Raw genomic sequence first — 53257 nt, 5'->3', positions numbered from 1 at the left:
ATTTATCCCAAACTGTGGGACAGCAGTGGCCTTCGGGCGCCCTTTTTTTATGCTGTCGATTCCATCGCATTCTGGCCGTGGCGGTTCCGGTAGGCTTGCAAAAAAATCTACGAAAAAATCATTAAAAATTATGCGTATTCTGATTCTGGCCTGCCTGTGTTCGATATTGTTGTCCGCCTGTGGTGGCGGTGGTGGAGGGGGTAGTGACGCGGCAACCCCGCCCGCCACGCCAGCCTCGCCCCTGGAGGCCGCGCTAAAAAGCGGTGATAGCCAGGCCCTGCAGGACCCGCAGCCTCTGCTTGAGGCGGCCCTTGAAGAAATTGACCGGCTTGCCCGCCAGCAACAGTCACGGGTGATGTCCCTGGGATCGGGGGCACTGGTCTATCCCCTGCCGCAAAGCAGTCACTATGTGCTGGCGGATTACGGCAGTGGCGTGACGGTGCTGCGCGGCAGCGATAGCGGCCACTCCCTGGCCAGCGTGACCGACATGAATGGCCAGCGGGCCGCCGGCATTGGCTTTCTTTTCTACAAACAGGCGACCGGTACACAGGGCATGGATGACCTGGGGCGTGCGCTGATTACCTGGCTGGCCGGCGGCACGCTGCCTGAGGGCGTGGCCCTGGCCGGCATCAAGGATGCGGACCTGAACCATTGGTTGTCGGCCACGCTGCCCGGGACCGCAGTCAGTGATTGCGGCGACGCTGACAGTGTTGCCTGCCTCAATGACAGCCAGGTGCTCCTGATCAGCGATCAGGTCGGCAGCGATCAGCAGACCGCCCTGTCAACGCTGGTGCGTCAGGCCCGTGAGCGCGGGCTGGGAGTGTTCTATCTGCATACCCGCGGCTGGAATAGCTCGACACTGGGCGTCTCGCTGCTGGCGGAGCTGGGCATGCACCTGGGCGCCTATCCGGGCAATTACTGGATCGAGGATACCCTCAACTGGCCATCGACCACCGCCATGCTGTCGGCCATGCATCAGCAGAACCCCCTGCGCATTGCCCTGCAGCACTTTCGCCACAATGATTTCGCCATCGACTGGGCGGCCTGTGACAGCGAAGCAGGGGGTGACTGTGACCAGCGTGCCGATCTCAAGGCGGCGTTGCTGGACGGGGCGGCTACCCTGCGTGACAACCTCAACGGGCTGGACCAGGCCGGCAAGCCCCTGTTTGATCAGCCCGGCCGGCGTCTGCTGAAGCTGCTGGTGCTGCTCGGCGATTTATGGCGCCGTGACATTCGCTACCCCATGGACAAGGACACGGCGCCGCAGGGCGATTTCATGCGGGCGCTGTATGCGGACTACAGCGTGCAGTACCTGCGCCCGGTGCAGCCGGCACAACCGGATTTGGGCAGTTTCAGTGAGGCCATGGCAGTGGTGCCGGCCACGCACCGCGAGCAGGTCAGCCGTCAGGTACAGGGCAGTCACTTTACCGCCCTGGGGGCCTACGCCCTGCCGGGCCAGGCCGTTACTGTCACCCGCACGGATCACAGCGGGGCGGAGGTGGCCCTGCGCCTCAATACCCAGTACAGCGGGTCCACCCGGCTGTGGAGCGAGTATTCCCGGCCCCGCTTTTTATCCAGCCCGTCCATGTCGCTGGCGCCGGGGCAAAGCCTGACCGTCACCAGCCCCTATGGCGGCACCCTGCAACTGGTTTACAACAGTGGGGCGCAAGCCACGGTTCAGCTGACGCTCAGTGGCGTGGCCCATGAGCCCTTTTTGCAGTATGGCACCGGCATGGATCAGCAGGCCTTTACCACCGCCCTGCAGACCAGCCCGTTGAGCTGGGCGGAAATCCGCACCCCCTTCGCCGAGATTCATTCGCGCCGTGACCGGCTCAACCAGTCCATCAATGGTTCGCGCTATAACGGCAGCAGCCAGGATTTCCTGGATGATCTGTTCGATTATGTACTGCGCGATGCCTACACTCTGGCCGGCTTCCAGGGGCAGGGCATCAGCCTGCCCGCGGCAGTGGCCCAGCGCTGTACGCAGTTGGGCTGGGACTGTACCGACCCGGCTATCCATGGCCTGCCCAAGGTGCTGCACATCAATGTGGATCTGTTTGCCCGTTGCGGTGCCGGCTGTAGCGGCAATCCCTATGATCAGTCCTGGGCGCTGGATCCCTACGGCTGGGGCGAAAGTCATGAACTGGGCCATAACCTGCAACGCGCTCTGCTCAAGATCCATGATGGCCGCAGTGCCGAGGTGTCCAACAACATCTTCCCGCTGCACAAGGACTGGCGACTGTTCCTGGAGCGTGACGAAAACCGCAGTGACGACCGGATTCGTTATCAGCAGGTGTTCAATATTCTCAAGCAGGGTGCGGCCGCCGCGGATCCCTACCAGGTCGCCTATGACGCCATCTGGTCCGACAGCAGCTATGCCGCTGACAATGGTCTGCGCATGGCGTTTTACGCCCAGCTGCCGCAGCTGTGGCGGGAGATCACCGGGGACGCCAGCCAGGGCTGGGATATCTATACCTTGCTGTATCTGGCCGAGCGCCAGTTCAGCCATCTGGACAGCAGCAGCTGGGCCAGCCACCGGGCCCTGTTCGGCATGGGCAGTTTTGCCGAAAAGCCGTCGCTCACCGGTAACGACTTCATGCTCATCGAGGCCAGCTTCCTCACCGGCCGGGACCTGCGACCGCTGTGGGATCAGTGGGGCGTGGATTACGGCGCGGCTACCTCGGCGCAACTGGATGCCTTGTCATTGCCGCCTCAGGAAAAGGTGATCTGGGTAGCACCGGTGACCAACGACTGGACGACAATTCGCAAGGTGGCCGTGACGCCGACCATGAGCTGGCCGTTCTGAGGCGGCTTTGCCAGCAGGGTGCCTTCGCGCGCCCTGTGGGGCCGGGAGGTGTTAGCTGGTCGAGTCGGTGTAGCGCAGTCGATCAATCAGCAGCCGCAGGGCGGAGCTGATATTGCGCCGGCCGGAATAACACAGATAGTAACCCTCGAAGGTCGGGCACCAATCGCTTAATACCCGCCGCAGGGTGCCACGCTCGATATCATCGATCACTTCCGGTTCGGTGACAAAGGCAATGCCGTGCCCGGCTTTTGCCGCCTCAATGCAAATGTCGCTTTCACTGAAAATAAACGGGCCGGCCACTTTCTTGACGATCTCCTGCCCGGCCTTTTCAAATTCCCAGTCATAGGTCGAGGCATGGGCATGAAAGCGCAGCCCGATGCAGGCATGGTGGTCCAGATCCTCCGGGTGCCTGGGCACGCCGCGAGCCTGCAGGTAGTGGGGCGCGGCGACCGCGGCCATGCGCAGGTCCGGACCGATCTTCACGGCGATCATGTCCGGGCTGATGAATTCGCGCATGCGAATGCCCGCATCAAAACGCTCCTCCGCCAGGTCGATCAGGCGGCTTTCCAGATTCAGTTCCACTTGAATTTCCGGGTAATCCTGCACCAGTTGCGACAGCCGGGGCCACAGTACCGCATGCAGGGCTGCCTTGCTGGCGGCCAGCCTCACCCGCCCCCGGGGCGCATCGCCCAGCAATCGCAATTCTTCGATACGGGCGTTGATCATACCCAGCCCGGGGCGCAGGGCAGCCAGCAATTTTTCACCGGCATCGGTGGTGGAAACCCGCCGCGAGGTGCGATTCAGCAGCTTGATGCCCACATGGGCTTCCAGCCGGCGAACGGCATGGCTGACCGCCGACTGTGACAGATCCCGTTGCGCGGCGGCACGGGTGAAACTCTTTTCTTCTGCCACGGCCATGAACAGGGCCAGATCACTCAGTTCGTCGCGCATGGTGTATTGCTCCCCTTGGCGTTTGTCTCAAACCCAGCGTTCGGCGTTTCATGAATGAAACACTGTATTTGGTATGTTTTTTTATCTTATCCCAGTGTATTGATCTATATCCATGCACTGAATTCATGGCTGCCATGAGGGGAGCCCGGTTGTTGTCCGGGCAGCGCAGGCCTACCTTGGGGTAACCGCATTCGGCAGGGGCGGAGCTTGCAGTCGGGCTTGGTGCCTTGCCATCGAATCAGACCCGTGAGGACACCATGATCAAGGATAAAGTGATAGTGATTACCGGCGCGTCCGCCGGCATCGGTGAAGCCACCGCCAAATTGCTGGCCCGCAAGGGGGCCAAAGTGGTGCTTGGTGCGCGCCGGGAAGACAAATTGAAGCGTATTGCCGAGGAGATTCAGCAAGCCGGTGGGCAGGCGGCCTATCAGGTACTGGATGTCACTCGCCAGCAGGATAACGACCGTATCGTACAGTTGGCCAAGGACACTTTTGGTGGCGTGGACGCGATCTTCCTGAATGCCGGCCTGATGCCGAGCTCCCCCCTGTCGGCCATGAAAACGGACGAATGGCACCGCATGGTGGATGTGAATATCAAGGGCGTGCTCAACGGCGTGGCGGCGGTGCTGCCTACCTTTACCGGACAGAAGTCCGGGCAGGTGCTGGCGGTATCATCCGTGGCCGGCCTGAAAGCCTACCCGGGCAGCGCGGTCTACGGCGGTACCAAATGGTTCGTGCGTGACTTCATGGAAGTGCTGCGCATGGAATCGGCGCTGGAGGGCACCAATATCCGCACCGCCACCCTCTACCCGGCAGCCATCAATACCGAGCTGCTGGGCACCATTACCGACACCACCGCCAAGGAGCAGATGGAAGGCCTGTATGCCACCTATGGCATTTCCCCCGAGCGTATTGCCGAGGTAGTGGCATTCGCCATGGATATGCCGGAAGACACCACGGTCAACGAATTCACGGTTGGCCCCGCCAATCAGCCCTGGTAAGCATCACCGGCATGTCGGAATTCTTTGTGGGAGCGTGCCTGCACGCGAACGCAGCCGGCATGCTCCCGCAATACGTAAGTCATACCCTGAACAAGGAGTGCCACCATGATTCTTCACAAGAACGGTTCCCGCCCTTCCCTGGAAGGGCCCGCGGAATGTTTTACCGGCCGTGTCCGTATTGATCCGATCCAGCTGCAGGCGCAGGAGCCTTCACGGGTGACGGCCGCTCTGGTGACCTTTGAACCCGGTGCCCGCACCAACTGGCATACTCATCCGCTGGGGCAGCTGTTGATCGTGACGGCGGGCAAGGGCTGGACCCAGTGCGAACATGGCGAGCGAGTGGAAGTTGGCGCCGGTGATACCATCTGGTGCCCGCCGGGCCACAAGCACTGGCACGGTGCCACCTCTGATACCGCCATGAGCCATATCGCCGTGACTGAAATGCTGGATGGCAGGAATGTGGACTGGCTGGAACCGGTGACCGACGAGCAGTATCTGGGCGGTTGAGCCGGCAATGGGCATCCTGCGCCAGGCACGGTGTTCACCGCCCGGGCGGGCGCCGTGCTACCATTCGCGTTTTTACCGGCGAGTGGCGACAGCATGACCGAGCAGTATGTAATCCGGCTCCGCAAGAACGAGGAACGGCGTATCAAGGCCGGGCACCTGTGGGTGTTCGCCAATGAAATCGATACCCGCCATACCCCCTTGAAGGATCTGCCCGCCGGTGCCGCCTGTGTGGTGGAAGACAGTCGCGGCAAGGCGCTGGGGCGGGCCCTGTTGAGTCCCCATTCGCTGATCGCAGCGCGCCTTTACAGTCGTGATGTGAAGCAGGAATTGTCGCGCAGCTTTTTCAAGAAACGTATCGAGCAGGCGCTGGCCCTGCGTGAGCAATTGTTTGATACGCCCTGCTACCGACTGATCTTTGGTGAAGCCGATGGTTTGCCCGGGCTGGTGGTGGACCGCTTTGCGGATGTGCTGGTGGTGCAGACCGGCTCCGGGGCCATGGAAGCCCATCTCGATACCATCGTCAGTGCCCTGGATGCGGTGCTCAGCCCCAGCCATATCATTGCCAAGAATGAAGCCGCGGCGCGGCAAATCGAGGGCATGGAACGCTATACCCGGGCACTCAAGGGTGAGCTGCTGGATGAGGTGAGTCTCAGTGAGAACGGTGGCAATTTCGTGGCGCCGCTGGCGGAGGGCCAGAAGACCGGCTGGTTCTATGATCACCGCGCAGCCCGCCTGAAGATGCAGCGCCTGGCTGGCGGTGCGCGGGTGCTGGATGTGTTCTCTTACTGTGGCGGCTGGGGCGTGCAGTCGGCCATGGCCGGCGCCGAGTCGGTCACCTGTGTGGATGCCTCGCAGACCGCGCTGGAGTATGTGCATCGCAATGCCGAGCTCAATGGGGTGGCCGACCGCATCAGCAGTCTGCACGGCGATGCCTTTGCGGCAATGAAACAGCTGATTGCCGATGGTGAGAAATACGATCTGGTGGTGCTGGACCCGCCGGCGTTCATCAAGCGCAAGAAGGATTTCAAGAACGGCCTGGCCGGTTACCACGCCATCAATGAGCTGGCCATGCGGCTGGTCAAGCCGGGCGGCTTTCTGGTGTCCGCCTCCTGTTCCATGCACATGCCCGCCGACCGGCTGCTGGAGGTGATTCACAGCAGTGCCCGGCATATCGATCGCAGCGTGCAGGTGATCGGCTATGAAGGGCAGGCCGCGGATCACCCGGTGCATCCGGCCATTGCCGAGACCGCCTACCTGAAAAGCTGGTTCTGCCGGGTGCAGTTCTCGCTGTAACGCCCGGTCAGTTTGTCAGCAGCCGGTTGTTCAGCGACGGGTTAAAGCTTGTCCCCGTCCAGCATCTCGCACAGGGCGACATTCAGGTCGCCCAGGGCGCTGACCAGCGCCTGTTTTTTTGATTCCGGCCAGTCGGCCACCATCAATGCCACCTTCTCTTCCCGCAGCCGGCGCATGCGCGTCGCCTCCTGTTCGCCAGCGGCGCTGGCGCAGACCATGGCGCCCCGGCGATCCTGCGGGTTGGGTTGCTTGCGCACCAGGCCGCGCTGGGCCATCACGCTGACCTGGCGAGTGACCGTGGAACTATCCAGGCGCAGTCGTTCGGCGATCTGGCTGGTGCTCTGCGGCCCGTCGGCCATCAGCAGCAACAGCATCAGGTAATGGGCCCGCTCCAGCGGGTAGCTGTGGTCACGCCGGGTGGCTTCCAGCCAGCGCACCAGAAACGCCAGCTCCTGTTCCAGCGAACGGTCGGTGGGTGGGTGACCGGGTGCAGAGGCGTGCATGGCGATGTCCTTGGCCGGGCCTGCGGGCAGGCGATGAATGTGTGCGCGCATTGTACACAACCGGATTTCAGGGTCTGTGCCGCTGTCAGCAAGGGCTGCGTTTACCCGCGACCATAAACTTGTATAATACACGCAAATTATGAACCGAATTCAATCATGACCCAAGTGGAGCGCCTGTTCGAGCGCTACGGGCCCAAATACCAGTGGCTGGTGACGCTGACCGTGCTGCTGGGGCTGGTGGCGCTGGGCATGTCGATCACCATCGTTAATGTGGCCACCCCCTACATCAAGGGGGCCTTTGGCATGAGCACTGATCAGGTGCAGTGGCTGTCCACCGGGTTTCTGGCGGCCACCACGGTGGCTTTGCTGATTGCCCCCTGGCTGAGCAATGCCTTTGGCCAGCGCGCCACCTACATGGGCGTGTTGCTGGTCTTTATCGGTGCGTCCTTTCTGGGCGGGCTGGCCACCAGCATGGGGGCCATCATTGCCTCGCGCATTATTCAGGGAGCCATGACCGGGCTGGTGCGGCCGGTGGCGCTGGAGGCGCTGTTCTCGGTCTACCCGGAAAACCAGCGTGGCATGGCCACCGCCATGTATGGCATGAGCCTGGGCCTGCCGCTGACCCTGGCCACGGTGATCGGCGGCCTGCTGGTGGATGTCTATAACTGGCGCTATGTGTTTTTTATTGTGCCGCCGATCTGTGTGGCCGCCATCGTGATGGGCTATTTCTTTCTGCCGCCCCGTGAAGAGCAGGGGCCGCGCCCGCCGTTTGACTGGTTCGGTGCCGGCTCGCTGTTCGTGGCCATCTTTGCGTTGCTGACGGCGTTGTCCAATGGCCAGCGCTGGGGCTGGCACAGCGAGGCGGTGGTGGGGCTGCTGGTGTTTTCACTGCTGGTGGGCGGGCTCTTTGTGTTCTGGGAGCGGCGCGTGGATAAACCGTTGCTGGACCTGGCGATCTTTACCAACCGGGGCTTTGTGGTGGCGGCGTTTTCGCTCTTCATGTTCGGTGGTGTCTTTTACGGCATCATGTACCTGCTGCCCCAGTTCGTGCAGGCAATCCTGCACTATGACCCGGTCACCGTGGGCAAGCTGTTCCTGCCTTCCACGCTGGTGCTGGCGATTCTGGTGCCCATGGTGGGCAAGCTCAGTGACCGCTGGAAGCCCCACTACCTGACTGTGCCGGGGCTGATTTTCTCCACCTGGGCGGTGTATCGCATGGCCCAGGTGGACTGGCATACCTCCTTTTCCTATCTGGCCATTTCCATGGCGTTGCTCAGCGTTGGTATGGCGGCCTTTCCACCGCCCACCCTGTCGCGGGGCATTGCCTCGCTGCCGCCCACCCTGATCGGCTTCGGCTCCGGGGCGATCAACTTCGCCCTGCAGCTGGGCGGAGCTTTTGGCACCGCGGCGCTGGTGACACTGATGGATCAGCGCACCCTGTTTCATTCCACCGCGCTCACCGCCGGGCTCAACCATGGTAACAGCGTGGCCCTGGACGCCCAGGTCCGGGCCCAGGCGATGATCCATCAGGCTGGTGCGCCCGAGGCCTATGCCGGTGCCGCCGCCAGCCGGTGGCTGGCGCAGATGGACGCGCTGTGGGCGCAGATCTATGCCTACCAGGATGGTTTTCTGCTGGTGGTGATCGCGCTGCTGACCCTGATGGTGCCGGCCTTCCTGCTCAGCCGCTGGACGGGCTGGCGAACCTGATCACAGCCTTTCTTTCCTTTCATCGACGTGGATACCGATTATGAATGCTCAGACAAGCGACCCTTCCGCCCGGCCGGCATCCAGTGCCCGAGGTGGGCGCTGGCGGTTGTTGCTGGCGGCGCTGTTGGTACTGGCATTGCTGGTGTGGATCGGCCAGTGGTTCTATTACCAGCACACCCATGTGAGTGCCGATGATGCTCGGGTGATGACCCACGAGATCACTGTCAGCAGTCGCCAGGCGGGGCGGGTGGATGGCTTTACGCTCACCGAGGGTGACAGTCTGCAGGCCAGCCAGCTGGTGGCCAGCCTCTACAGCCGCCCGGACCAGCTGAAACTCAAGGAGCTGCAGGCGCGGGTGGCGCAAGCCAGGGCGCGGGTGGCGCTGGAGGAGCAGCAGGTCAGGCTGGCCGGTCAGCAACTGGATGGGGGCATTCGCGAAACCCGCGATCAACTGAAGACCGACCAGGCGGCGCTGGAGGCCGCCCGGGCGGCCATGGACAAGGCCGCCAAGACCTACAAGCGCTCCAACGATCTGTTCCAGTCCGGCACCGTGTCCGCGCAGAAAAAGGAAGAGGATTACTACACCTGGCAGGAGACCCGAGCGCAATTCCAGCGGGCCCGCCAGCAGGTCAATCTGGACCGCAGCTCGCTGGATAACGCCCACACCGGCATGCTCTCCGGCGCAAAGATGACCCTGCAGAACCCGGACCTGCTCAAGGCCCAGCTGGCGGTGACCCGCCAGAACCTGGCCGAAGCGCAGCTGGCCCTGCAGCACCAGCAGGTGGAAGTGGAAGACCGTCAGGTGGCCAGCCCGAAGGCCGGGGTGGTGGACCGGACCTTCGTGGAGCAGGGCGAGTACGTGTCTGCCGGGCAGCCATTGCTGATGATGCATGCGCCGGAGGATGTCTGGGTGGAAGCCAATGTGAAGGAAACCCGGGTGCGCAAGCTCAGGCCCGGCCAACCGGTGGATATCAGGGTGGATGCCTACCCGGATCGCCGCTTTCACGGCCATGTGCAGGTCATCGGCCATGCGGCCACCAGCGAATTTGCGCTGTTGCCCAACCCCAACCCGTCCGGCAACTTTACCAAGATCACTCAGCGTATTCCGGTGCGCATCGCCATCGACAAGGGGGCGCGCCATTTGCTCAGCCCGGGCATGATGGTGGTGGTGGATATCGATACCCGCGAGCAGGGTGACAGCACCGTGGCCCGCCGCTGAGTGCGGCTGACAAGGAGGAGGCAGCCATGTATTCATGCATCATTCTGGCCTTTGATGGTTCCGAGGAGGGCCGCGCGGCGCTCAAGGAAGGCAAGGAACTGGCCCGCCTGTGTGGCGCCCGGGTGCACCTGTTGTCGGTGCTGGACACGGTGGAAGCCAATGGCCTGGGCGATGGTATTTACGCGGTGGAGCGCTTTCGCGACAGCGACATGGACAGCCTGCGCGAGCTGGTGGATGACGGCTTGCAGCGGTTGCGCAATGCCGGGCTGGAGCAGCCGGTGGGGCACATTGCCTTTGGCGAACCGGTGGAGCACATCGCCGCCCTGGCCCGTCAGGTGGAGGCGGATTTGATTGTTGTCGGCCATCGTCACCAGGGCATGCTGGCGCGCTGGTGGCAGGGCTCACTGAGCCGGGCGCTGCTCGATCAGGTGGACTGCAGCATTCTGGTGGCGATGAAGGGGTTTTCAGCAGCCTGTTAATCCCGCAGGTCCAGTTCGTTGTGAATCAGCACCACGCACTGGGAGGCAAACAGCATGGTCGGCCCCAGGCTGATCTTTTCTGCACCCAGTCGCTTGAGGCTGTTGAAGGTTTTCTTGGGCATGGGGATGTGGTCGGTGAGCAGGAAGCAGGCATTGTCGCTGAAGTGCTGCTCGCGCATGGGGGTGCCTTTCCTGTCCATCATGTAAAGCGTGTAATCCTGCGCCAGTTGCTTGACCAGCCGCTCGAAGCTGAGCGTTTCCACCGTCAGCCCCGCTTCCACCTGTTTGCGTTGTTCCTTGCCCATGCCCTGGGAGGCATCCAGTGCCTTGGCGATTTTTTTCAGCAATGCCTGCTCATGAAAGCCGCCGATGTCCTGCATCTCGGCGGCGGTGAAGCAGAGCGTGCGCGAATAGTCCCGGGTGCTTTCCAGCACCAGATAGACCACCACATCCTCACGGTGCGACTGGGCCACGAAGATGGCATTCATCAGCGTGTGGGCAAGGATTTCCGTGTGGGCGTCACCGCCGATGCCGGCCAGCAGGGGCTGGCTTTCCGTGGGGGCGGCGCGGGCGCGCAGAACAAAGGCTCGCATGGCTGGCTCGTGTTGGTGAATGGCAGGGTTGCCGGCAGCGCCGATGATAAAGCCATCGGCGTTGTGCTTCAGCCTTTTCCGCCCTTGCCGCCGTTTTTCTCCAGCCACATGAGCGTTTCCATGTAACTGGCGAAGCGGTTCAGGTAGGCCGGCGAAATCTCGCGCAGGGTTTCCAGTGAGCGGGTCACCAGGCGGTGGGAGTTGAGTGGGCCGGCCTCGCTGGGGGTGCTGTTGATGGCACGCTCAATGCGCGCCTGGCGTTGCTGGCGGGCGCGGGCCTCGCGCAGCTGGCGCAGAGCCTTCAGTTCGCCCCGGGCCGGCCGGGGCCGGATATCGCCCAGCCGTTGTTCCTGGGCGCGCAGCCGGGCGCTGAGTGAATGGTCGTCGCCATCGTCCGCCTGTGGGGGCGGCACCAGTTGTTGCAACAGGGCGGCCAGGGGCGAGCTGGACGGGGTCGGCCGTTGCGCCTGGCGCAGGGCGGCCTTGTAATCATGGCGGTCGAATAACGCCCGGGCGTGGCTGTCGCCACTGTCGGGCAGCGCCTGTTCGGCCCGCGCCCGGGCCTCGGCCAGATCCCGGCAGTAGCGTTGCAGGCCGTCGCCGAGGGCCTGTTGCTGCCGTCGGGCAGGCAGCTGACGCTGGTGCAGCCGCTGCGCCAGCGCCTGCAGGTAATGAAAGCGCACCGGGTCGAAGCGATCTTCACCGCGCTGGCGCAGGGCTTCCAGCTGTTGCAGCGGCGCTGTGTCAGTCATGGTCGGCGGCTTTGGGTGGCGGAGTGCGTGGCACGGTGGTCAGTTCCACCCGGCGGTTTTTTGCCCGCGCCGCGGCATCATGATTGGGAGTCACCGGTTGATGGTCGCCGAAGGCGGCGGCAAACACCTGGTCGGCGGGCATGCCCTGTTCGATCAGCGTGCGGGTGACGGTCAGCGCCCGTTGCGCCGACAGGTCCCAGTTATCCGCGTAGCGGCCATTGCTGCGCGATACCGGCAGGTCATCGGTGAAGCCACTGACCATCAGCATTTCGTTGTGCTGGTTGAGGTAGACCTCCAGCGGTTTGACCAGGCTGTGCAGCAGCTCGCGGCCATCCGGTTGCAGGGTGTCGGAGTTGAGCTGGAACAACACGCTGCCGCTGATACCGATGCGCCCGTCACGCAGGCTGATGCGGCCACTGGCCAGCGGGTCGGCCAGTGCCTGTTCCAGCTCCATGCGGCGTTGTTCCTCGGCCAGGCGCCTGGCCTTTTCCTGTTCCAGGTCCTGGCTCAGTTCCATCTGTACGCCAATTACCCAGACCAGCACCAGCACCAGGATGCCAACCAGGGCGGCCATCAGATCCGAGAAGATGGCCCAGACCGGGATGGCCTGGGCGTCCTGATCATGCAGCTCGTCCATCAGTTAACCCCGGGGCGGGTGTCGTCGCCGGCGGTGGTTTCGACCGGGCGTTTGCTCAACGCCTCGATCACGTCCTTCTGCGAGGCCATGCTCAGCTCGATCACTTCCCGGGCCTGCTCCACGTAGTAGGCCAGTTGTTCATCGCTGCGGGTGGCGGCTTTTTCCAGCGCGCTTTCCACCTTCTGCAGGTTGTCGAGCAGCTTGTCGTTGGAGTCGCTGAACAGTTGCACCGCCACGCCGAAGGCTTCGCCCAGGCTGGCCACGTCGGCGGCACTGCCGGTCACATCGCCGGCCACCTGCGCCAGGTGCTCGGCCTGTTCATTGACCTGACGGCTGAAGGTTTCGCCCACCTCGGTGAGGGTGCGGCCGGCCTGGCTGATCAGGGTTTCGATGGCATCGCGCTGACCGGCGGCCAGTTCCCGCTGGCTGCCGAGCAGGCCGTCCAGTTCCGCCATCAGACGCTGGCGCTCTTCCAGCAATTCGTTGTCGCGCTCGCTGCTGCGGGCCATTTCCTCGTTCAGGCGAGTGATCACCTCGGCGGCGGCCTTCGGCGTTTGCGAGGCGGTTTCGATCAGACGCAACATGGGCGCTTCCAGGGCGGTGCCCAGTCGCGTCAGGTGTTCGCTGACGGTGCTCTCCAAAGCGGCCAGTCGCTCGGCGGCCTGCTGGCCGCGCTCGGCTTCCTGGTCACGCAACTGTGCCAGCTGTTCGGCGCTGCGGCCGACCAGGCTGTCGAGGCCCTGTTGCTGGCCCTCCAGCAGGGCGCGGGCCTGTTCGCCAAAGTGGTTGCTGTGTTGCTGCAGGGTCTGGCCGATTTCGCTGACCAACTGCTGTTGGTGTTGCTGCTGGCTCTGCAGGCCGGCCTGCCAGTGTTGCAGCGCGGCGTCGCTGCTGCGCTGGAACTGTTCGGCGATGGCGCCCAGGCGGCTTTCACCGGCATCGCTGAGCTGTTGCTGGCTGTCGCGCCATTGCTGTAGCAGCTGGTCGCTGTTGTCGCGGTATTGCTGCTGGTGGGTTTGCAGGGCCTGATCCACCTTGTCCAGCAGGTCGCTGCTGTACTGGCGTTGCTGGTCGAGCCCTTGCTGCCAGTCGCTGGCGGCCTGGCGGGTAGTCTGGTCGAAGCGTTCGGTGAGGGTGCCCAGTTGCTGTTCGGTGATGGCGCTGAGGCGCTGGTGGGTTTGTTCCACCTGCTGGTTCAATCGCGCCAGCGACGCTTCCATGATCGGCTCGATACGCTGGGCGGCCAGCTGGCTGCTGTCGGCCAGGGTGGCCTGCAGGGACTGGCCCACGGATTCGGCAAGCTGACGATAATGTTCTCCGGTGCGGTCCTGGAATTGTTGCTGCTCACGGCTGAGCTGGTCGCCCATCTGTTCCAGGCGGCCGGACAGGCTTTGCAGGGTTTCCACCAGGGCCGGGAACAGGCGGTTCTGATCGTGCAGGGCCTGGTAGGCCTGCTGACGTTGCTGGTCCAGGGACAGGCCCGGCGTGGCCTGTAGTTGTTGATCCAGCGCGCGGGAGACCTGCAGGCGCTCACGGCGGCACAGGGCAGCGCTCAACCCCAGCATGGCGGAGGCGGCCACGCCGGCGATGGAGGTGCCGAACGCCAGGCTCAGTCCATTGATGGGGGCGGCCAGGGCGCCGCGGATGGCGTGCAGTTCGGTGCTGCCTTGCAGGGCCGTGGCGGCGCCGCGCAGGGTGACGATCATGCCGATAAAGGTGCCCAGCAGGCCCAGCATTACCAGCAGGCCGGACAGGTAGGGCGTCATGGCCGGGCCGGGCAGGGCCACCGGCTGGCCGTCGATGCGCCGTTGCACGGCACTGCGCAGGGAGGCCGGCAGGCCGCTCAGCCAGCCGGGCAGGGCGTCACGCTGTGAAGGTAGCTGCGGCAGCTGGCGGTGCAGGGCGTCGCTGCTGCGGCGAAAGCGGCGCAGTTCCAGAAAGCCGACACCATAGACCAGGGCAATGATCAGGGTGGCGGTGAAGGCGATCAGGTTGCTGCCCATGAAGAACAGGGCAATCCACAGCACGGCAATGGCGCCCAGCACGAAGGGCAGAGCGAAGAGAAGGCGTTTCATGGGTTATCGGTTACCTCGTTATGCAGGGCCTCATAGAGGCCCAGGACAGGCTCCAGTCGGGCATCCAGCTCGGCCACCAGCACCGCTTGCAGATCGCGGTAAAACTGGTGCAGCCAGCCGCCGGGCGCCAGCCAGGCGGGGATGTCATCATCCGGAGCGTCACTTTTCAGGTGTTGCTGCCAGAGCGTCTCGTAGCGTTTTTCCAGCAGCGCCGGCACGCGCTGGAAACCGCGCCGGCTGTAATCAGACAGGGTGTGGTCAAAAACCGTATCCAGCTCGACGAGCCGCGCCAGCTCGGCACTCTGGGCGGCCAGCAGGCGGCGCGCCCGTACCCGCAGGCCATGCACGCCGGCGGCAAACTGGCGCTGCTGCCCCTGATAGAACTTCTGGTAGGGCGCAAACAGCGGGCGGCTGCCGGGCCTGGCGAGCTTCGGGGCCGGCAGCTGGCCACCGTCACTGTCGCGGGCCATGGCCCGGTGCAGACCGTCCAGCAGGGTATCACGGCTGCGCAGCAGATCCTCCTGCAGGCGTTCGGCGGCATCGCCCTGGGGCGTGCCGGTCTGGCTGCGATGCTGGCGGGCGGCGTCCAGGGTAATGGTGTCGGACAGATCGAACAGCCGCCCCAGCCGCTCGGCAAAACACGGCGGCGCCCCCCGGGACGGGGTGCGTGCCAGCTCACCGAGCAGTTGCGCCAGACGACCGCCGGGCAGGGCGGTCGGGTCGGGTGTCTGCGTCCTATGCATGAAATTGTCCCGTCGGCCGTGGTGGCCGGAAACCAAGAATGGGGCGCCGCCGGGGCGCCGGGAAACCGCACATTTTAATCAGGAAAGGGCCGGGATGATAAGGCGCTGATGGCGGACTGACGAGCGGCATTCAGGGTAGGGGCTGTGGCGCCTCGTCGAGCAGAGTAAACTGCCCGGCACTGTGCAGGTGGCTGGGGCTGTGGAGCTGCCTTTTGCGTGCCGTGATGGCACATTGATAAATGGAGAGTTTCCCATGAAGGCTGCAATTCTGGATGCCCTGGGGCAGTTGCCTCGTCTGGGCGAGTTTGATGAGCCGGATCTGCTTGCCGGCGAGCAGAGGGTGTCGGTGCGTTGTGCGCCGATCAAACCGCTGGACCGGGCCATTGCCGCCGGGCGTCATTACAGCAGCCCGAAAACCCTGCCGGTGGTCTGTGGCATGGATGGTGTCGGCGAGCTGGCCGATGGCAGTCGGGTCTATTTCAACACCCTGCGCCGGCCGTTCGGTGCCATGGCCGAGCGGGCTCCAGCGGCACTGCGGGTGCCGGTTCCTGCGGAACTGGATGATGCGCTGGCCGCGGCGGTGGTCAATCCGGCGCTGGCGGCCTGGTTGCCGCTGGTCTGGCGCGGTGACATGCAGCCGGGGGAGACCGTGCTGATTCTTGGCGCCACCGGTGCTGCCGGCAAGGTGGCGGTGAAGGCGGCCCGGCTACTGGGGGCCGGCAAGGTGATTGCCGCCGGCCGCAACCAGGCGGTGCTGCATGCGCTGGGGGCGGATGCCACCATTGATCTGCGACTGTCACAGGAGGCGCTGGCCGGGCAATTTGCCGAGCACGCCCGCCACGGCATTGATGTGGTGGTCGACTATATCTGGGGGCCGCCGGTGGAAACCCTGATTCAGGTGCTGGTGTCGCCGGATCTGGCGGTGGCCAGCCAGTCCGAACGAGGTGTGCGTCTGGTGGCGGTGGGTGAAATGGCCGGCAGCCATATTGCCCTGCCGTCCGGCGCCCTGCGGGGTTCCCGGTTGAGCCTGATTGGCAGTGGCACCGGTAATTTTCCGCCGCCGTCGCGCATGGCGGCAATTATTTCGGATATTTTTCGCCACACCTGTGACGGGGCGTTGACGGTGGATGTGCGCCGTTGCCCGCTGGAGCAGGTCAGTGAGGCCTGGCAGCAGGCCGCCGAGAGCAGCGAGCGTATCGTGCTGACGGTATAACCGTCAGATCTGTGATTCCACCGGCAGCAGCGACAGGGCCCACACCTTGAAGCGCTGCCAGCCACTGGTTTCCGGGTCGTGGTCTTTGATGACGGCGTTACCCTGGTCGCTGGCCTGCCATTGCAGGTCGTTATCCTTGGTGAGACGAAGCTTCCAGGCCGCGGACGGCGCGGTCCACTGGTGGAACAGGTCCGCCAGATGCCGGTTCAGTTCCGGGCTGTCAATAAGCAGCCCGACCTCGGTGTTCTGCAGTACCGAGCGGCCATCCAGGTTCATGGAGCCGATAAAGACCCGGTCCTCATCCAGCACGAAGGTCTTGGCATGCAGGCTGGCCCGGGATTTCCCCTTGAACCAGTGCATGCGTTGCTGCTGCTCGGCCTGGGAGCGTAACTCCCAGAGTTGGATGCCGCCCTCCAGCAGGGATTGGCGATAGCTGGCATAGCCGCTGTGAACGATAGCCACATCGGTGGTGCTCAGGGAGTTGGTCAGGATGCTGACGGCCACGCCTCGCTCGCTGAGTGACTGGAGATGGGCAGCGCCGGCGTCACCGGGCACAAAATAGGCGGAGCTGATCAGCAGTCGGGAATGGGTATCGTCGAGAATCCGTTTGACGCTGGCGCCCAGGTAATCGTCTCGTTCCAGCTGCTCTCTCTGGTAGGCCTTTTCCGGTGGGTCGGCATACAGGGTGGCCTGGCCCCAGACCAGGGGCACCTGGCCGTCCACCAGTTTTCTGCCCAGGGCGGAGTCCACCAGGGCTCGGACATATTCGCTGTCTTTCTGCCGGCCCACGAAATCCACCAGTGCCTGGCGCAGGGCATCAAGGTCCATGGGGGCATCGTTGGCATCCAGTACCTGATCAATGGGGACCGAGGCGGGACTGTTCCAGTAGCGGTCGAAGCTGGCGCTGCCCTGGGCCACGATATCGCCAATGGCAGCCACATCCACATCCTGGAAATCCACATTGGTGTTGGAGAAGTATTCATCGCCCAGGTTGCGGCCGCCGGCAATCATCACACTGGCGTCAGCCATCATCAGCTTGTTGTGCATGCGGTGGTTGGCGCGCCCGAAATGGCGAGCCATCTGCCAGGCGCGGCTGAATCCGCCACGGGACTTGACCGGGTTGAAAAGGCGTATCTCGATATTGGGGTGTTCCGCCAGCGTGGCGGCCAGCGGCTCGGCGATCCGGGTGCCCAGGTCATCCACCAGCAGGCGCACCCGCACGCCCCGGTCCGCAGCGTCCAGCAACTTGCTGATGATGATTCGCCCGGCGGTGTCATCGGAAAAGATGTAGTACTGCAGATCCAGTGACGAGCGGGCGGCCTCGATCAGCGCGACCCGGGCGACAAAGGCCGACAGGCCATCGTGCAGCAGATAAAAACCGGAACCCTGCTGCTGGCTGTCCCCGGCCAGGGCATGCTCTGCACCCTGCCGCAGCGGGATATTGGGTGGGGCGACCATGGCCTTGCTGTAGGTGCGATCTGCCGGGTTGTAAGGGGTTTTTGCCTGGCAGGCGGGAAGCAGGAAGAGTAATAGCAGCGCCAAAGGCAGTGGCAGGCGTTTTGCCATAATGGTTTTACCCTCGCAAGTCTGGGAATATCAGACCCCAGTAGCCAGATAATTTCAAATCAGCAGGGAAGGACGGGGCCATGGTTAGGCGAGGGTTACTGGCGATCTGCCTGGTGGTGTTTGCCGCACCGCTGCAGGCGGACTTCTTTCACGATTACATGATTGACCCGGAAGACGGCCAGCTGGATGCCAGCCGTTATCTGTCCGAGGTGCCGGCCGGTTTCCTGCCGGTGCCCATGGTCATTACCGAGCCGGCGGTGGGTTATGGTTTCGGCATGGCCGGTATCTTCTTCCATGAATCCGAAGAGCAGAAAAAGCAGCGGGTCAGCGGCAACAGCCCGGCCATTCTGCCCAACAACATCAGTGTGCTGGGGCTGGGCACCACGGAAAACGGCAGCAAGGCCCTGGCCGCCGGGCACATGGGGTTCTGGATGGATGACCGGGTTCGCTATCGCGGTTTTGTGCTCTACCCGGACCTGAATCTGGACTTCTATTCCCTCGGGGGCTTTGATCTGAGAAAGCCGGTGGAGCTGAACCTGCAAGGCCCGCTGGATATTCAGGAGCTCAAGTTCCGCCTGGGTGACAGCCGCTGGATGCTGGGTATCCGCCAGAGTTATCGGCAGGTGAAACTGGATCTGGCGAAGGACATCGCACTGCCCAACCCGGCCCTGAATAATGCGGTGAATACCTTTCTGGACAACAACATCGGCGAGACGGTGCGTACCTCCGGTGCCGGTTTGCTGGCGGAATACGATTCGCGCGACAACCCGCTATCGCCCCAGTCCGGGCTCTATTATGCCGCCAATTACGTGTGGTATGGCGACAGCATTGGCAGTGATGTGAATTTCGGCAGTTACACCCTGGAAGGCCTCAACTACTGGAACGTGAACCAGCACGTCAACATTGCCCTGCGCCTGCAATATGACGGCATCGACGCTGGCGATGCCTCCCGTCTGCCGCCTTATGTGCTGCCCTATATCGACATGCGCGGCATTCCCGCCGTGCGGTACCAGGGCAAGGCGGTGGCCACCGCCGAGGTGGAAGCGACCTGGAAGGCCAGCCTGCGCTGGCGGTTCAATGCTTTCGGTGGTGGCGGCCGGGCGGCACAGAGTCTGAATGCGCTGTCAGAGGCCGAGGTGGCCAACAGCTACGGGGCGGGTTTTCGCTATCTGGTGGCGCGGCGCTATGGCATGACCATGGGGCTGGATGTGGCTCGCGGGCCGGAAGATACCGCCTGGTATATCCAGGCGGGGTCCAGCTGGTAGGGCGTATCAGTCGTCGTTGCGGTCCATGTTGCGCGAGGCCGTGCGGGCGTCTTCCAGGGCGGCAAACTGCTCGGAGATCAGTGAGCCCACTTCCTGGTTGACCTTGCGGATGGTGTCGTACACCAGGCCGATGGTCTTGCGTTGCTTGTCTTTCAGGCTGGCGGCCTGTTCCTCGAACAGGCCCAGTTTTTCCAGCGCATCGAAGGGCAGGCCGGCAATGTGCTGGTGTACGTCCTCGACGCTGGTGGCGCCATCGTCGATGGCTTCCTGAATCATATCCTTGAGCAGTTCAATCCTTTCTGCGGCTTTCATAATCGGCCTGTATTCTGTGGTGGGGAGATGGCTGCCAATGTAGCCAATTATGTTGTGGGCAGCCAGAGCCTGTTAACGTGGGTCGGATAACCGGCATTTCAAGCGAAGGAGCAAAGCAAATCATGGGTAAAGGCCGACTGGAAGCCTTCAGTGATGGCGTGATTGCCATTCTGATCACCATCATGGTGCTGGAAATGAAAGTGCCCCACGGGCATGCGCTGGAGGCGCTGTTGCCGGTGCTGCCGGTCTTCCTCAGCTATGTGCTGAGTTTCATTTATCTGGGGATCTACTGGAACAACCATCACCACATGCTGCACACGGTGGAGCGGGTCTCCGGCCCCATGCTGTGGGCCAACCTGCATCTGCTGTTCTGGCTGTCGCTGATTCCCTTTGCCACCGGCTGGATGGGAGAGAACCATTTCACGCCGGTGCCCACGGCCCTGTACGGGCTGGTGCTGTTCATGGCGGCGCTGGCCTACAACCTGCTGGAATGGATGATCATCCGCGCCCAGGGCCAGGAATCGGTGCTGCGCCGGGCCGTGGCCGGCCAAGCCTGGAAGGAAAAGGTCTCGGTGGTCTGTTATCTGGCGGGGATCATCGGCGCCTTCTGGCTGCCGGCGTTGTCACTGGGGCTGTATGTGCTGGTGGCGCTGCTGTGGTTGATCCCGGATCGCCGTATCGAGCGCACTCTGCAGGAGGGGTAGGGCCCCGGGAGAGAAAGACAGGGGCCGCCCACGAGGGCGTGGGCGGCCTTGCCGGGCGTCAGGTCAGCCGTGAATCAGCATGCCCAGGCCCAGGGTGGCAAAGAAGCCGAAGGTGTAGGCCACCGCCAGGAACGGGAAGTAGCGCAGGTAACTGCTGAAGGTCAGCGGCTCGACCTTGCTCATGGCCACCACGCCAGCGGCGGAGCCGATGATCAGCAGGGAGCCACCGACCCCCACGGTGAAGGTCAGCGTCAGCCATTCCGGCAGGCTCATGTCGATGCCGGAGTTCAGCAGGGCGGCGGTCAGCGGCACGTTATCAAACAGTGAGGAGACCATGCCGACCACATAGTTGGCAGCCACCGGCGGCATGATGTCGTACAGTTTCGGGAAGTAGGCCAGGATGCCCAGCTGCTTGAGCATGCCCACCAGCAGCAGTACGCCCAGGAAGAACAGCAGGGTGTCGAACTCGATCTTGCGGATGTAATCCAGGATCGGCTCGTCCTTGTTCATGAACTGTACCACCATGAACATCAGCGACAGGCCGAACAGGAAGCACAGCACCGGCGGGATGCTGAAGAACACATTGGCCAGGATGGTGCCGATGATGGTGGAGAAGAACAGGATGGCGATGACCTTGTCACCGCGGGTAATCGGCGTGTTGTCCTTCTGGATCACCACCTCGCCCTTGAGGCCGAACGACAGCGCCACCGCCAGCACCGCCACGGCGCAGGCCGCCGGCACGCTGAGCATCAGCAGATCGACGATTTCCACCTTGTCGGCCAGGAAGATCATCAGGGTGGTCACGTCACCGGTAATCAGGGCGGTACCGCCGGAGTTCACCGCGAAGACCACCAGCACCACGTAGCGCAGCAGCTTCTTGGGCGGCAGGCGCAGGTTGGCCAGCACCGCGATGCAGACCAGGGTGGCAGTGATGTTGTCAGCCATGGATGAGAACAGGAAGGCGAACAGGCCGGTCATCAGCATCAGCTTGCGCTCGGTAATGCGCTCGGGCAGCAGGCGATTGACCAGGGCATCAATGATGCCCTTGCTGGACAGGTAGGCCACGAAGGTCATGGCGGCCATCAGGAACAGCCATAGGGTGGCGATATCCAGCAGGTTTTCGTTCAGGCTTTCCATCAGCTGGTCCTGGGACAGGCCGCCGGGAGGCGCCACAAAGAAAAGAACCCAGGCAAAGGACCCGAAAAAGAGGGTGGTTTTGGCCTTGTCGATATGGACAAGGTCTTCGACGACGATGGACACAAAGCCCAGCGCCACCAGTATCAGAAGCACGGTAGTCATTAAAGGCGGCCTATGGAGTGGGTGAACGCGCGGGCATTTTACTCCGAATGACGTTCAGGTCCATGCTAGACAAAGTGTTAATGTCAAATTTCGTGCCTGAATGGTACGAATTCGCCTGGACAGGCCGCCTGGACCGTGGTCTGGCGCTATTCTACGCGCTGATCCTGTTGCTGGCGGCGTGCGACACGGTCCAGCTGGAGGCCAATGACACGAATGACCTGTTCAAATGGCCAGGCCCACTTGCGCTTGAACCAGTAACCCAGGCGGATATCCGGGGAGGTGTAGATCAGGTAGCGATTATGTTTCAGCCCCTTGAGAATCGCGTTGGCCGCCTGTTGCGGGGTAACGGCGTGGCGCTGAAAACGTTGTTTGAGTTTTTCGACTTCCGGGGTGTGCTGGTCGATACCGACGATCTGTATAGTCTGCACCAGCCCGGTATTCACCGCGCCCGGGCAGACCAGGCTGACATGGATGCGGTGGCGGCGCAGGTCATAGCGCATGGCTTCGCTAATGCCGCGTACGGCGAATTTGCTGGCGTTATAGCCGGCATGCCAGGGTAGTCCGAACAGGCCGGCGGCGGAGGATACGGTAAGCACATGCCCGCCCCGCCCTGCGGCGACCATGGTGGGTAGAAAGCTTTCCAGTACGTGGATGGGGCCCATCAGGTTGACCTCCACCAGTGATCGCCAATGCTGATGCTCGAGTTTGTCCACCGGGCCCCAGATGGCAATGCCGGCAATATTCATCAGCACGTCCATGCTGCCATGGTGGGCGTGAATTTGTTCGGCAAAGGCCCGTACCGCGTGATAATCGGTAATATCCAACGCCTGGCTGACTTCCACGGTTGCGCCCTGGTCGGCCAGCTGAGAGGCCGTTTCGTCAAGGGCCTGTTGGTTGATGTCGGTCAGAAACAGGCGCGCGCCATGAGCACCGGCGGCCAGGGCTACTGCCCGACCGATGCCGCTGGCGGCGCCGGTGATGACGCATTTCTTGTTGTGCAAGTCGGTCATGGTCGGGCCCTGTTTTTTGTGACACTGGTTGGTGAGGATGCTGTTATCCTGCGGTTCCCGCAGGCTGGTGTCTGTGTCCCGTCGGGCCAAAAGTGTGGTACCCGTGGAGGGCGGCCGTGCTTTACGTCAGGATGAGAGCTTCTTCAGCGAGGGCACGATCATGGATGCATCACAGGATTATTTGCAGCCGCCGGGGGGCTGGCTGATGACGCAGACCGAGCGGTTGCCGGCGCCCCCACCGGCTCGGCGAGGCGTACTGTTTCGTTCCGTATCCGGAGTGGCACGATGGTTTGGGCGGCAGGAATTGCCGAGGGTCTTTCCGGTCTTCAATATCAACCGTCGTCTGTTCTGGCCCTGGTTGCTGTTTGCCTCTCAGATGATGCCCTTTGGTCGTTTGCCGGCGCCACTTAGGGAAATGCTGATACTGCGTACCGGCTGGTTGTGTCGCAGCCGCTATGAATGGGGGCAGCATGTGGAGATCGCGTTGCGAGTAGGGGTCACCCATGAACAGATTGTGGCGCTGGCCACTGCGCCGCATTCCTTGCCGGAGCCGGCCACGGCGGTGGCGCTGCAAGCCTGTGAGGAACTGTGTCAGCAGCAATTGATCAGTGAAACGACCTGGCAGACGCTCAGTGAGTACTTCAAGCCTCGGGAACTGGTGGAAATCATCTTGCTGGTGGGGCATTACCAGATGGTGGCGGGTTTGCTGATCAACAGTGGAGTACAGTTGGAGCCTTCAATAGAAAACGCACTGGATGCGTTTAACCAGCGGGCGGAGGCGTTGGCCGGGAACCCGAGAGAGTCATTATCATGAGTGAAACCGCGTATCCGGTTTACGGTGCCTGCCAGTGCGGCCAGGTCCGTTACCGGCTGCTGGCGGCGCCCAGGATGGTGGTGGCCTGCCACTGCCGTGAGTGCCAGAAGCTGTCCACCAGCGCGTTCAGTATTACCGCCGTGGTGGCGGCGGACGATCTCATCTTCGAGGGCACGCTCCGTCACTGGGAGCGAACCGCGGACAGCGGCAACATCAACGCGGCGGCATTCTGCCCCGATTGCGGCAACCGCATTTACCATTACGACCCGGCGCAGCCGGACATTATCAAGCTCAAGCCCAGTAACCTGGATGACACCCGCCTGATCCAGCCCCAGGCCCATGTCTGGGTGAGCGAGAAGCAGGCCTGGTTCGAGATCCCGGAGGGGGTACCGCAGTTCGACCGGCAGCCCTGAACGGTATAAAGACTAGCCGTGTTCGCCCTGGCACTGGCTGTGGTCGCTGAGCACCTCGATAATGCGGCAGTGGGCCACATCGCCGCCGGCGCAACCTTCGATCATGCGGTCCAGCTCCTCGCGCAGGGTCAGTAACGACTCAATGCGTGCCTGCACCGCCTCCCGGTGACGACGGGCCAGGGCGTCCACGGCGGCACAGTCGCGCTGCTGCTGGTCGGACAGTGCCAGCAGCTCGCGGATGGCCTCGATGGAAAAGCCCAGATCCCGGGAATGGCGAATAAAATGCAGCCGTTCCCGGTGACGGGGCGCGTAGCGCCGCTGATTGCCGCCGGTGCGCTCCGGCTCCGGCATCAGGCCGATTTTCTCGTAATAGCGAATGGTCTCCACCTTGCACCCGGTGGTCTGCGCCAGTTCTCCGATCGACAGCATGGCATGCCCCACTTGAACCTGTAGTGACTACAGATGTTGCACTGGTCACTGTCGGGCCTCAAGGCCGGCTTGACCCTGTAGTGGCTACAGGGCGGTTAATGCACCTGAATGCTGATGACGGAATCGCACCATGCACATGCACGCTCACTCCCATGATCACGGTCACGATCATGGCCATCACCACGCCCCGCAGGATTTCGGCCGGGCCTTTCTGATCGCCATCGTCCTGAATGTGGGCTTTACCGCCATTGAATTCATTTACGGCTTCATGGCCAATTCCTCGGCGTTGATGGCCGATGCCGGTCACAACCTGTCCGATGTGCTGGGCCTGGTGCTGGCCTGGGGCGGGGCCCTGCTGGCCAAACGCCAGCCGGACAGCCGCTTTACCTACGGCCTGCGCAGCAGTTCCATTCTGGCGGCGCTGGCCAATGCCATGTTCCTGATGTTTGCCTGTGGCGTGATCGGCTGGGACGCGGTCAACAGCCTGCTGCACCCGCCGCAGGTAGCCACCGACACGGTGATGGTGGTGGCGGCCATCGGTATCGTCATCAACGGGCTGTCCGCCTGGCTGTTCGTCAAGGGCAGCAAGGACGACCTGAATATCCGCGGTGCCTTTTTGCATCTGGCCGCCGATGCGGCGGTGTCCCTGGGCGTGGTGATCGCCGGGGCGGTGATCATGGTGACCGGCTGGAACTGGCTGGACCCGGTAGTCAGCCTGCTGATCGTGCTGGTGATCGTCTACGGTACCTGGGGGCTGCTGCGCGACTCCATGAAACTGGCCCTCAATGCGGTGCCCAGCCATATCGACCTGCCGGCGGTGGCTCGCTACCTGCGTGAACAGGATGGCGTGCAGGACATCCACGACCTGCACATCTGGGCCATGAGCACCACCGAAAGCGCCCTGACCGTGCGGCTGATCATGCCGGCGGGCTACCCCGGTGACGCCTACATGGACCAGCTGGCGGCGGGGCTGAAAGAGACCTTCCGTATTGATCACAGCACCCTGCAGATAGCCCAGGGCGACAGCGAGCATGTCTGCACCCTGCACGCCCGGCACGAGCATTGATGAGTCGTCGATCAAGGAGAGCCCATGGCCTGTTGTGAACCGGAACTGAAAGAGTCCGCCCCGCCGTCCTATCGCCGGGCGTTGGTGGGGGTCTTGCTGATCAACCTGCTGATGTTCGTGGTGGAAATCAGTGTCGGCTGGCTGTCCGGCTCCCGGGCCCTGCGCGCCGATGCGCTGGATTTTTTGGGCGACACCGCCACCTATGGTCTAACCCTCTGGGCGCTGGGCCAGTCCCAGGCCTGGCGGTTGCGGGCGGCGCGAATCAAGGGCGGGTCATTGCTGGTGATGGGGCTGCTGGTACTGGCCGACAGTGTGAGGGCGGTACTGGGCGATGCGGTGCCGCCGGGGCCGCTGATCAGTGGCATCGGCGCCCTGGCGCTGGTTGCCAATCTCACCAGTCTCGGCTTGCTGGTGCGCTATCGCCACGGCGATGCCAATATCCGTTCGGTCTGGCTGTGTTCGCGCAATGATGCCGTCGCCAACCTGGCGGTGATCGCCGCCGGGGCTCTGGTGCTGGTCAGCGGCAGCCGCTGGCCGGACGTGCTGGTGGCCTTCGCCATTGCCGGCCTGTTCACCCACAGTGCCGTGGCCATTCTGCGCCAGGCCCGCCGTGAGCAACCGGCCACGTCTTCCTGCTGCGGGGGGCAATGATCTGCTAGTCTCGCGCTTTACCGTGTTGGATATCGTTGTTTATGCCTTTCAGTCAGGATGATCTGCGCGCCCTGGTGGAGCGCACCATGCCATTCGGCAAGTATCAGGGCCGGGTGCTGGCGGACCTGCCCGAGCCCTACCTGCTGTGGTTTGCCGACAAGGGCTTCCCGAAAGGGGAGCTGGGCCGGTTAATGGCCCTGATGTTGATGCTGAAAATGGACGGCACCGACGGTCTGCTCAAACCGTTACGTCAATAATCTCGCTGGCGGGTTATGCTGGTGGCTCAGTCTTGATTCAGGGGAACAACATGCTGGAACCGGTTGCCGACAATATCTGGGCCGTGGCTACGCCCCATGCCTTCATGGGGTTGCATGTGGGCACACGCATGACGGTGGTGAAACTGAGCGGCGGGGGGCTGCTGCTGCACTCGCCGGTGCCGGTGGATGATGCCCTGGCGGCTCAGCTGGCCGAGCTTGGCGAGGTCACCCATATTGTCTGCCCCAATCTGTTTCACCACGTGTTTGCCGGCCAGGTGGCCGAGCGCTATCCCCGGGCCCTGCTGCATGGGCCGGCCAAACTGGCGCGTAAGCGATCGGACCTGAGTTTTGGGGCCATTCTCACCGATGCGCCTCATCCGGATTGGGAGCAGGACTTCGAACTGCTGACCATTGATGGCTCTCTGCTCAACGAGACGGTGTTCTACCATCGCCCCAGCCACACCCTGATCGCCGCCGACCTGATCGAGAACTTTCACCAGTGCGACCACGGCTTCACCCGCTGGTACCTGAAGTTGGGCGGCTTGCTGGGCAAGCCCGGCTGGCACCCGATCCTGCGCCTTGTCTACGTCAATCGCCGCAAGGCCCGCGCCAGCCTGGAGCAACTGCTGCAGTGGCCGTTCGAGCGGCTGGTGCTGGCCCATGGTGAGGTGATCGGCGCGGATGCCCGTCAGCATGTCATCGAGGGCATGGCCTGGCTACGCAAGCGCTGATTGCCCCGGCAAAGCCATATTTCTTGCAACTTTTCCCGTTACGCTGGGTGCTGCCGATAACATAACGGGATCACCTGGGATGAAGAACTGGATGCGCCGCCGCCCGAAAACGGCGGTGACGGTAACGCTTTGTGTGCTGTTGTTGCTGCTGGCCGGCTGGCGCTGGCTGGGCGGCAGTGAGCCCGCCCAGCAATGGAAAACCGCCACCGTCACGCGTACCGACATTGAAAGCGTGGTGACCGCGCTGGGCACCCTGGAGCCCAGCGACTACGTGGACGTGGGTGCCCAGGTGTCCGGCCAGCTCACGCACCTGTATGTGGATGTGGGGGACACGGTCAAGCAGGGCCAGTTGCTGGCACAGATCGATGCCTCGGTCCAGCAGGCGCGGGTGGATGCCGGCCTGGCGGAGCTGGAGGCCCTGCGTGCCCAGCTGCAACAGCAGCAGGCCGAGTTGCAGCTGGCGCAATTGCAGTTCCAGCGTCAGCAGCGTCTGCGCCAGGCCGATGCCACCAGTGAGGATGCCTTCCAGAGCGCCCGTTCTTCGCTGGCGGTGACCCGGGCACAGATCCTGGTGCTCAAGGCACAGATCAAGCAGAAACAGTCCACCGTGGATGGTGACCAGGCGACCCTGGGCTACGCCAAGATCTATGCCCCCCGCGACGGCACCGTGGTGACCCTGGATGCCCGCGAAGGCCAGACCCTCAATGCCAACCAGACCGCGCCGGTGCTGATGCGCATTGCCGACCTGTCCAGCATGCTGGTGTCCGCCCAGGTGTCCGAGGCGGACGTGGATAGCCTCAGCGAAGGCATGCCGGTGTATTTCTCCACCCTGGGCAACAGCAAGGTGCGCTACGACAGCACCCTGGAACAGATTCTGCCGACCCCGGAAGAAGTGAATAACGTGGTGCTCTATACCGCTCGCTTCCGGGTGGCCAACCCCGAGGGGCGGCTCATGTCCGGCATGACCGCCCAGGTTTTTTTCGTCGAAGAGGCGGCCCGGGATGCGCTGGCGGTGCCGGTGACGGCGGTCAAAGACGGCCCGGATGGGCCGCGGGTGCAGGTGCTTGGCAACAAGGGCCAGCCACACTGGCAAGCGGTGACCAAGGGCGTGACCAACCGCGTGCTGGTGGCTGTCACCGGCCTTGAGGAAGGCCAGACAGTGGTAACCGGCAAGGTCAGCCAGGCCCCGGCGCAGACCGAAGATCGTCGCCGCCGGGGATTGTTCTGATGGCGGAACCACTGATCCGGCTGGAGGGCATTCGCAAGAGCTACCCGGCCGGCGATACCCCGGTGGAAGTGCTACACGGCCTGACCCTGACCATCGAGGCCGGCGAGTTCGTGGCCATCATGGGCAGCTCCGGGTCCGGCAAGTCCACCCTGATGCATATCCTCGGCTGCCTGGACCGGCCCTCCGAGGGCCGCTATTGGCTGGCGGGGCGGGACGTGGGGGCGCTGGACCATCAGGCGCTGGCCTGGCTGCGCCGGGAAATGTTCGGCTTCGTATTCCAGAGCTATCACCTGATCGGCACCGCCAATGCCTGGGAAAACGTGGCCCTGCCGGCCATCTACGCGGGCCTGTCCCGGGACCAGCGTCAGCAGCGTGCCGAGCAGTTGCTAACTGATCTGGGGTTGGCGGACCGGCTCGGTCATCGGCCCAATCAATTATCCGGCGGGCAGCAACAGCGGGTCTCCATTGCCCGGGCGCTGATGAACGGCGGCCGGGTGATCCTGGCGGACGAACCCACCGGTGCCCTGGACAGTGTCAGTGGCAAGGCGGTGATGGCCCAGCTGGCCGACCTGGCGGCCCGGGGCCATACCGTGATCCTGATTACCCACGATGCGGAGGTGGCTGGCCACGCCGATCGCATCATCGAATTGCGCGATGGCGAGATCATCGGTGACCGTCGCCAGCGCCCGGCGCGTGACCACCGGCCGATGCCGACCCTGACGCCGCCGCGCGAGTCCGCCCTGCCGGACGCGGCGGAAGTGCGCGAGTCGGTAGTCATGGCCCTGCGCTCATTGCGGGCCAACTGGCTGCGCACCCTGCTGACCCTGCTGGGTATCGTCATCGGCGTCAGCGCCGTGGTGGCCATGCTGGCCATTGGCCAGGGCGCCAAGCACGACGTGGTGACCCGCATCGGCGACATGGGCACCAACCTGCTCACCGTGCGCCCGGACCGGGGGCGTCGCCACAGCGCCGATGGCGTCACCGCCACCCTGGTGCCCGACGATGCCATTGCCCTGGCCAAGCTGGAGCACGTCAAGGCCGCGGTGCCGGAAATCGCCAACAGTGTCACCGCCCGCGCCAACGGCAAGGATGCCAGCACCACGGTCCGTGGCGTCAGCGCGGACTTTCCGTTACTGAAAGACTGGCAGCCGGTCAGCGGCCAGTTCTTCAACCGGCACGATGCGCTCAGTTATGCGCCGGTGGCGGTGATCGGCCAGACCGTGCAGCAGAGCCTGTTTGCCGACAGCGACCCGCTGGGCCAGTTCATCCTGCTCAACAATGTGCCTTTTCAGGTGATCGGCGTGATGGATGCCCAGGGCGCCACCGGCTGGGGCGATGACCAGGACGACGCGGTCTTCGTGCCGCTGACTACCGGCCAGTTACGCCTGTTCGGGCAGAGTTTCCTGCGCTCTATCACCATCGCCGTGGATGACACCGCCAACATGGACCAGGTGGAAAACGACGCCACCGACCTGTTGCAACAGCGCCATGGCGAGCAGGATTACCGGGTGTTCAACATGGCCTCCCTGCTGGATGCAGTATCCGCCACCCAGAACACCCTGACCATGCTGCTTGGCTCCATTGCCGCCATCTCGCTGCTGGTGGGCGGGATTGGCGTGATGAACATCATGCTGGTGAGCGTCACCGAACGGATTCACGAGATCGGTATTCGCATGGCCACCGGCGCCCGCCAGCGCAATATTCTCCAGCAGTTTCTCACCGAAGCGGTGGTGGTGTCGGCGCTGGGTGGCATCATCGGCGTCTTGCTGGGCGTGGCGGTGGGGCTGCTGCTGCAACTGTTCGGCATGCCCATTCTGTTTTCCGTGCCGGTCATGATCGCGGCCTTCCTGTGTGCGGCGGTGATCGGGCTGGTGTTCGGTTTCGCCCCGGCCCTCAAGGCCGCCCGACTCAACCCGGTGGAGGCGCTGAGCAATGAATAGAGTGATCCTCGCGGTCTGCATGCTGGTGCTGGGCGGTTGTGCCGTGCGCTCCGGGCTGGAGACCCCGCAGCCGTCACTGCCAGCGCAATGGCTCAATCAGGAAAGCGCCAGCGCTGCTATGGTGGCGCAGCCGCAATGGTGGCGGCAGTTTCACAGTGACACCCTCGATGGGCTGGTGCGCAAAGCCCTCAACGCCAACACCGACCTGCTGGCCGCCACCGCCCGGGTGGACCAGGCCCAGGCGCAACTGCAACAGGCCGGCGCCTCCCTGTTTCCGTCCCTGGGGCTGAGCGGTTCCGGCTCGCGCAGTGGCGTGGTCGGTGAGGGCGGCAGCAATAGCTATGCCATCAATGCCAACGCCAGCTACGAAGTGGACCTGTGGGGCAAGTTGCGCGGCAGCCGTGATGCCGCTGAAGCGACCCTGCAGGCCAGCGCCTTCAGCCGCGACACGGTGCAGCTGACGGTGGTGGCCAGCGTGGTCAACACCTACCTGCAGGTCTGCTACCTGACCGATAACCTGGCGCTGGCCAGGGACAATCTGGCCCTGGCCGAAAAGGTGCTCGCGGTGGTACAGGCCAAGGCGCAATACGGCGCCGTGTCCCGCCAGGACCTGGCCCAGCAGAAAACCGTGGTGGCCAATCAGCGGGCCCGACTTCCGGCGCTGCGCCAGCAACTGCTGGAAAGCCGCTATGCGCTGGCGGTGCTGGTCGGCGAGATGCCCCAGCAGTTCAACCTGACCGCCGAATCGCTGGCCGACCTGGCCCTGCCCACGGTGCAGGCCGGTCTGCCGGACCAGGTACTGGCCCGGCGCCCGGATGTGGCCGCTGCCCTGGCCACGCTGATGGCCGCCGATGCCCGGGTGGCGGTGGCGCGGGCGGATTACTGGCCGTCCATTACCCTTACCGGCAGTGCCGGTTATGGCAGCAGTGCCCTGTCTGAACTGCTCAGTGGCGATGCCCTTTACAGCCTGGGCCTGTCGCTGGGCGAAACGCTGTTTGATGGCGGCGCCCGGCGAGCGCGCACCGATCAGGCCCGCGCCGCCTGGCGCGAACAGGTGGCCAGCTACACGGGCACCCTGCTCACCGCCCTGCAGGAGGTGGACCAGTCGCTGGCGGCGATCCAGTCCCTGTCAGCCCAGACCGGCTACCGGCAGGAAGCCCTCAGTGAGGCGGAGAAGGCGTTCACCGTGGCCCAGGTGCGCTACCGGGAAGGGGAAACCGAAATCACCGATATGCTGAGTGTACAGAGCCAGCTCAACAGCGCCCGCCAGAACAGCCTGGATCTGGTGCTCAGCCAGTATCAGGCCCGCGTCACCCTCTATCGGGTACTAGGGCAGGGCAGTGAGCCGGGCTCGCTGGCCGCCGATTCCTGACGCGGCGGCGGTACGGGGCTATCATGGCGCCATGCTGCCGCTGGTTTATCACCCCGAATACAGTTTTCCCTTCCCCGGCGCCCACCGCTTTCCGATGGAAAAGTTCGGGCGCCTGCACGGCTACCTGCGTGGCCAGGGCATTGCCACCGCCGACAATACTTTCCGTCCCGGCCGGGCTCGCCCGGCGTTGCTGGGCCGCGTGCATTGCCCGGACTATGTCAGTGCGGTGCTGGAAAACCGGCTTGATGACCGGGCCCGTCGGCGCATGGGCCTGCCGTGGAGTGAGGCCCTGGTCAAGCGTACCTGTATTGCCCCGATGGGCACGCTGCTGACCGCGCAGCTGGCGCTCAAGCAGGGGCTGGCCTGCCACCTGGCCGGCGGCACCCACCATGCCTATCGGGATTTCGGTTCCGGTTTTTGTCTGTTCAACGACCTGGCTTTTGCCGCTCGCCTGTTGCTTGATAGCGCGGCGGTGGACCGGTTGCTGATCTTTGACTGCGATGTCCATCAGGGCGATGGCACCGCCGCCATGCTGGCCGATGAGCCGCGGGCCTTTACCTGCTCGATCCATTGCGAAAAGAATTTTCCAGTGCGTAAACAGAACAGTGATCTGGATGTGGGCTTGCCGCCGGGGATGACCGATGGCGACTACCTGGCCACGGTGTTTGAAACCCTCGACGGTTTGCTGGATCGCGTTGAGCCACAATTGGTGCTTTATGATGCCGGCGTGGATATCTACGCCGGTGACCCGCTGGGGCGTTTGCAGATCAGTGAGGCGGGCATCGCCGAGCGGGATGGCGGCGTGCTGCAGCGCTGCCGCCAGCGAGGCGTTCCGGTAGCCACGGTGATCGGCGGTGGCTACGATGATGACCGGGAGGCCCTGGCCCGGCGCCACGCTCTGGTGGTGGAACAGGCTGCTCGCCTGCAGCAAACACAACCTGACACGGAGTTTCCATGTCCAAAGCCCTGTTGATCATGGCCCACGGCAGCCGCAGTGACACCGCCAATGATGAATTCCGTGCGCTGGTGGAAACCGTGGCGCAAAACAGCCATGACTATGTGGCGGTGTTGCCCTGTTTTCTGGAGCTGGCCTTTCCATCCCTGCTGGAAGCACTGCAACAGCTGGAGCACCAGCCGGTGGACACGGTGCAGCTCTACCCGCTGTTCTTCAACAAGGGCAAGCATGTGGGCCGTGATATCCCTGCCCAGATGGACCAAGCCCGGCAACGCTACCCGCACCTGAGCCTGCAAACGCTGACCTATTTCGGCAATGCCGAGGGGTTGGCGCCACTGGTGTTGCAGCATATCCGCTCACAGGAGCGAGGTGACTGACCATGCCCGTCACGGACGACGGCGATACCCCGACAGTCAGTGAGCGTGATATTGATGCGCTGTTCCGGCGCGAATCGCGGCGGGTGCTGGCGACCCTGATTCGTCTGCTGGGCGATTTTGACCTGGCCGAAGATGCCCTGCAGGACGCCTTCATGGCCGCCCTGCGCCAGTGGCCGACGGAGGGCGTGCCGGCCAGTCCTCGTGCCTGGCTGGTGTCCGCCGGCCGTTTCAAGGCCATTGACCAGCTGCGCCGCCGGGCCCGTTTCGATCGGGCCCAGGACGAGATTGCCGCGCAGCTGGAAGGCAGCGCGGATGACCCGGCATTGCTGGCCGATGATGCCATCGGTGACGATCGCCTGCGGTTGATCTTTACCTGCTGTCACCCGGCCCTGGCCCGTGAGGCCCAGGTGGCGCTGACCCTGCGCGAGGTCTGTGGCCTGACCACCGAGGAAATCGCCCGTGCCTTTCTGAGCAAACCGGCCACCCTGGCCCAGCGTATCGTGCGCGCCAAACAGAAAATCCGTAGCGCCGGCATTCCCTACGACGTGCCCGGCGAGCGGGAACTGGGCGAGCGGCTGGCGGCGGTGTTGCAGGTGATTTATCTGGTTTTCAACGAAGGCTACCTGTCCGCCGGGGATCAGCAGGTGCTGCGCCATGACCTGGCGGAAGAAGCCATCCGCCTGGCCGAGTTGCTGGTGCGGTTGCTGCCCGAACCTGAAGCCTGTGGTCTGCTGGCGTTGATGTTGCTGCATCATTCGCGTCGGCACACGCGCCTCAGTGACAGTGGCGAGCTGATTTTGCTGGAACAGCAAGACCGTCGCCGCTGGGACCGCCAGGAAATCGCCCGGGGCGATGCGCTGGTGCGCCGGGCCCTGCTGAGCCAGCGCTTTGGCCCCTATACCCTGCAGGCCGCCATCGCCGCCGTGCATGCGCTGGCGCCGGACAGCGAGTCCACCGACTGGGCGGAAATCGTCGGCCTTTATGATCTGCTCTACCGGCAGATGCCGTCGGCGGTGGTGGCCCTTAACCGGGCGGTGGCGGTGGCCATGCGTGACGGGCCCGGGGCCGGACTCGAGCTGGTGGAAGCCCTGCTGACCGAGGGCGAGCTGGGCGACTATCACCTGGCCCATGCCGCTCGGGCGGATCTTTGCCGGAGACTGGGGCTGGTCGATCAGGCCCGTGATGCTTACCAGCGGGCGCTGACCGGGACGCAGCAACCGGCGGAGCGGCGCTTTCTGGAAAAACGGCTGGCGGAACTGGCGGAAAAATAAAGGGTGGCGCCTGTCGAAAACCCGCACCGCCCGACGACAAGAAGTGAATGTCCCCCTTTCACAAGGAGCTTGTCATGACTCTCAAACAGGATGAAGCCACCCTTGGTGCGCTCATCGCCGACTGGCTGGATGGCCGGCCCGACCCCACTGCGATCAAGGAAGCCTGATCATGAAATACCTGTGTCTTGTCTATTACAGCGAAGCGGCCATGCAGGAGCGTGGTGATGACCACTGGCAGAGCCTCAATGGCGAGTGTTCGGCCTTTGGCGAGGGCCTGCGTGAATCCGGGCAGATGCTGGACGGCTCCGCCCTGCAGCCGGTATCCACGGCTACCACCGTCAGGGTGCGCGACAGTCAGGTGCATGTCACCGATGGCCCCTTTGCGGAAACCAAGGAGCAGTTGGCCGGCTTTTACCTGATCGAGGCGGGCGATCTCAACGATGCCATCCGCATCGCCGGGCGGATTCCGCCCGCCCGTTACGGCAGCATCGAGATTCGTCCGGTGCGTGACATTCATGGCGAGTCTTCCCGGGCGGTGCCGTATGCCGAATCGCTCAACAAGGATTGAGCGGTCAAATGTCGGAGGTGTGAGATGGCAGCAGTAGCAAAAAATACCGTGTGTTTGTGGTTCAACGGCGAGGCGCAGCAGGCCGCGCAATTCTATGCCGAGACCTTTCCGGATTCGTCCGTGGACGCGGTCCATCGTGCCCCCGGGGATTTCCCGTCGGGCAAGCAGGGGGATGTGCTGACGGTGGAATTCACCGTGCTGGGCATCCCCTGCCTGGGGCTCAACGGCGGGCCCGCTTTCACCCATAGCGAAGCGTTTTCCTTCCAGGTAGCCACGGACGATCAGGCGGAAACCGACCGTTACTGGCGCGCCATCGTGGATAACGGCGGCGAGGAAAGTGCCTGTGGCTGGTGTCGCGACCGCTGGGGATTGTCCTGGCAGATCACGCCGGTGGCACTGACCCGGGCCATCACCAGTGAGGATCCGGCGGTGGCCAGGCGGGCCTTCGAGGCCATGATGACCATGGGCAAGATTGATATCGCCGCCATCGAGGCCGCCTGCCGTGGTTAACGGACCGGCGATAACCGCCTACGGCAGCGTCTTGGCAAACACCACGCCGCCCCACAGTACGTTGCGGTCGCCGGGGCCGTCCTTCAGTTCCGAGGTGTGGCCACGCAGCACGTAGCTGATGCGGTAACCATGATCAAAGGCGTAGGTGTAGCCAAGCCAGCCTTCCACCACGCCGTGGTTGACCTGGTCGCTGTCATATTCCACATCACTGCCGCGGAACTGGCCTTCCAGAAAGGCGTTGTAGGCCCGGCCAACCAGCGCCACGCCGCCCCACACATAATGCTCGTTGTCCCGGGCGGTGGTGGTGGCGTTGTTGCGCTCACCGTAGCGGGCCAGTTCCGGGTTGGCCTGCCACCAGGGGCTCTGCAGGCGCCCGGCACGGAAGCTCAGGCTCCAGCGTGCTTCGGTGAGGTAGCCCACGGAGCCCTCCACGGTGCTTTTCAGTTCAAAGTGCTCGCTGGAAACCGGCAGGATGCGCTGGCGGGCCAGGTCGTAGCGGGCGGTGGGTTCGCCGCCCTGGCTGATCTGGTGGTCCCAGCCTTCCGCACGCTCGTTGCTGAGCACCTTGTGCACGCCATTCTGCAAATCGCCGACCACATCCAGCCCCAGTACACCCAGCGTCAGGGTGCTGTTCCAGGCCACCTGCCGGTCCGGGCTGACCTGAATGCGACTGCTGGACAGGTACACCATGCTGGCATAGGGGCGGTCACCGTAAAGCGGCTCGCCGGCGCTCTTGTCCTCCGGGGTAAAGCCGAACAGGCCGGCCTCGAAACTGTGGCCCTGAATCTGACTGCCGCCAATGCCCTCCACCCCCAGTGCCCGGTCCAGCCAGCCCAGCGGTGTGTCCAGTGACAGCCAGTAATCCCGGGCCCGGCTGCCGGAGGTGGCCACGCTGATGCCGTAGGTATAGTCCTGGTCGCGGCTGCCCGGTACCAGCAGGTCGTTGTCGAAGGTCAGTGACCAGCTGGCGGTCTTGCGCTCCCGGTCAGGGGTAGCACGTGGCTGGCGTGGGTGTTGTTCGTCGAAGGCCGGGTCGCTGTCGGCCATGGCCAGGGTCAACGGGGAGCGGACAGCCGTGCCTTCCATGGCCTGGCCGGGGATCGGCAGGGCCAGCATGATGGCGGCGGCGATCACGCCGCCGGCCAGGGCGAGAGAGGAAGGTCGTGGTGCAGTTGCTGTCGTTACGTTGTCCATGGCTCCGTATCCGCTGTGTGCCGGTGAGGGCACGGTGAGGGTGACTGCGACGTACGGTACGCCCCGCACGCGCAATAACGGTATTGCGTTGCTGGACGGTTATTGCCTGTTTCTGCAGGAAGGGATTGTTGTTCTGCCAGCCGATAACAGCCGGGTAGAAAGGGCTGTATAGGAAGTCAGACTAGGATCACTTATGCCTGTTCGATAAAACAGAGCGAACAGGTTGGCCTTTTAATCGAATTTTTCGATTCAAACTGAACCCGGTGACGGCCTTGTCCTGACACAAAGCCCGCACTCCCGGCGCACTTTGGTCATTGAGGCGCCGGGCTGGCCGGGCGTAGCCTCTATCCCCTAACACGTGTCTGTTAACGCGCAGTGAGGAGAAGCCAGGTGGCACAAGCATATATCGTGGCAGCGGTGCGTACCGCTGGTGGACGCAAGAATGGCCGGTTGAGCAAGACCCATCCGGCGGACATGGGTGGCAAGGTCATTGATGCGGTGGTCGAGCGCACCGGCGTGCCGGCCGACAAGGTGGATGATGTGATCTTCGGTTGTGTGAGCCAGATTGGCCCACAGACGTTCAACGTAGCCCGCACTTCCATCCTCAGTTCCTGCCTGCCGGAATCCGTGCCAGGGGTGAGCATCGATCGTCAGTGCGGCTCGTCCCAGCAGGCTATCCACTTTGCCGCCCAGGCGGTCATGAGTGGCACCCAGGATGTGATTATCGCCGGCGGGGTGGAATCCATGAGCCAGGTGCCGATCGGCTCGCCGGTCACCGCCGTCAAGGAAATGGGCAACCCCTTTACCGGTCTCATCAGCGAGCGATACCCCGGCGAGAGCTTCAGCCAGTTCAATGGGGCCGAGCGCATGGCCAGCAAGTACGGTGTCAGCAAGGACGAGCTCGACCAGTTCGCCTATGACTCCCACAAACGGGCTGCCGCCGCCACCGAGGCCGGTCGCTTCCAGGACGAGATCATTCCCATCACCGTCACCCTGGAAGACGGTAGCCAGGAGGAGCACCTTGTGGACGAGGGCATCCGCTGGGAGGCGGACCTGGAAGCCATCAAGGCGCTCAACCCGCTGGCCGAAGGCGGCCATATCAGTGCTGCCAACGCCAGCCAGATTACCGATGGCGCCTCCGCCCTGATGGTGGTCAGCGAGAAGGCGCTGAAGGAATACGGTTTGACCCCGCTGGCGCGGATTCATGCCATGTCCGTGGTCGGCTCCGACCCGACCATGGTGCTGGAAGGCCCGATCCCGGCCACGGAAAAGGTGCTCAAGCAGGCCGGCATGACCATCGCGGATATCGATCTGTACGAAGTCAACGAAGCCTTCGGGTCCGTGCCGCTGGCCTGGATGAAGGCGGTGGGCGCGGATTACGACAAACTCAACGTGAACGGCGGCGCCCAGGCGCTGGGTCACCCGCTGGGCGCCACCGGCACCAAGCTGATGGGCACCCTGATCTACGAGCTCAAGCGTCGCGGCGGCAAGTATGGCCTGCTGGCCATCTGTGAAGGGCTTGGCACCGCCAACGCCACCATCATCGAAGTGCTGTAAGCGTTACCGGCGGGAGCTTCTCCCGCCGGTCTGTTTCCCGTCAGGCCGACAGGCGTTCCGCCATCCAGATCGCGGCCATGATCATGATCGCCACCGAGCCGCCGGGCAAAAACCATTGCCGGTAGAACACCGTATTGCGGATCAGGAAGGCCGCCGGCACGAACAGCAGCACGATAAAGGCCTGGCCGATTTCCACCCCGATATTGAAGCCGAATAGCGGTACCACAAGGTTGCCGCCGCTGAGCCCCAGATCGCCCAGTACCGACGCAAACCCCAGCCCGTGGATCAGCCCGAAGACCAGAGCCATCAGCCAGCGTTTGGGGAATAGCCGCGGCATCAGGTTGGCGGCGGCGCCCAGTGCCACGGTCAGGGCAATCCCCGACTCCACCAGTTTGCTGGGCAGTGACACCAGCCCCAGCGTTGCCAGTGCCAGGCTGATGGAATGGGTCACCGTGAAGGCGGTGACCACGGCCAGGGTTTCGCGCAGTGCGTCACCCATGGAGCGTGCCGGCAGCCACCCTCCCCGTTGCCACACCAACACTGCCGGAAACAGCAGGGTGAGCAGGAAGAGAATATGATCATAGCCGATCAGGATGTGGTGAATGCCCTGGCGCACGAAGCCCTGGAAGGCCTGCCAACGCGAACCGCTGTCGACTTGCAGTTGCTGGCGGCGGTGCTGGTTACTGAAGATGGCGCTCAGGGTCTGCGCACCCAGTTGCAGGCGCAGCAGGCCCTGGTGGCTGGGGTCCTGTTCAAACAGAAAATCGTAGCCCACCTCCATGGCGTCGGGCACGGCGCCGCAGTCGCCGCGTAAGTGCAGCACCGCATAATTGCCATCCACATGCCCATCCACCTGTAACTGCGGGCTGCTGAGCGTGCAGGGGTAGCGCTGGCCGTCATGCAGAGCGGTTAGCGACAGGGTTGGCAGTAGCCGGGCATTGAGGGCCGCCTGTTGCCGGCGCAGCTCGCCCCAGGTGATATCGCCATCATTATTGGCATCAAGCGGCACTGCCAGTTGCAGGTCCCGCAGGGCCACATCCCACTGGCCGGTCAGGGTAGTGTCGTCACCGTTATTGATCAGCGTCAGGTAGCTGTCACTGGACTTGTGGGCCCAGGCTGGCAGGGCCATGGCCAGCAATAAAAACAGTAGCAAAGGCCTCATGGTGTCTCCCCCAGCAGGCTGGCCACGCGCTGGTCCTGCAGGCCGTGTTGGTCAATGAACTGGCGAGCCAGTGCCAGGGTGTCACGGTCATGGCAGGCCCGGGCGGTGGCGGTGAGGATGCGCAGATCCGCCGGTTCCTTCTGTATCTGCCAGTTGCGTTTGGCGGTTGCCAGCGCGGCTTGCGGTTGTTTCAGGACTTCCAGCTGGAAGCGGGCCTGTTCGCGCAGGTGCAACTGCTGTCGGGCCTGTTCCGCTGCCTTGAGGCGTTGCTGGTAAAGATCGGCCCAGTGCTCCGCTCGGGGATGGCCGGCCCGTTGGGCGGCGATGGCCAGACGTAACAGGCCGCCGTCAATGGCCAGCTGATGCTGCCAGGCATCAATGACTGCTTGATTGTTTCCCAGGGCCAGTTGGGCATCGGCCTTGAGAAAGCGCAGGTAGCGGTCACCGGGTTCGCTGGCAAGCCCCTGGCGGGTATAGGCCAGCGTCTGCTCTGCATCACCCTGCTGCCAGGCCATCTCCGCCAGTTCGGTGAACATCCAGCGTCGCTGGGCATCGCTCATGGGCAGGGGGCTGTCCGCCAGCCGTTGCAGCCGTTGATACACCGGGCCCGGCGGGCCGGTGAGGGCTTCGATGCTGGCCTGACAAATCACCGTGGCACTGGGCGGCAGGTGGCCGGCACTTTCCCGGCAGGCTTGCCGGGCGGCATGATAATTGGCCTGTACCCGTTCAATCACCGCCAGGGTCAGCCAGCCCTGCCCCTGCTCCGGGTGCGCCTTGAGGATTTTCTTCAGGCGGCTGCGGGCCTGCAGGTATTGATGGCGGCTCTGTTCAATGGTGGCCATCATGATGCCCACGGCGGGGTCGTTAGGTTCTGAAGACAGCAACGGTTCCAGGGTCGCTTCGGCATAGCCGAGAAAACGCGGGTCTCCCTCGCGGCGAGCCTGATGGATCTGTTGCTGTGCCAGTGTCAGCGCCTGGTCATGCTCCAGGGGCCGGGAAGGGGGCGCCAGAGCCCGCAGTGAATCAGGCAGATGCGCGAGCACCACCTGATCGGATGCCGGTGTGTAAGGGGCGGCACTGCAGACCTGGCAAAGAAGAAGGGCCGCTGCCGCCAGGCGGCAGCGGCTTGCGGGCTTACTGACCATTACCGAGCACACTGTTGTAGGCGTCGGGGTCATCGTTGTTGGTACTGTTTAGCGTCACCGAGTTGATATCCACGGGATCGGTGGTGTCGCTGGTGTTGTTCAGCAGACTTTTCACGTAGGCCGTGAAGTCGGATGACGACGACATGTTGTTGCCCGCGTTGTCGTTGTCATCATCGTTGCAGGCGCAGATCAGCACGGCGCCCAGCACGATGAGTCCCAGCTTGAGAGATTTCATGGTCACCTCCTCAGGGGTTGTTGGCGCCGGGCAGCGGCGTGTTCAGGTACGGGAAGGTGGTCAGGTAATCAGCCGGGTCCGGCTTGGCCCCGTCATTGACGATGGCGCCGCCATTGACCTGGCTGTCCTGGTCCCCGCAGCTGCCGATTTCGCCACCGGCATCGCTACCGTTCAGGTCGGCACCACACAGGTAGCCTTCCGCCGCGGTCAGAGCGATATCCACCACGTCATCAATGGGGCGGCGGCCATTGGGGAAGCCGGCGAAGTCACCACCGGCCACACCCAGATCACTTTGTGAACCGGCTGCGGTGGCGGGGATAGCCGTGTTCAGGCGCAACATTTCGCTGGCCGTCACCGTCGGCAGTTGAGTGACCCCGGGCACACCGGTCAGGAATACCGTCACCAAGTCGTTACGCGGGGTGTGCGGTGCTGGCACGTTGAAGAGGACCTGCACCAGTGCCGGCAAACTGGGGTTGGTCACGTAACTGGCGAACTGGGTATCGTCCTTGGGTTCGCTGGCGTTGAAGCGGTCCTTGTCAGGCAGGCCGATCACGACTTCGTTGACCAGCGGGTTACCAAGACGGGAGACCTGGGTATAAGCGCCGCCTTCCACGGATGCGCCCTTGGCCTTGGTGCTGCCGGTCAGCGCGGAACCCTGGGGTGCCGGGTTGAGGATGCGCGCCTGGCGGACGCTGGCAGTGGTCCAGCCACCGATCACACTGTTGCCGCCGGTCAGGCAGCTGCTGGGGACTTCCAGTGCCAGGCTGGTGACGTTCTTGTCACCAATGGCATTGCTGCGTGAATCCCGGGCGCCCAGCGGGTTCAGGTTGACCAGGTCAAAGACCTCGCCCAGATTCACCACAAAGCCATCCTTGCGCTGACCGACAAACAGGCGGCCGGGTTTGGGGCAATCCGGAATGGTCACATCATAGATAAAGTTGTCGGCATAGGTGGCGTAATCACTGATGGACTTGTTGCCGATATTGTCCAGCGGTTTGACGAATACCTGGCTGCCACTGCCAGCCTGGGTCAGGTTCATGGCGTGCCCTTTGCGGCGATCCCCTTCGATCAACTTCACGGTGAACGTCTGTTGTACATTCTGGTTACTGCTGTCATTGCCGGTGACCGGGCCAATGTTGATCAGCGGAACCGGCACATCCTTGCCGTCCACGTCGACGGTGGCGTCTTTGCTGTTGCGATTGAAATGGAACTGGTAGGTCAGGTCTTCCCTGGCATCGCCATCGTTGTCGATGTGGATTTCATAGACGGCCTTGTCGTCCAGGGCAAAGTAGTTGGGGCCGCCGTAGGCATCCTGCAGGGGCAGATAGTTGGCGATAAGAGTCACGTAATCTTCACGTCCGCTTTCATAACTGCGAAACATGTAGAAGTCCGTACCGTCCACCTTGGGCATGCCGGTGATGAAAGGCGCTTCGCGGTGGCTTGATGCCATGGCAAGCGGCGCCGCCAGACTGGCGCACAAGGTCATGGTGACAGGTAGAGCGAGTGAGCGACGTAGCATGGGAACCCTCCGATTTAGTCGCGGTATTTACAAGCTCTACGCTGCGAAATGGTTTTTGGATTCAAAAAAAATTTATTTGCATCCAATCGTTGTGAATTCACGTACTAATGACGACAGCGGGTGTGAAATGGCGATAAAGACAACAAATTTATTCTCTTTATCAAGGCTACTGTCCAATGCCATTCTCAAGGGAAACACTCGCAGATTACCTGGCAAAATCGGCGCAGGGTGATCGTAATGCGTTCGCCTTGCTATACCAGAAAAGCAGTGGAGCCCTGTTTGGTATGTGCGTACATCTTCTCGGCAATCGCGACGAAGCCCAGGATGCATTGCAGGAAGTCTATGTGCAGGTCTGGCACCATGCCGGGGAATACCATGCCGATCGCGGCACCCCGCTGACCTGGATGATGTCCATCTGTCGTTACCGCTGCCTGGATGTGCTGCGCAAACGTCAGCGCGAAGCCGGCGGTGACAACATGATCAACAGCCTGCAATGTGAGCGGCCCGGCCCCATGCAGAATGCCATGGCCAGTATCGACCGCCACCGCCTCAATGATTGCCTGCGTGATCTGGACGAGGGCTATCGCACCAGTATCGAGATGGCCTACTTTCGCGGCTTGAGTCATCAGCAACTGGCCCAGGCCATGGGGCAACCGCTGGGTACCGCCAAGAGCTGGCTGCGCCGCGGGCTCGATACCCTGCGTCGGTGTCTGTCGCAATGAAGCCGGATCATTATGAAAGAGGCCATGCCCTGGCCGCCGAATACGTTATCGGCACGCTGCAGGGCAAGGCCCGACGCCGTTTCGAGCGCTGGATGATGGAATCCCCCCGGCTGCGTCGTCAGGTGTGGTATTGGGAAAGGAACTTTCAGCCGCTCAACCACGCCGTGGAGCCGGTCGTGCCACCGCCGCAGGCCTGGAACAACATCGACAGGCGGCTTTTCGGCACGCCACGGCAGGCCGCAGAGCGCGTTGCGCCCTGGCGCTGGGCTGCCGGCCTGGCCATGGTTGCCCTGCTGGCGGTACTGGTCTGGACGCCATACCCGACAGCGCCGGCGCCGGTGGTTGGCTACCTCGGCGTGGTGCAGGATCAGCAGTCACAGCCGCTGTGGTTGCTGGATGCCAGTCAGAAGAGCCATGAGCTGACCCTGAAGGCGTTGCCCACGGTGCCCGCGCCCGGACCGAATCAGTCCTACGAACTGTGGTTGTTGCCCACCTCCGGCGCCCCGGTCTCGTTGGCGCTGCTGCCTACCGGCGGCGCTGAGCTACGCGTCACGCTGAGCCCGGACCAGCTGCAGGACCTGCTGCGCTCCCGTCACCTGGCCATCAGCATCGAACCCGCCGGCGGCTCTCCCACCGGCCAGCCCACCGGCCCGGTGGTCTACCAGACCCGGCTGGTTTCTTTGTAGAGAAGCGCGACAGGCTCCCGTCCTCCTGTTTTTGATACGAAGACTTCGCTGTCTTTAATGCGATCAACTGCTCGTTTCGTAGTGGGGGATGCAGCATGATCGTTACCTCTTTGCTATGTTGAGATAAACCGTTTCATTCCTAAATGGCGTTGCTCGATGTGCTTGGATATCTCATCTCTGGAGAGGGTGTACTTAACATGGAAGTGAAAGTTGCAGTTTTCGGGTACCTGCGTTTCCCTCCTGAATCCATGGAGGCCGTCAGGCCGTATCTCATGAAGTTTGTCGAAGCGACAAGAAAATATGACAAATGTATCGCCTACGACGTAGCCGAGGATTTAACTGATCCCGGCTTGATACGATTTTCGGAACTGTGGCCAAGTGATGAAAGCCTCAATGCACATTTGGTCGCTCCGCATATTGTCCCCTGGAGGGAGGCCGCGAAAATGTTGGGCCTTATTGAAAGATCGTTTACTGCCTACAACACGGTAAAATCCAGAGTTGTCTGACCAAGGGAAAAGGTAGAGAGGAAGGTTTCAGATGTTTGCGGGCTGAGTCAGTGTCAGAGAGGCGGCAATGTCAGAGTTAACGGATTGGCGTAGACGGGGGCAGGAGAAGTACCTGAAAGGGGTTCGCTTAGTGCTGATGCGATACAAGGCTTATCGAGAGAGCTGGGATCATGACCATTGCGAATTTTGTTATGAAAAATTCTCATTGTCCTCGCAAGATGGCGCCTTGGAAGAAGGGTATGCAACTGACGATCTTTACTATTGGATTTGCAAGTCCTGTTATGAGGATTTTAAAGAGACGTTTTTATGGTAGTTGATAAACATGAGTATATTTATATTCATGTGAGCGGTTCAATATCTTGACGTGCCACGATCTGGAGGCAGTTATTTGTTCTGCATCACCTTCAGAAAGAGAAGTATACGGGTAATCATTTACAGTTCCCCTTCCGCCTCCTCCAGCGTTTCCATCGCCTCCAGCAATTCCCCTTCCAGCACGTCATGCTGTTTTTTCAGTCGCGCCTGGTCGCCCAGCAGGCCGTTCATTTCTGCTTTACGGCTGTCGTCGGTGTAAAGGGTGTCATCGCCGAGTGCGCTTTCCACGTTCTCCAGTTCCGTCTCGCACTGGCTGAGGGCTTTTTCCAGTTTTTCCACCTGCTTCTTGAGCGGGCGAAGCTGTTCGCGTTTTTGTGCGGCCAGCTGGCGTTTGGCCTTGGCGTCCAGGGCGTCGGCGGGTTTGTCTTCCTTGGCCGGTTTGCCGTCCTTGCGGTTCTGTTGCAGCCAGCGGGCATAGTCGTCCAGGTCGCCGTCGAAGCGGCTGACGCCGCCGTTGGCCACCAGATAGAACTCGTCCACGGTGGTTTCCAGCAGGTGGCGGTCGTGGGAGACCAGCACCACGGCGCCTTCGAAAGCCTGTAGCGCCAGCGTCAGCGCTTCGCGCATGTCCAGGTCCAGGTGGTTGGCCGGTTCGTCGAGCAGCAGCAGAGCGGGCTTTTCCTGCACGATCATGGCCAGTGCCAGGCGCGACTTTTCGCCGCCGGAGAAGCGGCCGACGGGGGCGAACACATCGTCGCCCTGAAAGCCGAAGCGGCCCAGCTCACCGCGTAGCTGTGACTCGCTCCATTGCGGGTAGAAGCGCGCCAGCATCTGGTAGGGGGTGTCCTTGGCGTCCAGCCGGTCCACCTGTTGCTGGTGGAAGTAGCCGATCTTCAGGTCGCCGTCTTTTTCAAAGTGGCCGCCCAGGGCCGGCAGTTCGCCCACCAGGGTGCGCACCAGGGTAGATTTGCCAGCGCCGTTGGGGCCCAGCAGACCGATGCGTGATTCCGGCCGCAGACTCAGGATGACCCGTTCAAGAATCACCGCGTCGCCATCCGCGTTGCGATAGCCGCACTGCACCTTGTCCAGGTTTTCCATGGGGTTGGGCAGTTTTTCCGGGGTGTGGAACTCGAAGCTGAAGCCGGAATCCACATGGGCGGGGGCGATCAGTTCCAGTTTTTCCAGTGCCTTGACCCGGCTCTGGGCCTGTTTGGCCTTGCTGGCCTTGGCCTTGAAGCGGGTAATGAATTTCTGCAGGTGGGCCACCTGGGCCTGCTGTTTGTCGTGCATCTTCTGTTGCAGGGCCAGCTTTTCGGCACGCTGACGTTCGAAATCCGAGTAGCCGCCGGTGTAATGCTTCAGGCTTTGATGTTCGATATGCAGGATCTGGTTGACGGTGGCATCCAGGAAGGCACGATCGTGGGAGATCACCAGCAGGGCACCGGGCTGCTGTACCAGATAGCCTTGCAGCCAGAGGATGGCATCCAGGTCCAGGTGGTTAGTGGGCTCGTCGAGCAGCAGCAGGTCCGCGTCGCTCATCAGTACCTGGGCCAGGTTGAGACGCATGCGCCAGCCGCCGGAGAAGCTGGCCACCGGTTGTTGCTGCTGGGCCTCGCTGAAACCCAGACCGGCCAGCAGGGTGGCGGCGCGGGCCGGTTGTTGCCAGGCATGCAGGGCTTCCAGCTCGGCGTGGGCATGGGCGATGGCGTGGTTGTCGCCGGCGGCTTCTGCCTGGGCCAGTGTTTTTTCGGCCCGGCGCAGGGCCTGGTGGCCATCGAGCACATAGTCGATGGCGGCGCAGTCCAGTGCCGGCACTTCCTGGGCCATCATCGCCAGGCGCCAGTCCGCCGGCCGGTTCAGCTGGCCGCCGTCGCTCTCCAGCTCGCCCATGATAAGCTTGAACAGCGAGCTCTTGCCGCTGCCGTTGCGGCCCACCAGGCCCACGCGCCAGCCCTTGTGCAAGACAAAGCTGGCGTCTTCGAGCAGCAGGTCGGGGCCGCGGCGCAGATTGATATGTTCCAGAGACAGCATGGTAGACGGGGCCTGGGGCCGGCTTGAGAATGACCGGCGCAGTGTAGTGCAACCGCCAGACAGACAGAAGGGGATGCCGTGAGTGAGGACGATCTGTGGCGCTATGCGCTGGGGCGCTGGCAACAGCGCGCCTTCGAGCGCTGTTGTCTGAAATTGCAGGACGACTTCAATGTGCCGGTGTCGTTGTTGCTCACCGGCCTGTGGCTGGCCGATAGCGGCAAGCAGCCGGATGCGGCGGTGGGTCGCCGACTGGCGGCGCTGGCCGAGCAGTTCGAGCAGGATTACCTGCGCCCGCTGCGTGGCGTGCGTCGTCAGGCGGCCACGGATACGCGCTTTCCGGAGTTCCAGCGCCAGGTGCAGCAGGTGGAGCTGGAGGGCGAGCGCTGGCTGCTCCAGGCCCTGGAGGCACAGTGTGGCAACCTGTTGCCGGCGGCCGGTGAGGTCAATCCGCTCGGCTGGCTGCTGGTACTGATCCCGGAAATGGCCCAGTGCCAGGGGTTGCAGGCGGACCTGAGTGAGCTGCTATCGTTATAGCCCCTTGTTACTGTAGTGCGATTACTTTAAGTCGTGATTTTGGTTTTTTGTGGGAGCGTGCTTGCACGCGAAGCCTTTATTTCAAAGTGCTCCCTTCGCGTGCAAGCACGCTCCCACAGAGTCCCGAGCTTGAGTGAACAGCATTACCTTTTTACCGGTGTTTAAGGCCCTTTCATGACCACGGATCTGGATTTCGACCGCGACCACCTCTGGCATCCCTACACGTCGACCTCGGCGCCGTTGCCCACCTACCCGGTGGCCCGGGCGGAGGGTGTGTATCTGGAGCTGGAGGATGGTCGCCGGCTGGTGGACGGCATGTCGTCCTGGTGGGCGGCGGTGCACGGCTACCATCACCCGGTACTGAACCAGGCGGCCAGCGAGCAGCTGGAAAAGATGGCTCACGTGATGTTCGGCGGCCTGACCCATGAGCCGGCGGTGGCGCTGGGCAAGAAACTGGTAGCGCTGACACCGGCGCCATTGCAGAAGGTGTTTCTGGCCGATAGCGGCTCGGTGTCGGTGGAGGTGGCCATCAAGATGGCGCTGCAGTTCTGGCTCAGCCAGGGCCACCGGGGCAAGGACAAGCTGCTGGCCCTGCGTAACGGTTATCACGGCGATACCTTTGGGGCCATGGCCGCCTGTGATCCGGTCAACGGCATGCACTCGCTGTTTCAGGGCGTGCTGGCAAAGCATTTTTTCGCCCCGGCGCCGCAAAGCCCCTTTGACGGGCCGCTGGACCCGTCGGACGTGGCCGCCGTGCGCGAGCAGCTGGAGCAACACCACGAGCAGATTGCCGCGGTGATTCTGGAGCCGGTGGTACAGGGGGCTGGCGGCATGCGCATTTACAGCCCGGCCTATCTCAAGGCGGTGCGCGAACTCTGTGACGAGTTCCAGGTGCTGCTGATCTTCGATGAAATCGCCACCGGCTTCGGCCGCACCGGCAAGCTGTTTGCCCTGGAGCATGCGCAGGTATGCCCGGATATTCTCTGCCTGGGCAAGGCCATCACCGGCGGTTACATGACCCTGGCGGCGACCCTCTGTAGCGACCGGGTGGCCGCCGGCATCTGTGACGGCGAGGCTGGCGTGTTGATGCACGGGCCCACCTTCATGGGCAACCCGCTGGCCTGCGCGGTGGCCAACGCCAGCATCCAGTTGCTGCTCGACAGTGACTGGCAGCGCAAGGTGGCGGCCATCGAGGCCCAGCTACGGGCGGATTTACTGCCGCTGAAGGCGTTGCCCGCGGTGGCCGATACCCGTGTGCTGGGCGCCATCGGCGTGATGGAAATGCATGAACCGGTGGCCATGGCCCAGGTGCAACAGCGGTTCGTGGAGCAGGGCGTGTGGATTCGTCCGTTCGGCAAGCTGGTTTACATCATGCCGCCCTTCGTGATCGCACCGGATCAATTGCGACAGCTGACGGACGCCATGAAGGACCTGGCCACGCGCAGCGGACTAGCGAAAGCCGGGCAGGGCGCGGATTAGGTGGCGCTGCACTTCCAGCCATTCGCCGATGATGCGCCAGTGCCTCTGGTCTTCCACATTGCGCGAAACCGCCACATCCATGATGCCCTCGCCGCTGGCCATGGCCTGCACATACAGCTGGGTGTCACGCAGGGTTACCAGGTAGGGAATCTTCAGGCTGGACAGAAACTGGCGCAGGGACTCGTACATCTTGGTACGGGTGCGGGCCCGGTTGGCGATCACCGCCAGCCGTCGGGGCCGGCGCCGATAGCTGGGCGTCAGCATTACCGATTGCAGAAAGCGGGTGGTGGCGCGGATGTCGATGGGGCTGGGCAATACCGGCACCAGCACGATCTGCGACAGGCGCAACAGATGATCCAGCTGGTGCGTATCCAGGCCGGCGGGGGAGTCGATGATGACCAGCTCACCGGCATGGTCCAGACGCTGTTGCAGCCGTCCCAGTGATAGCGGTTCGCCGTTGGGCCAGGAGAGTCCGTGAATATCGTCGTTGGGGCGCAGTTTCAGCCATTGCAGGGCGGATTGCTGCGGGTCCAGATCCAGCAGGGTGACCGGCCGGCCCAGGGCGGCGTAATAACAGGCCAGATTGGTGGCAATGGTGGTTTTGCCGCAGCCGCCCTTGCTGTTGGCGACCAGAATAACCATGCGCTGCCCGGAGCCGGCGGGCCGTGAGAAAGAAGACTGCGGGTTTTGTGCACTGGTCATAGGGGCCCGTGGTGATTATTTCTTATCCTTGTCTTGAGACTATAGACCGTCAACGATGATGGCAAAGTGATCAAATGGCTTTTTTTGTCCTTTTCACCGGCGTTGGCCGCCCGCACAATGGGGCGCCGCGTGGCCGGGTTGGGGAACTATAAGGAGAATCCCGGGTCATGCGTTACCTGATTATTGTAATTGTGTTGGTTGCTGCGGTAATGGCCGCGCTGTTTACCTTACCGGTCAAAAACGGCAACCCGGTACTCAATTGGCAGTATGTCAGGGACAACTGGCAGCAACCGCAGCGCTGGCTGGACCATCCGCAGGCCCTGGTTAACGGGCGCACGGATGGCAGCGCCGAGCTGTACCGCTGGCGTGACAGGGCCGGAAACTGGCAGTATGGCCAGATTCCGCCGGCCGGAGTCCGGGCGGAAACGGTTACCGTGAAGGCGCCCACCACCATGACCAGTGAAGACATGCGTGGTGGCAAGCGTGCTGCAGATGAACAACAACACTAGGCCAATGGAGGCGTAATGAAGAAGTTTGGAGTGGTGCTTGCGAGCACCGTTTTGCTGGCTGCCTGTGGCGGTCAGGACAAAGTGACACTGAAGACTGACGATCAGAAAGCATCCTATGCCCTGGGTTTCCGTAGCGCCGAGCAGATGCGCAGCCTGGAAAACCTGAATGTGGACGCCATGGTTGCCGGTCTGCGTGACGGCTTCGACAAGGACGGCAAGTCCCAGCTGGGCGACGAAGATCTGGACAAGCTGATCCGTGACTTCCAGGGCCGTGTGATCAAGCAGCAACAGGCCAAGATGAAGGAAGAAGCCAAGGCCAATGAAACCGCCAGCGAAAAATTCCTGGCCGAGAACGCCAAGAAAGATGGCGTGAAGACCACTGACAGCGGCCTGCAATATCAGGTGCTGGAAGAAGGTAAAGAAGGCGGTGTGCATCCGACCCTGGATGACACCGTGGTGGTGGACTACGAAGGCACCCTGCCGGATGGCAAGGTCTTCGACAGCTCCATCGAGCGTGGTACCCCGGCGTCTTTCTCCCTGCAGCACATCATTCCCGGCTGGCAGGAAGCCCTGCCGATGATGACCGAAGGGGCCAAGTGGCGTGTGGTACTGCCGCCCAAGCTGGCCTATGGCGAGCAGGGTGCCGGCGGTGACATCGGCCCGAACCAGGCGCTGGTCTTCCAGATCCAGCTGCTGGACGTGAAAGGCAAAGGTCTGGAAATGCCGGAACCGAAAGGTGATGACGCGGCAGCCGACGCTGATGCCGATAGCGACGCGGGTGATGACGCCGCCGAATAAGCGCGCCGTTTTTTCCGTGTAGAAAAAAGCGAACCTTCGGGTTCGCTTTTTTTATGTCCATCACATTCGCGGTGCCAGCCTGCGGGCGGTAGACCTGTGCCCACGAAGCACAGGAGGTACCTGCTATGCATCACCTCGACGGCGGTGCGATGAACGTGTTTCTGTCTGTGCGTTGATGATTGAGGGAATGCGCCGGGGCAACCCCGGCGCGTTGGTTTACTTGCCCTTGCCGAGGCCGGCCGTCGGTGCCGTCGCGGCCTGGTCACCCTTACCGCTATCCTCAACCGGTTTGTCCTGGCTGAGACCATCGGTGCTGGCATCGCGCAGGGGAGTGACATCCTGTACCGCCACGGTAAACACGTAGGGGCTGTCGGAGCGACTCAGTCGCCAGCGGGGTTTGCCGCTGTTGAGCGTGTCCTGATAGAAGCGCCAGGCCACCGCCTTGCCGTCCTTCGGCGTCAGCGTCACCGTGAAGGTGGCCTGTGCCGGCAGGCTGACCGTGTCGGTGCGTCCTTCCAGGGTCTGCCATTGCAGTGACGACAAATGATCCAGCAGCCCCTGCACCTTGCCGGGGTTCGACTGTTTACCGGCCGCCAGGTCTGCCACCTGCCACTGCTGGTTGTCACGGGTCAGGGTGACGCCGGGCAGGGTGATACGGCGCTGGTTGGCCAGGGCCGGTTTCAGGTAGTTGCGGTCGAGCCAGTCTTCGGCCTGGAGCCCCGCCTGCCATAGCGGCAGCGTCAACGCCTGAATGGCGCCCTGACCGGCAAGTCTTGCATAGACGCGGTTGGCGCCGGCGTTGCTGCCCAGGTAAAGATCCAGCGCCGTACCCTTGGCGGTCTTGAACACCAGGTGGCGTTCAAACTTGTCGCTGGCCACGTGGAAGCGCTGGCGGGCATCGTTGGAGACCGCCACCGGCAGGTCCGGACGGGCGCTGTTGAGGCCGTTGATCAGACGCTGGATCTTGTCGGCATCCACCGGGAAGTCCCACTTGTCCGGTACCTGCCAGTGGCCGTCCTGGTGTGCCAGGGTCAGGCTTTTCCCCTTGCTGCCGGTGAGGGTCAGCGAGGTCAGGGAGGCCGGGTCGAGTGTGATATAGGGGCCGTCGGCGCCGGCCTTCCGGCTGCCCAGGCCGCCGAAGGCGAGCCCGACCAGAATCACCTGCACGATCAGCAGGCCCCACAGTGTGGCATTGAACTTGCGCATTATACCTCCTCCCCGTTCAGTGCATTGAAGTAACGGCGCTCACGGCGGCGGCGACTGCCGCGGGCAATCAGGAACACCACCAGCAGCCCGAGCAGGGCCAGGCCGTAGTTGAGGTATTCCCAGAACTGGCGTTCGCCATCACTGAGCGGTTGCAGGATCCGCGAGGTGCGAGTCTGGTCGCGCAGGGCCAGCAGGGCCGGGTCTTCCAGCGCCCAGTCCAGGGTGTTGCGCATCAGCTGCACCGGCTGCTCGTAGGGCTGGCCGGCGGCCAGTTCCTGCAGTTGCATCATGGTGTCGGTGAGGAAGCTGCCGGAAGACAGCAAGACCAGCCGGGTGTTGGCCGGTGAGTGCGCGATGACCGAGCCCACTTTCAGCGCGGCCTTCTTCGCCTTGCCGTGGGCGCCCTGTGGTTTGCCTTTGCCGTCATCAGCGGCCAGCAGCGGATTGGGCTTGCCCTTGAAGTAGGAATCAAAGCGGCCGCTGATCACCGTGCCCAATACCTTGCTGCCACGCTGGCCGGAAGGTTTCCAGCTGACCTCGCCGTTGTCGCCCACCGGCATGATTTGCGTGGACGAGGATTGCCAGGCGCCCTCGGAACTGCGGATCAGGGTCTTGGCGGTAAGGCCTTCGGGCAGTGTCTTGTCCAGCATGATGGGCGAGGCCCAGGTCATGGTCAGTTGCCCCAGCCCATGGGTGATCACCGAATCACCGGCCAGTTGATGGTCGCGGATATCGGCGAAGTAGGGATAGTCGGTCTGCCGGTATTCGCGTATCGGGATGCCGCCCAGATTTCGGGTCACCGGAATCGGGAAGCGGGCGTTGACCGGGTCGAGCACCATGGAGTGATCCAGGTGAACGCCCTTCTGCGCCAGCCATTTTTTCAGGCCGGTTTTCTGCGCACTGGCGGACAGGCCCTGCTGACCGACGCTGATCTTGAAGGGGCTGGCGGCCATCACCGTGGTCCCCCCGCGCATCATGAACTGGTCAATGGTGAACAGTTGCCTGTCGGTGAGGTTGTGTGGATCGAGCACCAGCAGCAGGTCGGTGCCGGCGGGCAGGTGACCGCTCTTCAGGTCGGTCTTGCGAATCACCGCGTTATTGCCGAGCGCCTTTTTCAGGGTGTCGAAATGACTGCCCTGGGGCGGCATGCCCGGGTAGGACGGCGGTGAGGACGGGCTGTAGACCGCCACGGTATTGAGCAGGCCGCGGGCAAAGCGGGTCAGGCCGGCTTCCAGGTTCTTGCGCAGGCCGGCGGTTTTCAGATCATCCGGCAGGCTGATGGCGACGCGCTGATCGCCGCGCTCAAGCACCAGGTTGAAGAAGAACGGATCATTGCCCAGCAGACTGGTACTGAGCGGCTGGAACCCGTACTGCTCGGCCAGCGACCGGGCCGCCGGACTGTCCGGATTGCCCGGGTCCTGAATGTCGACCTTGAGCTTGCCGTGGGCCTGTTTTTTCAGGTCGCCGATAATGCCGTCCAGGCCATCACGGAGGGTGCTCAGGGCGTCGGGCAGTCGCTGCTTGCCGGAAATGAACGCCTTGAGTGTCACCGGCTTGTCGATGGCGGAGAACACATTGCCGGCCCGGCGATAGTCGGAGACCACTTTCTTGACCGCGCCGGTGAGCCGGTATTCCGGATCATTGAGCACCACCTTGACGCTGGCGCCCCCGCGATTCTCGATCTTGATCAGGTCGCGGAAGTTGAGCACCTTGTGTTCGTCACCGTACTGGATCAGCACATTG

Annotated in this window: 53 protein-coding genes (1 of these 53 running past the window's edge); 32 read left to right on the top strand and 21 right to left on the bottom strand. The window is 62.9% G+C overall.

Going from position 1 to position 53257, the window contains the following annotated elements; genetic code table 11:
- Window positions 1-130 precede the first annotated feature (130 nt).
- On the top strand, window positions 131-2806 hold the full coding sequence (locus tag A11A3_RS07305; RefSeq protein WP_008928638.1) for an ImpA family metalloprotease: 2676 nt from the start codon (window positions 131-133) through the stop codon (window positions 2804-2806).
- Between the two features lie 51 nt (window positions 2807-2857).
- Here the strand turns inward: A11A3_RS07305 and A11A3_RS07300 are convergent, their stop codons facing one another.
- A complete protein-coding gene (locus A11A3_RS07300) occupies window positions 2858-3757 on the bottom strand; it encodes a LysR family transcriptional regulator (protein ID WP_008928637.1) in 900 nt (299 codons plus the stop codon).
- A gap of 257 nt (window positions 3758-4014) precedes the next feature.
- Here A11A3_RS07300 and A11A3_RS07295 point away from each other — a divergent pair, with 257 nt between their 5' ends.
- The 3 genes from A11A3_RS07295 to A11A3_RS07285 all read left to right on the top strand — a co-directional run bounded on the left by A11A3_RS07295 (window position 4015) and on the right by A11A3_RS07285 (window position 6558).
- A complete protein-coding gene (locus tag A11A3_RS07295; RefSeq protein ID WP_008928636.1) occupies window positions 4015-4758 on the top strand; it encodes an SDR family oxidoreductase in 744 nt (247 codons plus the stop codon).
- Window positions 4759-4863: 105 nt separating this feature from the next.
- Window positions 4864-5265 (top strand): (R)-mandelonitrile lyase, encoded by a 402-nt coding sequence (locus A11A3_RS07290; RefSeq protein WP_008928635.1) that lies wholly within the window; start codon window positions 4864-4866, stop codon window positions 5263-5265.
- Between the two features lie 93 nt (window positions 5266-5358).
- On the top strand, window positions 5359-6558 hold the full coding sequence (locus A11A3_RS07285; RefSeq protein WP_008928634.1) for a class I SAM-dependent rRNA methyltransferase: 1200 nt from the start codon (window positions 5359-5361) through the stop codon (window positions 6556-6558).
- 41 nt (window positions 6559-6599) lie between these two features.
- Here the strand turns inward: A11A3_RS07285 and A11A3_RS07280 are convergent, their stop codons facing one another.
- The gene (locus A11A3_RS07280; protein ID WP_008928633.1) at window positions 6600-7112 is read right to left on the bottom strand and encodes a MarR family winged helix-turn-helix transcriptional regulator; all 513 of its coding nucleotides are present in this window, start codon (window positions 7110-7112) and stop codon (window positions 6600-6602) included.
- A gap of 105 nt (window positions 7113-7217) precedes the next feature.
- Here A11A3_RS07280 and A11A3_RS07275 point away from each other — a divergent pair, with 105 nt between their 5' ends.
- The 3 genes from A11A3_RS07275 to A11A3_RS07265 are packed head-to-tail and all read left to right on the top strand — an operon-like array spanning window position 7218 to window position 10466.
- The gene (locus tag A11A3_RS07275; protein WP_008928632.1) at window positions 7218-8768 is read left to right on the top strand and encodes a DHA2 family efflux MFS transporter permease subunit; all 1551 of its coding nucleotides are present in this window, start codon (window positions 7218-7220) and stop codon (window positions 8766-8768) included.
- A gap of 40 nt (window positions 8769-8808) precedes the next feature.
- Window positions 8809-9987 carry an HlyD family secretion protein gene (locus tag A11A3_RS07270; RefSeq protein WP_157375439.1) on the top strand — a complete coding sequence of 393 codons (1179 nt, stop codon included), beginning with the start codon at window positions 8809-8811 and terminating at the stop codon, window positions 9985-9987.
- A gap of 26 nt (window positions 9988-10013) precedes the next feature.
- A complete protein-coding gene (locus tag A11A3_RS07265; RefSeq protein ID WP_008928630.1) occupies window positions 10014-10466 on the top strand; it encodes a universal stress protein in 453 nt (150 codons plus the stop codon).
- Here the strand turns inward: A11A3_RS07265 and trmY are convergent.
- The 5 genes from trmY to A11A3_RS07240 form a co-directional block, all read right to left on the bottom strand.
- On the bottom strand, window positions 10463-11059 hold the full coding sequence (gene trmY, locus A11A3_RS07260) for a tRNA (pseudouridine(54)-N(1))-methyltransferase TrmY (protein WP_008928629.1): 597 nt from the start codon (window positions 11057-11059) through the stop codon (window positions 10463-10465). The two genes, A11A3_RS07265 and trmY, sit on opposite strands and share 4 nt — an antisense overlap.
- 68 nt (window positions 11060-11127) lie before the next feature.
- A complete protein-coding gene (locus tag A11A3_RS07255) occupies window positions 11128-11811 on the bottom strand; it encodes a DUF2894 domain-containing protein (RefSeq protein ID WP_008928628.1) in 684 nt (227 codons plus the stop codon).
- The gene (locus A11A3_RS07250) at window positions 11804-12448 is read right to left on the bottom strand and encodes an OmpA family protein (RefSeq protein WP_008928627.1); all 645 of its coding nucleotides are present in this window, start codon (window positions 12446-12448) and stop codon (window positions 11804-11806) included. The genes A11A3_RS07255 and A11A3_RS07250 overlap by 8 nt, the downstream gene beginning before the upstream one ends.
- Window positions 12448-14523, bottom strand: a complete 2076-nt coding sequence (locus A11A3_RS07245; protein ID WP_008928626.1) for a DUF802 domain-containing protein — start codon at window positions 14521-14523, stop codon at window positions 12448-12450. Before A11A3_RS07245 ends, A11A3_RS07250 begins: the two co-directional genes overlap by 1 nt.
- On the bottom strand, window positions 14520-15266 hold the full coding sequence (locus A11A3_RS07240) for a DUF3348 family protein (RefSeq protein ID WP_008928625.1): 747 nt from the start codon (window positions 15264-15266) through the stop codon (window positions 14520-14522). The genes A11A3_RS07245 and A11A3_RS07240 overlap by 4 nt, the downstream gene beginning before the upstream one ends.
- 253 nt (window positions 15267-15519) lie before the next feature.
- On the opposite strand from A11A3_RS07240, the gene A11A3_RS07235 reads away from it, so the two are divergent.
- Window positions 15520-16479: a quinone oxidoreductase family protein gene (locus A11A3_RS07235; protein ID WP_008928624.1), complete on the top strand. Its 960-nt coding sequence runs from the start codon at window positions 15520-15522 to the stop codon at window positions 16477-16479.
- A 3-nt stretch (window positions 16480-16482) separates the two neighbouring features.
- Here the strand turns inward: A11A3_RS07235 and A11A3_RS07230 are convergent, their stop codons facing one another.
- A complete protein-coding gene (locus A11A3_RS07230; protein WP_008928623.1) occupies window positions 16483-18045 on the bottom strand; it encodes a phospholipase D family protein in 1563 nt (520 codons plus the stop codon).
- 80 nt (window positions 18046-18125) lie between these two features.
- Here A11A3_RS07230 and A11A3_RS07225 point away from each other — a divergent pair, with 80 nt between their 5' ends.
- On the top strand, window positions 18126-19310 hold the full coding sequence (locus A11A3_RS07225) for a BamA/TamA family outer membrane protein (protein WP_040296877.1): 1185 nt from the start codon (window positions 18126-18128) through the stop codon (window positions 19308-19310).
- A gap of 6 nt (window positions 19311-19316) precedes the next feature.
- Here A11A3_RS07225 and A11A3_RS07220 read toward each other — a convergent pair whose 3' ends face one another.
- Window positions 19317-19622 carry a hypothetical protein gene (locus A11A3_RS07220; RefSeq protein ID WP_008928621.1) on the bottom strand — a complete coding sequence of 102 codons (306 nt, stop codon included), beginning with the start codon at window positions 19620-19622 and terminating at the stop codon, window positions 19317-19319.
- 122 nt (window positions 19623-19744) lie between these two features.
- On the opposite strand from A11A3_RS07220, the gene A11A3_RS07215 reads away from it, so the two are divergent.
- Window positions 19745-20326, top strand: coding sequence for a TMEM175 family protein (locus tag A11A3_RS07215; protein ID WP_008928620.1), 582 nt, complete (start codon window positions 19745-19747; stop codon window positions 20324-20326).
- A 63-nt stretch (window positions 20327-20389) separates the two neighbouring features.
- Here the strand turns inward: A11A3_RS07215 and nhaD are convergent, their stop codons facing one another.
- Both nhaD and A11A3_RS07205 read right to left on the bottom strand, forming a co-directional pair.
- Window positions 20390-21625 (bottom strand): sodium:proton antiporter NhaD, encoded by a 1236-nt coding sequence (gene nhaD, locus A11A3_RS07210; RefSeq protein WP_008928619.1) that lies wholly within the window; start codon window positions 21623-21625, stop codon window positions 20390-20392.
- Between the two features lie 146 nt (window positions 21626-21771).
- Window positions 21772-22635, bottom strand: coding sequence for an SDR family oxidoreductase (locus A11A3_RS07205; RefSeq protein ID WP_040296887.1), 864 nt, complete (start codon window positions 22633-22635; stop codon window positions 21772-21774).
- 160 nt (window positions 22636-22795) lie between these two features.
- Here A11A3_RS07205 and A11A3_RS07200 point away from each other — a divergent pair, with 160 nt between their 5' ends.
- Both A11A3_RS07200 and A11A3_RS07195 read left to right on the top strand, forming a co-directional pair.
- Complete coding sequence (locus tag A11A3_RS07200) at window positions 22796-23449, top strand: carboxymuconolactone decarboxylase family protein (protein WP_237738837.1); 654 nt, start codon at window positions 22796-22798, stop codon at window positions 23447-23449.
- Window positions 23446-23862 (top strand): GFA family protein, encoded by a 417-nt coding sequence (locus A11A3_RS07195; RefSeq protein WP_008928616.1) that lies wholly within the window; start codon window positions 23446-23448, stop codon window positions 23860-23862. The genes A11A3_RS07200 and A11A3_RS07195 overlap by 4 nt, the downstream gene beginning before the upstream one ends.
- Window positions 23863-23874: 12 nt before the next feature.
- Here A11A3_RS07195 and A11A3_RS07190 read toward each other — a convergent pair whose 3' ends face one another.
- Window positions 23875-24291, bottom strand: coding sequence for a MerR family transcriptional regulator (locus tag A11A3_RS07190; RefSeq protein ID WP_008928615.1), 417 nt, complete (start codon window positions 24289-24291; stop codon window positions 23875-23877).
- 130 nt (window positions 24292-24421) lie between these two features.
- Between A11A3_RS07190 and A11A3_RS07185 the strand changes: the two genes are divergently transcribed.
- The 12 genes from A11A3_RS07185 (at window position 24422) to A11A3_RS07130 (ending at window position 35217) form a co-directional block, all read left to right on the top strand.
- On the top strand, window positions 24422-25357 hold the full coding sequence (locus tag A11A3_RS07185) for a cation diffusion facilitator family transporter (protein ID WP_008928614.1): 936 nt from the start codon (window positions 24422-24424) through the stop codon (window positions 25355-25357).
- 24 nt (window positions 25358-25381) lie between these two features.
- Window positions 25382-26008: a cation efflux transmembrane domain-containing protein gene (locus A11A3_RS07180; protein WP_008928613.1), complete on the top strand. Its 627-nt coding sequence runs from the start codon at window positions 25382-25384 to the stop codon at window positions 26006-26008.
- A 41-nt stretch (window positions 26009-26049) separates the two neighbouring features.
- Window positions 26050-26265: a DUF3820 family protein gene (locus A11A3_RS07175; protein ID WP_008928612.1), complete on the top strand. Its 216-nt coding sequence runs from the start codon at window positions 26050-26052 to the stop codon at window positions 26263-26265.
- Between the two features lie 50 nt (window positions 26266-26315).
- Complete coding sequence (locus A11A3_RS07170) at window positions 26316-26996, top strand: DUF4336 domain-containing protein (RefSeq protein ID WP_008928611.1); 681 nt, start codon at window positions 26316-26318, stop codon at window positions 26994-26996.
- A 79-nt stretch (window positions 26997-27075) separates the two neighbouring features.
- Window positions 27076-28224: an efflux RND transporter periplasmic adaptor subunit gene (locus tag A11A3_RS07165; protein WP_008928610.1), complete on the top strand. Its 1149-nt coding sequence runs from the start codon at window positions 27076-27078 to the stop codon at window positions 28222-28224.
- A complete protein-coding gene (locus tag A11A3_RS07160) occupies window positions 28224-30164 on the top strand; it encodes a MacB family efflux pump subunit (RefSeq protein WP_008928609.1) in 1941 nt (646 codons plus the stop codon). Before A11A3_RS07165 ends, A11A3_RS07160 begins: the two co-directional genes overlap by 1 nt.
- Window positions 30157-31536 carry an efflux transporter outer membrane subunit gene (locus tag A11A3_RS07155; RefSeq protein WP_040296876.1) on the top strand — a complete coding sequence of 460 codons (1380 nt, stop codon included), beginning with the start codon at window positions 30157-30159 and terminating at the stop codon, window positions 31534-31536. The genes A11A3_RS07160 and A11A3_RS07155 overlap by 8 nt, the downstream gene beginning before the upstream one ends.
- Window positions 31505-32509, top strand: coding sequence for a histone deacetylase family protein (locus A11A3_RS07150; RefSeq protein ID WP_306377326.1), 1005 nt, complete (start codon window positions 31505-31507; stop codon window positions 32507-32509). The genes A11A3_RS07155 and A11A3_RS07150 overlap by 32 nt, the downstream gene beginning before the upstream one ends.
- Window positions 32491-32868, top strand: coding sequence for a sirohydrochlorin chelatase (locus tag A11A3_RS07145; protein WP_008928606.1), 378 nt, complete (start codon window positions 32491-32493; stop codon window positions 32866-32868). Before A11A3_RS07150 ends, A11A3_RS07145 begins: the two co-directional genes overlap by 19 nt.
- A 2-nt stretch (window positions 32869-32870) precedes the next feature.
- Window positions 32871-34139: an RNA polymerase sigma factor gene (locus A11A3_RS07140; protein WP_008928605.1), complete on the top strand. Its 1269-nt coding sequence runs from the start codon at window positions 32871-32873 to the stop codon at window positions 34137-34139.
- Window positions 34140-34308: 169 nt separating this feature from the next.
- The gene (locus A11A3_RS07135; RefSeq protein ID WP_008928604.1) at window positions 34309-34707 is read left to right on the top strand and encodes a YciI family protein; all 399 of its coding nucleotides are present in this window, start codon (window positions 34309-34311) and stop codon (window positions 34705-34707) included.
- Between the two features lie 24 nt (window positions 34708-34731).
- Window positions 34732-35217 carry a VOC family protein gene (locus A11A3_RS07130; RefSeq protein ID WP_040296875.1) on the top strand — a complete coding sequence of 162 codons (486 nt, stop codon included), beginning with the start codon at window positions 34732-34734 and terminating at the stop codon, window positions 35215-35217.
- 18 nt (window positions 35218-35235) lie between these two features.
- On the opposite strand, the gene A11A3_RS07125 is transcribed toward A11A3_RS07130, so the two are convergent.
- Window positions 35236-36411: a lipid A deacylase LpxR family protein gene (locus A11A3_RS07125; RefSeq protein ID WP_237738836.1), complete on the bottom strand. Its 1176-nt coding sequence runs from the start codon at window positions 36409-36411 to the stop codon at window positions 35236-35238.
- Between the two features lie 390 nt (window positions 36412-36801).
- On the opposite strand from A11A3_RS07125, the gene A11A3_RS07120 reads away from it, so the two are divergent.
- Window positions 36802-37968, top strand: a complete 1167-nt coding sequence (locus A11A3_RS07120; protein ID WP_008928600.1) for an acetyl-CoA C-acetyltransferase — start codon at window positions 36802-36804, stop codon at window positions 37966-37968.
- Between the two features lie 40 nt (window positions 37969-38008).
- Here the strand turns inward: A11A3_RS07120 and A11A3_RS07115 are convergent, their stop codons facing one another.
- Genes A11A3_RS07115 through A11A3_RS07100 form a run of 4 tightly spaced genes read right to left on the bottom strand, consistent with a single transcriptional unit; the run spans window position 38009 to window position 42029 of the window.
- Window positions 38009-39130, bottom strand: a complete 1122-nt coding sequence (locus A11A3_RS07115; protein ID WP_008928599.1) for a HupE/UreJ family protein — start codon at window positions 39128-39130, stop codon at window positions 38009-38011.
- Entirely contained in the window at window positions 39127-40275 is a 1149-nt protein-coding gene (locus A11A3_RS07110) for a tetratricopeptide repeat protein (RefSeq protein ID WP_008928598.1), read from the bottom strand. Before A11A3_RS07110 ends, A11A3_RS07115 begins: the two co-directional genes overlap by 4 nt.
- On the bottom strand, window positions 40265-40510 hold the full coding sequence (locus A11A3_RS07105; RefSeq protein ID WP_008928597.1) for a hypothetical protein: 246 nt from the start codon (window positions 40508-40510) through the stop codon (window positions 40265-40267). The genes A11A3_RS07110 and A11A3_RS07105 overlap by 11 nt, the downstream gene beginning before the upstream one ends.
- A 10-nt stretch (window positions 40511-40520) precedes the next feature.
- Window positions 40521-42029 (bottom strand): DUF4331 domain-containing protein, encoded by a 1509-nt coding sequence (locus A11A3_RS07100; protein WP_040296873.1) that lies wholly within the window; start codon window positions 42027-42029, stop codon window positions 40521-40523.
- Window positions 42030-42205: 176 nt separating this feature from the next.
- Here A11A3_RS07100 and A11A3_RS07095 point away from each other — a divergent pair, with 176 nt between their 5' ends.
- The 3 genes from A11A3_RS07095 to A11A3_RS07085 all read left to right on the top strand — a co-directional run bounded on the left by A11A3_RS07095 (window position 42206) and on the right by A11A3_RS07085 (window position 43943).
- The gene (locus A11A3_RS07095) at window positions 42206-42751 is read left to right on the top strand and encodes a sigma-70 family RNA polymerase sigma factor (protein WP_040296872.1); all 546 of its coding nucleotides are present in this window, start codon (window positions 42206-42208) and stop codon (window positions 42749-42751) included.
- The gene (locus tag A11A3_RS07090; protein WP_008928594.1) at window positions 42748-43437 is read left to right on the top strand and encodes an anti-sigma factor; all 690 of its coding nucleotides are present in this window, start codon (window positions 42748-42750) and stop codon (window positions 43435-43437) included. The genes A11A3_RS07095 and A11A3_RS07090 overlap by 4 nt, the downstream gene beginning before the upstream one ends.
- Before the next feature lie 143 nt (window positions 43438-43580).
- On the top strand, window positions 43581-43943 hold the full coding sequence (locus A11A3_RS07085; RefSeq protein WP_008928593.1) for a putative quinol monooxygenase: 363 nt from the start codon (window positions 43581-43583) through the stop codon (window positions 43941-43943).
- 432 nt (window positions 43944-44375) lie between these two features.
- Here A11A3_RS07085 and A11A3_RS07080 read toward each other — a convergent pair whose 3' ends face one another.
- Window positions 44376-46286 carry an ATP-binding cassette domain-containing protein gene (locus A11A3_RS07080; protein ID WP_008928592.1) on the bottom strand — a complete coding sequence of 637 codons (1911 nt, stop codon included), beginning with the start codon at window positions 46284-46286 and terminating at the stop codon, window positions 44376-44378.
- Window positions 46287-46364: 78 nt separating this feature from the next.
- Here A11A3_RS07080 and A11A3_RS07075 point away from each other — a divergent pair, with 78 nt between their 5' ends.
- The gene (locus tag A11A3_RS07075) at window positions 46365-46820 is read left to right on the top strand and encodes a TIGR02444 family protein (RefSeq protein WP_008928591.1); all 456 of its coding nucleotides are present in this window, start codon (window positions 46365-46367) and stop codon (window positions 46818-46820) included.
- A 174-nt stretch (window positions 46821-46994) separates the two neighbouring features.
- Entirely contained in the window at window positions 46995-48299 is a 1305-nt protein-coding gene (gene bioA, locus A11A3_RS07070) for an adenosylmethionine--8-amino-7-oxononanoate transaminase (protein WP_008928590.1), read from the top strand.
- On the opposite strand, the gene A11A3_RS07065 is transcribed toward bioA, so the two are convergent.
- Window positions 48270-49001 (bottom strand): nucleotide-binding protein, encoded by a 732-nt coding sequence (locus tag A11A3_RS07065; protein WP_008928589.1) that lies wholly within the window; start codon window positions 48999-49001, stop codon window positions 48270-48272. The two genes, bioA and A11A3_RS07065, sit on opposite strands and share 30 nt — an antisense overlap.
- Before the next feature lie 167 nt (window positions 49002-49168).
- Here A11A3_RS07065 and A11A3_RS07060 point away from each other — a divergent pair, with 167 nt between their 5' ends.
- Together A11A3_RS07060 and bamJ are read left to right on the top strand one after the other, a co-directional pair.
- Window positions 49169-49510 carry a DUF4124 domain-containing protein gene (locus A11A3_RS07060; RefSeq protein ID WP_008928588.1) on the top strand — a complete coding sequence of 114 codons (342 nt, stop codon included), beginning with the start codon at window positions 49169-49171 and terminating at the stop codon, window positions 49508-49510.
- A gap of 15 nt (window positions 49511-49525) precedes the next feature.
- The gene (gene bamJ, locus A11A3_RS07055; protein ID WP_008928587.1) at window positions 49526-50308 is read left to right on the top strand and encodes a BamJ family beta-barrel-assembly machinery protein; all 783 of its coding nucleotides are present in this window, start codon (window positions 49526-49528) and stop codon (window positions 50306-50308) included.
- Between the two features lie 216 nt (window positions 50309-50524).
- Here the strand turns inward: bamJ and A11A3_RS07050 are convergent, their stop codons facing one another.
- Window positions 50525-51514, bottom strand: coding sequence for a DUF4340 domain-containing protein (locus tag A11A3_RS07050; protein ID WP_008928586.1), 990 nt, complete (start codon window positions 51512-51514; stop codon window positions 50525-50527).
- Window positions 51514-53257: the 3' portion of a Gldg family protein gene (locus A11A3_RS07045; RefSeq protein ID WP_008928585.1), read on the bottom strand. 1139 nt of this gene lie beyond the right edge of the window; only the last 1744 of its 2883 coding nucleotides appear in the window; its start codon lies beyond the right edge, outside the window; the stop codon is at window positions 51514-51516. The genes A11A3_RS07050 and A11A3_RS07045 overlap by 1 nt, the downstream gene beginning before the upstream one ends.

The organism is Alcanivorax hongdengensis A-11-3 (assembly GCF_000300995.1).
In the GTDB taxonomy this organism is placed as follows: Bacteria; Pseudomonadota; Gammaproteobacteria; order Pseudomonadales; family Alcanivoracaceae; genus Alcanivorax; species Alcanivorax hongdengensis.
The sequence above is the reverse complement of the archived record's forward strand: the minus strand, read 5'-3'. Positions and strand labels throughout refer to the sequence as shown.

Coding starts and splice junctions, on each gene's coding strand:
- A11A3_RS07305 (WP_008928638.1), top strand. CDS start 131: ATGCGTATTCTGATTCTGGCCTGCCTGTGTTCGATATTGTTGTCCGCC.
- A11A3_RS07300 (WP_008928637.1), bottom strand. CDS start 3,757: ATGCGCGACGAACTGAGTGATCTGGCCCTGTTCATGGCCGTGGCAGAA.
- A11A3_RS07295 (WP_008928636.1), top strand. CDS start 4,015: ATGATCAAGGATAAAGTGATAGTGATTACCGGCGCGTCCGCCGGCATC.
- A11A3_RS07290 (WP_008928635.1), top strand. CDS start 4,864: ATGATTCTTCACAAGAACGGTTCCCGCCCTTCCCTGGAAGGGCCCGCG.
- A11A3_RS07285 (WP_008928634.1), top strand. CDS start 5,359: ATGACCGAGCAGTATGTAATCCGGCTCCGCAAGAACGAGGAACGGCGT.
- A11A3_RS07280 (WP_008928633.1), bottom strand. CDS start 7,112: ATGCGCGCACACATTCATCGCCTGCCCGCAGGCCCGGCCAAGGACATC.
- A11A3_RS07275 (WP_008928632.1), top strand. CDS start 7,218: ATGACCCAAGTGGAGCGCCTGTTCGAGCGCTACGGGCCCAAATACCAG.
- A11A3_RS07270 (WP_157375439.1), top strand. CDS start 8,809: ATGAATGCTCAGACAAGCGACCCTTCCGCCCGGCCGGCATCCAGTGCC.
- A11A3_RS07265 (WP_008928630.1), top strand. CDS start 10,014: ATGTATTCATGCATCATTCTGGCCTTTGATGGTTCCGAGGAGGGCCGC.
- trmY (WP_008928629.1), bottom strand. CDS start 11,059: ATGCGAGCCTTTGTTCTGCGCGCCCGCGCCGCCCCCACGGAAAGCCAG.
- A11A3_RS07255 (WP_008928628.1), bottom strand. CDS start 11,811: ATGACTGACACAGCGCCGCTGCAACAGCTGGAAGCCCTGCGCCAGCGC.
- A11A3_RS07250 (WP_008928627.1), bottom strand. CDS start 12,448: ATGGACGAGCTGCATGATCAGGACGCCCAGGCCATCCCGGTCTGGGCC.
- A11A3_RS07245 (WP_008928626.1), bottom strand. CDS start 14,523: ATGAAACGCCTTCTCTTCGCTCTGCCCTTCGTGCTGGGCGCCATTGCC.
- A11A3_RS07240 (WP_008928625.1), bottom strand. CDS start 15,266: ATGCATAGGACGCAGACACCCGACCCGACCGCCCTGCCCGGCGGTCGT.
- A11A3_RS07235 (WP_008928624.1), top strand. CDS start 15,520: ATGAAGGCTGCAATTCTGGATGCCCTGGGGCAGTTGCCTCGTCTGGGC.
- A11A3_RS07230 (WP_008928623.1), bottom strand. CDS start 18,045: ATGGCAAAACGCCTGCCACTGCCTTTGGCGCTGCTATTACTCTTCCTG.
- A11A3_RS07225 (WP_040296877.1), top strand. CDS start 18,126: ATGGTTAGGCGAGGGTTACTGGCGATCTGCCTGGTGGTGTTTGCCGCA.
- A11A3_RS07220 (WP_008928621.1), bottom strand. CDS start 19,622: ATGAAAGCCGCAGAAAGGATTGAACTGCTCAAGGATATGATTCAGGAA.
- A11A3_RS07215 (WP_008928620.1), top strand. CDS start 19,745: ATGGGTAAAGGCCGACTGGAAGCCTTCAGTGATGGCGTGATTGCCATT.
- nhaD (WP_008928619.1), bottom strand. CDS start 21,625: ATGACTACCGTGCTTCTGATACTGGTGGCGCTGGGCTTTGTGTCCATC.
- A11A3_RS07205 (WP_040296887.1), bottom strand. CDS start 22,635: ATGACCGACTTGCACAACAAGAAATGCGTCATCACCGGCGCCGCCAGC.
- A11A3_RS07200 (WP_237738837.1), top strand. CDS start 22,796: ATGGATGCATCACAGGATTATTTGCAGCCGCCGGGGGGCTGGCTGATG.
- A11A3_RS07195 (WP_008928616.1), top strand. CDS start 23,446: ATGAGTGAAACCGCGTATCCGGTTTACGGTGCCTGCCAGTGCGGCCAG.
- A11A3_RS07190 (WP_008928615.1), bottom strand. CDS start 24,291: ATGCTGTCGATCGGAGAACTGGCGCAGACCACCGGGTGCAAGGTGGAG.
- A11A3_RS07185 (WP_008928614.1), top strand. CDS start 24,422: ATGCACATGCACGCTCACTCCCATGATCACGGTCACGATCATGGCCAT.
- A11A3_RS07180 (WP_008928613.1), top strand. CDS start 25,382: ATGGCCTGTTGTGAACCGGAACTGAAAGAGTCCGCCCCGCCGTCCTAT.
- A11A3_RS07175 (WP_008928612.1), top strand. CDS start 26,050: ATGCCTTTCAGTCAGGATGATCTGCGCGCCCTGGTGGAGCGCACCATG.
- A11A3_RS07170 (WP_008928611.1), top strand. CDS start 26,316: ATGCTGGAACCGGTTGCCGACAATATCTGGGCCGTGGCTACGCCCCAT.
- A11A3_RS07165 (WP_008928610.1), top strand. CDS start 27,076: ATGAAGAACTGGATGCGCCGCCGCCCGAAAACGGCGGTGACGGTAACG.
- A11A3_RS07160 (WP_008928609.1), top strand. CDS start 28,224: ATGGCGGAACCACTGATCCGGCTGGAGGGCATTCGCAAGAGCTACCCG.
- A11A3_RS07155 (WP_040296876.1), top strand. CDS start 30,157: ATGAATAGAGTGATCCTCGCGGTCTGCATGCTGGTGCTGGGCGGTTGT.
- A11A3_RS07145 (WP_008928606.1), top strand. CDS start 32,491: ATGTCCAAAGCCCTGTTGATCATGGCCCACGGCAGCCGCAGTGACACC.
- A11A3_RS07140 (WP_008928605.1), top strand. CDS start 32,871: ATGCCCGTCACGGACGACGGCGATACCCCGACAGTCAGTGAGCGTGAT.
- A11A3_RS07135 (WP_008928604.1), top strand. CDS start 34,309: ATGAAATACCTGTGTCTTGTCTATTACAGCGAAGCGGCCATGCAGGAG.
- A11A3_RS07130 (WP_040296875.1), top strand. CDS start 34,732: ATGGCAGCAGTAGCAAAAAATACCGTGTGTTTGTGGTTCAACGGCGAG.
- A11A3_RS07125 (WP_237738836.1), bottom strand. CDS start 36,411: ATGGACAACGTAACGACAGCAACTGCACCACGACCTTCCTCTCTCGCC.
- A11A3_RS07115 (WP_008928599.1), bottom strand. CDS start 39,130: ATGAGGCCTTTGCTACTGTTTTTATTGCTGGCCATGGCCCTGCCAGCC.
- A11A3_RS07110 (WP_008928598.1), bottom strand. CDS start 40,275: ATGGTCAGTAAGCCCGCAAGCCGCTGCCGCCTGGCGGCAGCGGCCCTT.
- A11A3_RS07105 (WP_008928597.1), bottom strand. CDS start 40,510: ATGAAATCTCTCAAGCTGGGACTCATCGTGCTGGGCGCCGTGCTGATC.
- A11A3_RS07100 (WP_040296873.1), bottom strand. CDS start 42,029: ATGCTACGTCGCTCACTCGCTCTACCTGTCACCATGACCTTGTGCGCC.
- A11A3_RS07095 (WP_040296872.1), top strand. CDS start 42,206: ATGCCATTCTCAAGGGAAACACTCGCAGATTACCTGGCAAAATCGGCG.
- A11A3_RS07090 (WP_008928594.1), top strand. CDS start 42,748: ATGAAGCCGGATCATTATGAAAGAGGCCATGCCCTGGCCGCCGAATAC.
- A11A3_RS07085 (WP_008928593.1), top strand. CDS start 43,581: ATGGCGTTGCTCGATGTGCTTGGATATCTCATCTCTGGAGAGGGTGTA.
- A11A3_RS07080 (WP_008928592.1), bottom strand. CDS start 46,286: ATGCTGTCTCTGGAACATATCAATCTGCGCCGCGGCCCCGACCTGCTG.
- bioA (WP_008928590.1), top strand. CDS start 46,995: ATGACCACGGATCTGGATTTCGACCGCGACCACCTCTGGCATCCCTAC.
- A11A3_RS07065 (WP_008928589.1), bottom strand. CDS start 49,001: ATGACCAGTGCACAAAACCCGCAGTCTTCTTTCTCACGGCCCGCCGGC.
- A11A3_RS07060 (WP_008928588.1), top strand. CDS start 49,169: ATGCGTTACCTGATTATTGTAATTGTGTTGGTTGCTGCGGTAATGGCC.
- bamJ (WP_008928587.1), top strand. CDS start 49,526: ATGAAGAAGTTTGGAGTGGTGCTTGCGAGCACCGTTTTGCTGGCTGCC.
- A11A3_RS07050 (WP_008928586.1), bottom strand. CDS start 51,514: ATGCGCAAGTTCAATGCCACACTGTGGGGCCTGCTGATCGTGCAGGTG.